The organism is Akkermansia muciniphila (genome assembly GCF_002884975.1).
Classification (GTDB): Bacteria; Verrucomicrobiota; Verrucomicrobiia; order Verrucomicrobiales; family Akkermansiaceae; genus Akkermansia; species Akkermansia muciniphila_C.
Genome location: NZ_PJKB01000002.1, coordinates 286,408 through 344,078 on the forward strand (window position 1 = coordinate 286,408; position 57,671 = coordinate 344,078).

49 protein-coding genes (2 of these 49 only partly in view) are annotated in these 57,671 nt (G+C 59.7%); 26 read left to right on the plus strand and 23 right to left on the minus strand.

Going from position 1 to position 57,671, the window contains the following annotated elements; genetic code table 11:
• The 3 genes from CXU21_RS07250 to CXU21_RS07260 all read left to right on the plus strand — a co-directional run.
• Window positions 1-470, plus strand: the end of a protein-coding gene (locus tag CXU21_RS07250) for a chloride channel protein (protein WP_180972267.1). Its footprint begins 1,321 nt before the window's first position; the window shows 470 of its 1,791 coding nt (coding positions 1,322-1,791); the start codon falls outside the window, past its left edge; its stop codon occupies window positions 468-470.
• A gap of 197 nt (window positions 471-667) precedes the next feature.
• Entirely contained in the window at window positions 668-2,194 is a 1,527-nt protein-coding gene (locus tag CXU21_RS07255; RefSeq protein WP_102711790.1) for a sigma-54 interaction domain-containing protein, read from the plus strand.
• Window positions 2,191-3,084 (plus strand): phytoene/squalene synthase family protein, encoded by an 894-nt coding sequence (locus CXU21_RS07260; RefSeq protein ID WP_102711788.1) that lies wholly within the window; start codon window positions 2,191-2,193, stop codon window positions 3,082-3,084. Before CXU21_RS07255 ends, CXU21_RS07260 begins: the two co-directional genes overlap by 4 nt.
• Before the next feature lies 1 nt (window position 3,085).
• On the opposite strand, the gene CXU21_RS07265 is transcribed toward CXU21_RS07260, so the two are convergent.
• The 3 genes from CXU21_RS07265 to CXU21_RS07275 form a co-directional block, all read right to left on the minus strand.
• Entirely contained in the window at window positions 3,086-4,669 is a 1,584-nt protein-coding gene (locus CXU21_RS07265; RefSeq protein ID WP_102725597.1) for a glycoside hydrolase family 75 protein, read from the minus strand.
• A complete protein-coding gene (locus tag CXU21_RS07270) occupies window positions 4,666-5,511 on the minus strand; it encodes an SDR family NAD(P)-dependent oxidoreductase (RefSeq protein ID WP_102725598.1) in 846 nt (281 codons plus the stop codon). The genes CXU21_RS07265 and CXU21_RS07270 overlap by 4 nt, the downstream gene beginning before the upstream one ends.
• 289 nt (window positions 5,512-5,800) lie before the next feature.
• On the minus strand, window positions 5,801-6,223 hold the full coding sequence (locus tag CXU21_RS07275; protein ID WP_022397736.1) for a DUF6941 family protein: 423 nt from the start codon (window positions 6,221-6,223) through the stop codon (window positions 5,801-5,803).
• Window positions 6,224-6,414: 191 nt separating this feature from the next.
• On the opposite strand from CXU21_RS07275, the gene CXU21_RS07280 reads away from it, so the two are divergent.
• Window positions 6,415-9,951, plus strand: a complete 3,537-nt coding sequence (locus CXU21_RS07280; protein ID WP_102725599.1) for an ATP-binding cassette domain-containing protein — start codon at window positions 6,415-6,417, stop codon at window positions 9,949-9,951.
• Between the two features lie 125 nt (window positions 9,952-10,076).
• The gene (locus tag CXU21_RS07285; RefSeq protein ID WP_146017009.1) at window positions 10,077-10,601 is read left to right on the plus strand and encodes a hypothetical protein; all 525 of its coding nucleotides are present in this window, start codon (window positions 10,077-10,079) and stop codon (window positions 10,599-10,601) included.
• A 217-nt stretch (window positions 10,602-10,818) separates the two neighbouring features.
• On the opposite strand, the gene CXU21_RS07290 is transcribed toward CXU21_RS07285, so the two are convergent.
• From CXU21_RS07290 to CXU21_RS07310, 5 genes are all read right to left on the minus strand, one after another.
• On the minus strand, window positions 10,819-11,400 hold the full coding sequence (locus CXU21_RS07290) for a hypothetical protein (protein ID WP_102725601.1): 582 nt from the start codon (window positions 11,398-11,400) through the stop codon (window positions 10,819-10,821).
• 76 nt (window positions 11,401-11,476) lie between these two features.
• Window positions 11,477-12,619 (minus strand): FtsX-like permease family protein, encoded by a 1,143-nt coding sequence (locus CXU21_RS07295; RefSeq protein WP_146016541.1) that lies wholly within the window; start codon window positions 12,617-12,619, stop codon window positions 11,477-11,479.
• Complete coding sequence (locus CXU21_RS07300) at window positions 12,582-13,214, minus strand: ATP-binding cassette domain-containing protein (RefSeq protein WP_102711774.1); 633 nt, start codon at window positions 13,212-13,214, stop codon at window positions 12,582-12,584. The genes CXU21_RS07295 and CXU21_RS07300 overlap by 38 nt, the downstream gene beginning before the upstream one ends.
• Window positions 13,211-14,287, minus strand: coding sequence for a hypothetical protein (locus tag CXU21_RS07305; protein ID WP_146016540.1), 1,077 nt, complete (start codon window positions 14,285-14,287; stop codon window positions 13,211-13,213). Before CXU21_RS07305 ends, CXU21_RS07300 begins: the two co-directional genes overlap by 4 nt.
• Window positions 14,288-14,344: 57 nt before the next feature.
• Entirely contained in the window at window positions 14,345-14,950 is a 606-nt protein-coding gene (locus CXU21_RS07310; protein ID WP_102711770.1) for a hypothetical protein, read from the minus strand.
• A gap of 151 nt (window positions 14,951-15,101) precedes the next feature.
• Here CXU21_RS07310 and CXU21_RS07315 point away from each other — a divergent pair, with 151 nt between their 5' ends.
• Together CXU21_RS07315 and CXU21_RS07320 are read left to right on the plus strand one after the other, a co-directional pair.
• Window positions 15,102-16,391, plus strand: coding sequence for a hypothetical protein (locus CXU21_RS07315; RefSeq protein ID WP_102711768.1), 1,290 nt, complete (start codon window positions 15,102-15,104; stop codon window positions 16,389-16,391).
• Between the two features lie 87 nt (window positions 16,392-16,478).
• Window positions 16,479-17,435, plus strand: a complete 957-nt coding sequence (locus CXU21_RS07320) for a hypothetical protein (RefSeq protein WP_146016539.1) — start codon at window positions 16,479-16,481, stop codon at window positions 17,433-17,435.
• Between the two features lie 75 nt (window positions 17,436-17,510).
• Here the strand turns inward: CXU21_RS07320 and CXU21_RS07325 are convergent, their stop codons facing one another.
• Both CXU21_RS07325 and menB read right to left on the minus strand, forming a co-directional pair.
• Window positions 17,511-18,341 carry a hypothetical protein gene (locus CXU21_RS07325; protein ID WP_102711764.1) on the minus strand — a complete coding sequence of 277 codons (831 nt, stop codon included), beginning with the start codon at window positions 18,339-18,341 and terminating at the stop codon, window positions 17,511-17,513.
• A gap of 14 nt (window positions 18,342-18,355) precedes the next feature.
• Window positions 18,356-19,180 (minus strand): 1,4-dihydroxy-2-naphthoyl-CoA synthase, encoded by an 825-nt coding sequence (menB, locus tag CXU21_RS07330; protein ID WP_102711762.1) that lies wholly within the window; start codon window positions 19,178-19,180, stop codon window positions 18,356-18,358.
• A gap of 206 nt (window positions 19,181-19,386) precedes the next feature.
• Here menB and CXU21_RS07335 point away from each other — a divergent pair, with 206 nt between their 5' ends.
• From CXU21_RS07335 to CXU21_RS07365, 7 genes are all read left to right on the plus strand, one after another.
• On the plus strand, window positions 19,387-20,463 hold the full coding sequence (locus tag CXU21_RS07335; RefSeq protein WP_180972707.1) for an AAA family ATPase: 1,077 nt from the start codon (window positions 19,387-19,389) through the stop codon (window positions 20,461-20,463).
• Entirely contained in the window at window positions 20,453-21,250 is a 798-nt protein-coding gene (locus CXU21_RS07340; protein ID WP_102711758.1) for a hypothetical protein, read from the plus strand. Before CXU21_RS07335 ends, CXU21_RS07340 begins: the two co-directional genes overlap by 11 nt.
• A 166-nt stretch (window positions 21,251-21,416) precedes the next feature.
• Window positions 21,417-23,840, plus strand: coding sequence for an ATP-dependent zinc metalloprotease FtsH (ftsH, locus tag CXU21_RS07345; protein ID WP_257997368.1), 2,424 nt, complete (start codon window positions 21,417-21,419; stop codon window positions 23,838-23,840).
• 6 nt (window positions 23,841-23,846) lie between these two features.
• Window positions 23,847-24,212: a ribosome silencing factor gene (gene rsfS, locus CXU21_RS07350; protein WP_257996461.1), complete on the plus strand. Its 366-nt coding sequence runs from the start codon at window positions 23,847-23,849 to the stop codon at window positions 24,210-24,212.
• Window positions 24,213-24,355: 143 nt separating this feature from the next.
• On the plus strand, window positions 24,356-26,857 hold the full coding sequence (gene mutS, locus CXU21_RS07355) for a DNA mismatch repair protein MutS (RefSeq protein WP_257997369.1): 2,502 nt from the start codon (window positions 24,356-24,358) through the stop codon (window positions 26,855-26,857).
• Between the two features lies 1 nt (window position 26,858).
• A complete protein-coding gene (locus tag CXU21_RS07360; protein ID WP_180972708.1) occupies window positions 26,859-27,452 on the plus strand; it encodes a 3'-5' exonuclease in 594 nt (197 codons plus the stop codon).
• A 54-nt stretch (window positions 27,453-27,506) separates the two neighbouring features.
• Window positions 27,507-28,238 carry a GDSL-type esterase/lipase family protein gene (locus CXU21_RS07365; protein WP_180972709.1) on the plus strand — a complete coding sequence of 244 codons (732 nt, stop codon included), beginning with the start codon at window positions 27,507-27,509 and terminating at the stop codon, window positions 28,236-28,238.
• A gap of 42 nt (window positions 28,239-28,280) precedes the next feature.
• On the opposite strand, the gene CXU21_RS07370 is transcribed toward CXU21_RS07365, so the two are convergent.
• A complete protein-coding gene (locus CXU21_RS07370; protein ID WP_180972710.1) occupies window positions 28,281-30,596 on the minus strand; it encodes a protein-disulfide reductase DsbD family protein in 2,316 nt (771 codons plus the stop codon).
• A gap of 81 nt (window positions 30,597-30,677) precedes the next feature.
• Between CXU21_RS07370 and CXU21_RS07375 the strand changes: the two genes are divergently transcribed.
• Together CXU21_RS07375 and CXU21_RS07380 are read left to right on the plus strand one after the other, a co-directional pair.
• Window positions 30,678-31,085 carry an OsmC family protein gene (locus CXU21_RS07375; protein ID WP_102711745.1) on the plus strand — a complete coding sequence of 136 codons (408 nt, stop codon included), beginning with the start codon at window positions 30,678-30,680 and terminating at the stop codon, window positions 31,083-31,085.
• Window positions 31,086-31,217: 132 nt separating this feature from the next.
• On the plus strand, window positions 31,218-31,676 hold the full coding sequence (locus tag CXU21_RS07380; RefSeq protein WP_146016536.1) for a hypothetical protein: 459 nt from the start codon (window positions 31,218-31,220) through the stop codon (window positions 31,674-31,676).
• Window positions 31,677-31,688: 12 nt separating this feature from the next.
• Here CXU21_RS07380 and CXU21_RS07385 read toward each other — a convergent pair whose 3' ends face one another.
• Window positions 31,689-32,156: a deoxycytidylate deaminase gene (locus CXU21_RS07385; RefSeq protein ID WP_102725607.1), complete on the minus strand. Its 468-nt coding sequence runs from the start codon at window positions 32,154-32,156 to the stop codon at window positions 31,689-31,691.
• A complete protein-coding gene (locus CXU21_RS07390; protein ID WP_180972711.1) occupies window positions 32,146-34,758 on the minus strand; it encodes an MFS transporter in 2,613 nt (870 codons plus the stop codon). Before CXU21_RS07390 ends, CXU21_RS07385 begins: the two co-directional genes overlap by 11 nt.
• Before the next feature lie 427 nt (window positions 34,759-35,185).
• Between CXU21_RS07390 and CXU21_RS07400 the strand changes: the two genes are divergently transcribed.
• From CXU21_RS07400 to CXU21_RS07440, 10 genes are all read left to right on the plus strand, one after another.
• Window positions 35,186-35,743 carry a hypothetical protein gene (locus CXU21_RS07400; protein WP_102725610.1) on the plus strand — a complete coding sequence of 186 codons (558 nt, stop codon included), beginning with the start codon at window positions 35,186-35,188 and terminating at the stop codon, window positions 35,741-35,743.
• Window positions 35,744-35,826: 83 nt separating this feature from the next.
• Window positions 35,827-36,714, plus strand: a complete 888-nt coding sequence (locus CXU21_RS07405) for a prephenate dehydrogenase (protein ID WP_180972712.1) — start codon at window positions 35,827-35,829, stop codon at window positions 36,712-36,714.
• 135 nt (window positions 36,715-36,849) lie between these two features.
• The gene (locus CXU21_RS07410; protein WP_180972713.1) at window positions 36,850-39,054 is read left to right on the plus strand and encodes a TonB-dependent receptor; all 2,205 of its coding nucleotides are present in this window, start codon (window positions 36,850-36,852) and stop codon (window positions 39,052-39,054) included.
• 15 nt (window positions 39,055-39,069) lie between these two features.
• Window positions 39,070-39,816 (plus strand): ABC transporter ATP-binding protein, encoded by a 747-nt coding sequence (locus tag CXU21_RS07415; RefSeq protein WP_102725613.1) that lies wholly within the window; start codon window positions 39,070-39,072, stop codon window positions 39,814-39,816.
• On the plus strand, window positions 39,813-42,638 hold the full coding sequence (locus tag CXU21_RS07420) for an ABC transporter permease (protein WP_102725614.1): 2,826 nt from the start codon (window positions 39,813-39,815) through the stop codon (window positions 42,636-42,638). The genes CXU21_RS07415 and CXU21_RS07420 overlap by 4 nt, the downstream gene beginning before the upstream one ends.
• An 81-nt stretch (window positions 42,639-42,719) precedes the next feature.
• On the plus strand, window positions 42,720-43,496 hold the full coding sequence (locus CXU21_RS07425; protein WP_102725615.1) for a DUF805 domain-containing protein: 777 nt from the start codon (window positions 42,720-42,722) through the stop codon (window positions 43,494-43,496).
• Window positions 43,497-43,667: 171 nt separating this feature from the next.
• Window positions 43,668-44,168, plus strand: a complete 501-nt coding sequence (locus CXU21_RS12665; RefSeq protein ID WP_428992348.1) for a DUF805 domain-containing protein — start codon at window positions 43,668-43,670, stop codon at window positions 44,166-44,168.
• A gap of 2 nt (window positions 44,169-44,170) precedes the next feature.
• Window positions 44,171-44,890, plus strand: coding sequence for a DUF805 domain-containing protein (locus tag CXU21_RS07430; protein ID WP_180972714.1), 720 nt, complete (start codon window positions 44,171-44,173; stop codon window positions 44,888-44,890).
• A gap of 4 nt (window positions 44,891-44,894) precedes the next feature.
• On the plus strand, window positions 44,895-45,524 hold the full coding sequence (locus tag CXU21_RS07435) for a CatA-like O-acetyltransferase (RefSeq protein ID WP_180972715.1): 630 nt from the start codon (window positions 44,895-44,897) through the stop codon (window positions 45,522-45,524).
• On the plus strand, window positions 45,475-46,167 hold the full coding sequence (locus CXU21_RS07440; protein WP_219723166.1) for a four helix bundle suffix domain-containing protein: 693 nt from the start codon (window positions 45,475-45,477) through the stop codon (window positions 46,165-46,167). The genes CXU21_RS07435 and CXU21_RS07440 overlap by 50 nt, the downstream gene beginning before the upstream one ends.
• Window positions 46,168-46,217: 50 nt before the next feature.
• On the opposite strand, the gene CXU21_RS07445 is transcribed toward CXU21_RS07440, so the two are convergent.
• From CXU21_RS07445 to CXU21_RS07490, 10 genes are all read right to left on the minus strand, one after another.
• Window positions 46,218-47,195: an ABC transporter ATP-binding protein gene (locus CXU21_RS07445; protein ID WP_102725618.1), complete on the minus strand. Its 978-nt coding sequence runs from the start codon at window positions 47,193-47,195 to the stop codon at window positions 46,218-46,220.
• A gap of 17 nt (window positions 47,196-47,212) precedes the next feature.
• On the minus strand, window positions 47,213-48,607 hold the full coding sequence (der, locus tag CXU21_RS07450; RefSeq protein ID WP_102712365.1) for a ribosome biogenesis GTPase Der: 1,395 nt from the start codon (window positions 48,605-48,607) through the stop codon (window positions 47,213-47,215).
• Between the two features lie 75 nt (window positions 48,608-48,682).
• Window positions 48,683-49,774, minus strand: coding sequence for an LptF/LptG family permease (locus CXU21_RS07455; protein WP_102712266.1), 1,092 nt, complete (start codon window positions 49,772-49,774; stop codon window positions 48,683-48,685).
• 106 nt (window positions 49,775-49,880) lie between these two features.
• Entirely contained in the window at window positions 49,881-50,417 is a 537-nt protein-coding gene (gene recO, locus CXU21_RS07460) for a DNA repair protein RecO (protein WP_102712268.1), read from the minus strand.
• Window positions 50,417-51,190 carry a tetratricopeptide repeat protein gene (locus CXU21_RS07465; RefSeq protein ID WP_102725619.1) on the minus strand — a complete coding sequence of 258 codons (774 nt, stop codon included), beginning with the start codon at window positions 51,188-51,190 and terminating at the stop codon, window positions 50,417-50,419. Before CXU21_RS07465 ends, recO begins: the two co-directional genes overlap by 1 nt.
• A 7-nt stretch (window positions 51,191-51,197) precedes the next feature.
• Window positions 51,198-53,084: a 1-deoxy-D-xylulose-5-phosphate synthase gene (dxs, locus tag CXU21_RS07470; RefSeq protein WP_102725620.1), complete on the minus strand. Its 1,887-nt coding sequence runs from the start codon at window positions 53,082-53,084 to the stop codon at window positions 51,198-51,200.
• A complete protein-coding gene (gene xseB, locus CXU21_RS07475; RefSeq protein WP_102725621.1) occupies window positions 53,065-53,325 on the minus strand; it encodes an exodeoxyribonuclease VII small subunit in 261 nt (86 codons plus the stop codon). The genes dxs and xseB overlap by 20 nt, the downstream gene beginning before the upstream one ends.
• A 9-nt stretch (window positions 53,326-53,334) precedes the next feature.
• Window positions 53,335-55,218 (minus strand): hypothetical protein, encoded by a 1,884-nt coding sequence (locus tag CXU21_RS07480; RefSeq protein WP_102725622.1) that lies wholly within the window; start codon window positions 55,216-55,218, stop codon window positions 53,335-53,337.
• Complete coding sequence (locus CXU21_RS07485; RefSeq protein ID WP_102725623.1) at window positions 55,215-56,618, minus strand: sigma-54-dependent transcriptional regulator; 1,404 nt, start codon at window positions 56,616-56,618, stop codon at window positions 55,215-55,217. Before CXU21_RS07485 ends, CXU21_RS07480 begins: the two co-directional genes overlap by 4 nt.
• Window positions 56,615-57,671, minus strand: partial view of a sensor histidine kinase gene (locus CXU21_RS07490; protein WP_102725624.1) — the 3' portion only. Its footprint extends 95 nt past the window's final position; 1,057 of the gene's 1,152 nt are visible here — the last part of the coding sequence; the start codon falls outside the window, past its right edge; it ends in the stop codon at window positions 56,615-56,617. Before CXU21_RS07490 ends, CXU21_RS07485 begins: the two co-directional genes overlap by 4 nt.

Consider the following 57,671-nt stretch of genomic DNA (forward strand, 5'->3'; position numbering starts at 1 on the left):
GCCTGTCCGGCAGCCCGGCTTCCGTGGTCAGCCTGCCCATGGCCCAGGTGGACGTGCATGACCTGGCGCGCCATGTGGTGCCGCAGGTGGCTCCGGACGCTGTCCTGGACGATGTTTCCGCCCTGATGCTGCGTAATCCGGGAGACCTGATCTTTGTGGTGAAGAAGGACGGAACATATGAAGGAGCCATTTATCCGGATGATTTCCTGGCTGTCCGCAGGAAGATGGAGGAAAAAGGGAAAGGGCCGCCTCCCACCGCCGGGGAGCTGGTCCGCCCGGGGGCTCCGGTGCTGGATGCGTCCACTCATTTGACGGACGCCCTCAAGTTGTTTGAACAGACCCATCTGGGGGCCTTTCCCGTGGTCTGGAAAAATACCGGAAAGCTGGACGGCGTGCTGTACCGCAACGCGCTGTTCCAAGTTATTACGGAAATGATGAAAAGGGAGTCCGGCGGAGGCGGGGACATGTGAAACAGCGCGGTGGAAGGCCCGTGCATTACAATTTTGTAACCTTCTTTTCAACTTCATTCATAACAACATCATCATTAATTGCTAAAATGTTATCCACATTTTCCTTGTCCTCCTTCCATGCGCCGGCATGCCGGTGCAGGAAAAAGTAGTTGGTCTGGCAAGGCCGTACGGTTAATATTCGCCCAGCCCCTGACTGCATGAATGGAATAAACAAGTCCCCTGATTTGGAAATGGTCGTGCTGCAGGAAATCAGCTCCGCCATCGTTAATGAACGCAACGGCACGGCCTTGCTGCAGCATATCCTGGACGTTCTTTACCGCCGCATGAAAATGCTGCGCGGCACCTTCACCATCCGCCGTGGAAACGATTTGATGATTGAAGCGTCCCACGGGCTGGACGAGCAGGAAATGAAACGCGGCCATTACCGCGTGGGGGAGGGGATTACGGGCCATGTGGCTGAAACGGGCCTTCCCCATGTGATTGAAGACATTTCACGGGATTCCAGATTCCTGAACCGCACCCGTACGCGCAAGAGCGGGGAAAAGGTGGCGTTCATCTGCGTGCCCATTATCCATTTGCAGCAGGTGATCGGCACCCTGAGCATTGACCGTCCCGTGGACCGGAACACGGATCTGGAGCGGGACCAGAAGCTGCTGGAAATTGTGGGCAACATTGTGGGGGACGCGCTGGCGGCCAGCCTTCAGGCGCGTGAGGAACGGGCTGCCCTGATGGCGGAAAATGAGAAACTCCGCCAGCTTTTAACCACCAATCCGGGAGAGCTGATCGGCAACTGCCGCCCCATGCTCCAGGTGTATGAACAGATCCGCCAGGTGGCGCCCAGCGACGCGACGGTGCTGATCCGGGGAAGTTCCGGAACGGGGAAGGAACTGGTGGCCCGCGCCGTGGTGAACCTGAGCGGCAGGAAGGACAAGCCCCTGGTTACGCTGAACTGTGCGGCCATGCCGGAGAATCTGCTGGAGAGCGAGCTGTTCGGCCATGAAAAGGGCTCTTTCACCGGAGCGACCGCCCGCCGCATCGGACGGGCGGAGGCGGCGGACGGAGGAACCCTGTTTCTGGATGAAATCGGGGACTTGAGCCTTCAGATGCAGGTGAAACTGCTGCGCTTCCTCCAGGAAAAAACGTTTTCCCGCGTGGGGAGCAACCGGGAGCTTCATTCGGACGTGCGTTTCATTGCCGCCACCAGCCGCAATCTGGAAGAATTAATGGCGGAGAACAAATTCCGGGAGGACCTGTACTACCGCCTGAACATCTTTCCCATCGTCATGCCGGACCTCGCCAAGCGCAAGGGGGACATCATGCTGCTGGCGGAGCATTTCCTTTCCAAGTTCAACCTGAAATACGGTAAGGACATCAAGCGGCTGTCCACCCCCGCCATTAACATGCTTATGGCCTACCACTGGCCCGGCAACGTGCGGGAGCTGGAAAACTGCATGGAGCGGGCCGTCATCACGGCGCAGGAGGACTGCATTTACGGCTACAACCTGCCCGCCTCCCTGCAAATGCCCAGCAATGAAGCGCCGCATGCCCGTGACGGGGAGGACCATGCGGATTTGCCTACCATGGTGGACTCCTTTGAGCGGGAGCTGATCGTCGCCGCGCTGAAACGCTCGCCGGGCAACATGTCTGCGGCGGCGCGGGAACTGGGCGTCTCTCCCCGGGTGCTCCATTATAAGATGCACAGGCTGGGAATTCAAAAATCATGAAAGGCCTCCATCAGCTTTTGTCCGCCGTTTCCCGGTCCTTTTACCTGAGCATGCGCTTCCTGCCCCGGGAAATGCGCCCCGGCGTGGCTGTGGGCTATCTGCTGGCGCGCGCCACGGATACGGTGGCGGATACCGTGGACATGGATTCCGGAGAGCGCCTGGCCCTGCTGAAGATGATGGGTGAGACGGTGGCCGGGGACGCCTCCCGGGAGACCGCCTCCACCTGCTTTGGCCGGCTGGGCGTTCTTTCCACCGTGCAGGCGCACCGGGGGGAGGCGGAGCTGCTGGCCCGTTTTCCGGAATGCCTGGCGCTGCTGGAGGCCCTCTCCCCGCGTGAACAGATGCTGGTGCGGCAGGTGCTGTGCACCATCGTGGAGGGGCAGGCGTGGGATCTGGAATATTTTGAAGGGAACTCTTCCGTCTCATGTCCGGAACAGCTTGAACATTATGCCTACATGGTGGCGGGGTGCGTGGGAGAGTTCTGGACCAGGCTGGGCCTGCTGGTGCTGGGCGCCGGTTTCAGCACGCAGCCGGAGGACCAGCTCCTGCGCTGGGGCAGGCATTACGGCATGGGGCTTCAGCTGGTGAACATCCTCCGTGACCGGGAGGAGGACCTTTCCCGCGGAAGGAGCTACCTGCCGGCCGCTGATGCGGGCCCATGGCTGGACCGCGCGGAACGCTGGCTGAAGGAAGGCGTGTTTTATGCGGAATCCCTGCGGAACGGACGGCTGCGTTTTTCCACCGTGCTTCCCGCATGGCTTGGACTGGATACGCTGGAACTGCTCCAGCGCCCGCAGCAGCCGGGGGCCGGAAAGGTGAAGATCACGCGCGGCGCCGTTTATTCCCGGATGTGGAAGGCCTTCCTCTTTTCCTGGAAGGAAGCCCTGTAGGCTACGGGGCGGTTTTGGAAGGAGCTGCGGCGGGAACTGTTTCCGCAGAAGGGGCCGGAACTGGATTTTCCGCGGGCTTGTCCGCCGGGGCATCCGTCTTCTCCTGATTCTTCGCGGGCGTTTCCGCAGCATTGCCCGTTCCGGGTTTGGGCGCGGGGGGAGCAGGCGGAGGCTTGGGGGCGAGCAGGTCTTCCCACTGGTGGAGCTTGAAGCCTGTTCCCGTGCCGCCGATGTCATTGAGCAGCTCCTGGCATTTGGCCGTAAGCCTGGCGTAGTCGGGAGGGCCGGCTTCCGGTTCCGCGGAGCCGGGGAAGATCAGGTAACTGACCACCAGGTCGGAGACGGGGCGGCTGTACGGGCCTGCCTTGGGATTGATTGCCTGGCTCAGGCGCAGGGAGCCTTCCCCCGTCTTGTAGCGCGGTCCGGCGTCTCCCACCAGGGCCGGGTACAGTTTGTCCCCCACGATGACGACGGCATAATCCCCGAACTGAGGGGAGAAGGAGGAGGATTGGTTGACTACGCCCAGCGGCACCACGATGAACGGATCGTATTCCGAGATCAGGAAGCTGTACCGTTTCAATTCTTCAATGACCCGTTCCGCATGGTCTATCTTGCGGCGCAGGGCCGGCTTTTCCGCCGCGGGAGCTTTTTCCAGCGTCTTCTTGTAGGCGGCCAGCCTCTGCTGCCAGGGCTTCAGGAGGGGGTTGGGCTTGTCCGTGCGCTTCTTCCAGCGGTAGGAGGTGCTGGGCTGGTAGAAAGAGCTCTTCAGGATTTTATCCGGCATGGCGGACAGGCGGTCCCCGTCCGAGCCGTCTGAAACTACATCCATTTCACTCTGGAGCCAGAGAAGCTTTCTGCCCGTGTCCGGATGGGCGGTTTCCAGAATCGTTTCCGTATCGTAATAATTATGGCGGTCCAGGAGCTTGAGCAGGGAGGCCAGGTTTTTGCGGATTTCCGTCTGCTTGCGAACGTAAATTTGCCCGTAATAGGGAGAGACGCGCGCCTGCTTGAACAGGGCCGGGAGACCGGGAAGCATGGCCTCCAGCTTGGGATTGATCTTCAGGATGTCCTCTTTCCTTGTCAGGGCCTTGGGCTGTTTGACGTTCAGGGTGAGGGTCATCTGGTAATTGCTTTTGGTCTCCCTGTCTTTGGAGGCCAGGGTTCCGGGCTGGAAATTGACCTGTGTTTTGAGGTTCAAGCCGCGCGCCAGTTCGTAGATGTTCGTCATGGCTCCTTCCGCGGGCCTGGTAGGGAGAACGGGCGGGAAGGGGGGGTACTGCACCGGAGGCAGGGCGATGGTGCGTTCCGGCTCCCAGGGGGTGGCCAGCCGTGAATCTTCCAGATCTCTGGCGGGGGCGGCCGGAACGGAGGGGGCGGGTTCCTCCTGGCCCGGTTGTTCCGCAGGGCGCGATTCATGCGGCGGGTAGGTGTCAGAGCCCGTTTCCCGTTCCGGTTCTCCGTTCAGGGCGCGGATGATCTGGGCCGGATACGGCGTGAACAGGGAGGCCGCCATGGCAGCCAGGCAGATGCAGACTGCAAGCTTGAACCAGGTGAGGCGGGGTATTCCGCGGCGGTGTGCTTTCATGATGCTGAAGAAGGTGAATCGTTGGGGGCAGGCTGGATTTTCCGGGGGCGCCTGCCCATGAAAAAGCGTATCAGACCCAGCGGGGCAATGTTCAGCAGCAGGGCTGCCAGCCGTATTTTCATACCGGGGAATACGCGGGCGCGCCCGCGGGACAGGGCGCGGAGAGTGTCTTTCACGACGGTTTCAACGGATGTGTCAAAGGCGTTCCGGCCCGGCATCATGTTTCCGGTAAAGCCGGGACGGCGCGCGGCCTTTCCGAACCCCGTGGAAACCGGGCCGGGGCAGACGGCCAGCACGCGGATGCCGTGTTCGCGAAGTTCCAGGCGCAACGCTTCCGACAGGCTGGACACGTAAGCCTTGGTGGCCGCATAAACGGCAAAATCCGGGATAGGGAGCAGGGCTCCCAGGGAGCTGATGTTGATGATGTCCCCGCCGTTCCGTTTCATGCCGGGAATCAGGGCATGGCACAAGCGGGTAAGGCTCTCCACGTTCAGGCGGAGCAGGGCGCGTATTTTTTCCCAGCGCCCGTCCGCAAACTCTCCGTAGTCCCCGGCTCCCGCGTTATTGACCAGCAGGGTTCTGCCGGGCGGCAGGCCGTCCAGACGGGAAACGAGACTGTCCAGGGAAGCTTCATCCGCCAGGTCGCACGGCACTACGGAGGCGCGCAGGCCGGGATGGCGTTCTTCCAGTGCAGAGGCAAGCCGGCGCAGGGCGTCTTCCCTGCGGGCGATGAGCACCAGTTCCCCCGCATGAGGGGCCAGCGTTCCGGCAAAGGCCTCCCCGAAGCCGGACGAGGCGCCCGTGATGATAATCCTGTCGTACTGGAAGCGTGGGGTTTGCATGGTTGGTCGGAGCAGTTCGTATCATGGTCAATCCCCCGGGGGACCGCAATGAAAAAGGGCGTTGCGGAACGTAAAAAAGAGGGACGGAATATACGGCGTGGAACCTGGAGGGAAGGTGGATCAACCCCGTGTTTCCGGCAGCGCGGCCATCAGGAGAGAGGAGTGAAGGAGATGTTCGCGGCGCGGTGAACTGGAAACCGTTTTTTGGCAACTGCTTTTTCCACCTTATCACCCCAATAAAAAACCGCCTGCCGGGTTCCGGAAGGCGGTTTGATGAAAAGGAATTGGCTTAGGCCTGGGGAGCTTCTTCCTGCACCTGCACCACGCGGAAAGGCACGCGGGAGGCCAGTTCGCCGTCAACCGTGAGGTCGATGGAATAGTTGCCCGGCTTTTCAAAACGCAGGCCCTGGAAGTTCATGATCAGGTTGCGGGTAAAGAAGGAAGCGCCTTCCGGGAAAGCGGGTACCGGGAAGTTGATCTTGATGGGCATGCGTTCCTTGTCCAGCGGCGTGCCGTCGGCGTCAACGATGCTCAGGCCCAGTTCGTGGGTGCCTTCGTCTTCAGGGGTAAGGCAGATGCGGAGGGCGACGGCGCAGACGGGGTGGACGACCGGGAACTGACGGGCGACCAGGGAGTCAAAACCGCCCTGGATGCAAAGCTTGCCCTGATAGTCGGCGGCGAAGTCACAAAGAGTAGAAACTAAGATATCCATGTTGTGATAGTGTTATGTATTTGGCTCGCTTTCTCATGGAAAGCATGAACATTGGACAGAACTATACTTCCTCCAGACCTATTGCAAGATAAAGGTGTAGAAAATATTGTCATTTCTCCGTGAAATTCCGGTTGCGCTTGAGGTGGGCCCGGAATCCTTGTACTACTGTTTCCTGCAACGCGTTCCCTGGCATGATCCGATGGTTTTTTGACATACCTTCCAAGCTGATTCACTGGAGGCTGAACCTGGTCAGGACACTGGGCGCCTATGTGCCGTGGCTGCGCCGGGACGACGGTTCCATGAAGGTTCACGCCGGGACGCTGGTGGACCTGTTTGCCACCATTCTGAGCGGGCGCCGCCACTTGAGCGCCCGTGACGCGGACGCCGCGCTGGACATTCTGCGCTATACCTTTCCGGAAGTGGAGCACCGCTGGCTTTCCAACCGTTTTGAACGGTCCATGCGGGCCAATCTGACGGTGGCGGACGTGCTGGCTTCCGCCGCCTCCGGCAGGGATGAAACGGAGCGCATGGCGATTGCGCTGGAGGTGCTTTCCCTGCTCATCAATACGGGAGATCCCCGGATGATCGGGGAGCTGTTTGACCAGGTGACGTACGGCCTGGAACTGCCGGGTACGGCGAACCTGCTGAGGCAGCTTCTGATGACGCCGGACGTGGAGGCCCAGGAGCCGGCATACAGCGTCGGTTTTTCCGCGGGCATTGGCGCGGAGGTTTCCCTGCCGGAGCAGGACAAGGGCATCTCCTTCCGCCTGATCCGGTGCTCCCGCCTGGTGCTGGTGGTGAATGACGGCTCCAAGCCGATTGTGGTGCGCGGGCGCCATCTGGCTCCCGGCGGGGTGATGCCCCTGACCAACGGACAGGTGGTGCTGCTGCCGTCCGGCCCCCTGAGCTTTGAGGACTTCGCGTTCTTCCTGGACTGCAAGCGCTCCGGCAAGCAGGAAGTGTGCTACATTTCCCTGGACAACGGAGCGTTGCAAATCAGCCGGGTCCGCTCACGGGCCAGCGAGGTGCGCGTGAACATGGGGCTGGCATGCGAGGTGGAGGTGCTGAGGCCGGAAGTGGAATTCATGGTGGACGGGAGGCGCCTGTACCCCGGTGAAAACGTGCGCATGGCCTATTACTCCTCCTTTACGCTGGACGGAGAGGGGCCTTTCTCCATGGGAGAGGTGCAGAATTCCATGTCGGACATCGGGCGGCGTTTCCGCCTGGACCCCGGCACCCGCAAGCTGCGCGTGACCAACCTGCCGGAAAAGGCGCGCAAGGGGGATATGCTGCTGACGCCGGGACTGGCCTCCGGCGTGGTGCTGGAGGTTTCCTTTTCCAGCGCCACCAATTCCGGCTGGCTGGAGGTGGTGGAGGCCTCCATGCCGCTGCTGCTTAACGGGAGGCCGGTGAGGGGAAGGGTATCCCTGCGTGACGGGGACGTGGTTCACCTGAATGCGTACCACGCGCTGCGCTGCCGTTTTTCCGCCGGGGTGCTGGATGAAGAGTACCACGCCATCAGAACCCTCAGCGTGGAGGGCGTGACCAAGGAGTTCATGCGCTCCGGGCGCGTGCTGGACAACATTGACCTGACCGTGAAGCGCGGGGAGATGGTGTGCATCCTGGGGCCCAGCGGGTCCGGGAAAAGTACCCTGCTGTCCATGCTGGCCGGGCACCTGCCGCCCACGCGCGGCTGCATCCGTTACAACAACCAGCTTCTGTACAGCGCTCCGGACCTGATCCGGCCCTACATCGCCTTTATTCCGCGGGAGGACATTCTGGACGCGGCCATGAGCGTTTCCGAGCACATCGCCCAGGCCACCATCATTCGCCGTCCGCGCCTGACCCGGTCGGAGCGCGCCAGGCGCGTGAACGCCATCCTGAAATTCCTGGGGCTGACGCACATTGCCTCCCGCCGCGTGGGTGAAATGAATGCGCGCACCATTTCCGACGGGGAGCGCACGCGCCTGAACCTGGGGCTGGACCTGGCGGGGATAGCGGATGTCTTCCTGCTGGATGAGCCCATTAGCGGCCTTTCCACCTCCGATGCCAAGCTGGTCATGCAGACCATGCTGAACATGAGCCGTGACAAGATGGTGATCGCCACCATGCACCGGCCCAGCACGGCCATCCTGAACCAGTTCCAGAAGGTGCTGGTGCTGGACCACGGCGGCCAGATGGCCTACTGGGGAGACGTGCCGGGCATGATGCGGTATTTCCGGAAGGCGGCCGTGGACATGGCCATTGACGTTTCCGAGGAGGCGCGGACGGCCGGCGGCGCGGACTACGTGTTTGAAGTGCTGGAGGCCCCCCTTTCCTGGCATGACCGCCGCAGGCGGCAGCATCCGCGGCTGTGGCAGGAACGCTTTGAGGGCTACCGGTTCCGCAACGTGATGGGCCACCACCATGAGGGGGGCGCACCCAGGACCCTGTATGAAGGCACGCTGGAATTCCCTCCTTCCCCCAGGCGCAGCGTGATGCAGCTCTGGCGCCTGTTCCGCATCTGGGCCGTGCGCACCTTCCTGGGCCGGGTGAGGAGCCGCATGGGGCTGTACACCATGCTGCTGGAAGGCCCGGTGCTGGCCCTGCTGATTTCCCTGACTTTGCGCGCCTCCTCCAGTCCGGAATACACCTTTGCCACCGCCCTTCACATCCCTTCCTACCTGTTCCTGGCGATCATCGTGGCCATGTTCTTCGGCCTCACGGGGGCGGCCAGCGAAGTGCTCAAGGACCGCGCCCTGCTCAAGCGCGAGGGAAACGCCAAGGTATTCGTGACCGGGTATGTGCTTGCCAAGGCGCTGGTGCTTACGGGGCTTTCCGCCGTGCAGTCCGCCCTTTTCCTGTGGGTGGGAAACGCCATTCTGGAAATCCATGAAATGTTCCTGATCTACCTGGGAACCATGACTCTGACGGCCTTTATTGGCGTGAGCCTGTCCCTGCTGGTCTCCGTCTTCGCCAAGACGGAGCGGGCGGCGCTCAACATGGTGCCGCTGCTGCTGATTCCCCAGATTCTGATGGCCGGGGCCATTGTGCGCTTTGATGAAATGAACCAGTTCATCCCGTGGTCCGCCCACCGTACGGATGAACACGGGCGCCTCAAGCCGGGCCGCGTTCCCCTGGTAGCGGAATTCTGCCCCCTGCGCTACTCCTTTGAAATGATGGTGGTGGACCAGGCCTCCAAAAACGTCTGGGAACGGGAACGTGAAACCATCCAGGAGAAGGTGGACGAGCTCAAGGCGCAGCCCCATCTCAATAACCGGGAATTTGAGGAGTTCAAGCTGCTCAAGATGGCGCTCCTCCACATTGCCGCCATTGGCGCGGATGATCCGGAGCAGGCCAAGGCTGCGGTGCGCCAGGTCCGGAGAGCGGCGGTGAACGGCTATGAGAAAAGCTACAGGCAGGTGATTGCCGGGCTGGAACAGCAGGGGAAGGGTAAGCCCTCCGTCAAATCCTTTTACGTCAATGACCGCATTGTGATGCTGGATGAATCCGCGGAAATCCAGCGCGTCAGCCGTGATACGCTGGACCGCCCGGAAATTTTCCTGGCGCGCCGCCAGCCCCTGCCGTGGGGCAACACCGGAAAGGCTCCGGACGATCCCGGCTACAGCGCGGATGAAGGCACGGTGCCTACCCCCTGGAAGGACTCCCTGCTGCTGTTCCTGATGGGGGTTGTTCCCCTCTTCATTACGGGGCGCGTGCTCAAGCGGCGTCTGGAAAAAGCCAGGTAGAAAGCTGCGCCTGCCCGGGCCGGATTCCATGCCTGGGCGTCCGGGGTTTAGGGGAGGAATCTTTTGGGAGGATTTTTGTTGACGGTAGCTATGGCACTGTTAAACTCTGCCCAATACTTCTTTTTATGGACACCAAACATCTTCTCTTTTCCAGTGTTTCTGTTCTTGGCGCTGCTCTCTCCCTGGCGTTGTCCGGCTGTGGAGGTGGAGGCAATTCCGAAACCATGGTGACGCTGCCTTCCGATCTTGATATGGCTTTTTCCCTGACGGGAACGCGTGACCTGGTTTTCAAGGTGAATGACTTTTCCAACAACTTTTTCTGCACTATTTATGATAACGGATGGCGGGAAGATTCCGGGACCGGAGATGACGGCACCGCCGCAAACCTGACCAGCCAGTACCAGGTTTACGGGTATAACGCTGAAAATAAAACCATCCAGAGCCTTACGCTGATCTGGAAGGAAGTCATTCCGAATACCATTTACAATTACAAGAACAACCTGACGATGACTGAAATCAAGCTCCCGACGGGCGGAAAGGGCCAGGGAACGGTTGGCCCCTGGAACGGTTCCATGTACAATTGGGGCGCTGCAGATGGCAATATGGCTGCCGTGAGCGGAGCTTCCGGGGTTGTGACGTATGCCAACTGAGTAAATAATCAATATCCCGTCTGTAAACGCAGGCTGGCCGTAACGGGAGTATCTTGCGATGCTCCCGTTTTTTATGCCCGGCGCGGACCCCGGTAGGAAATATTTCTGCCGGAAGGATGCAGAGGCCGCGGAGTCCCGGACCTGTTAAAAAAGGAGCTGTTCCGGATGATACGGAACAGCTCCTTTCAGTGTTAAGCTATTTGGAAGGAGTATCTTCCTAGTTTGCAGTGACGGAATTGGCGTCAGTAATCGTAATCGTGGAGGGCGCTACGGCTGCATTGTTGGCAAAGGGGTTGGGAGCAGCGACGAATTCCGCGGCCGCCTGGGGAATATTGATGATGCAGTCTCCTTCCGCGTGCGTGCCCTTGTTGCCGTATTTCAGCTCGTTCCAGGTCAGGTGAATATTGTAGGAGTTCTGGACGAGGCCTCCGTTACCCAAAAGGTCCGTGCGTTTTTTTACCGTATAGTAAATTTTCAGGGATGCCGTGTCTTCACCCGTTTTCTGGTAAAAATAGGACGTATAGCCGCCATTGCTGATGTTGCCGGTAGAGCTTGTCAGCGTGCCCGTCATCACGGAGGAGGGATTCATCACAAAGCCGCCTACGCCGGTTTCAGCCAGCGCCGTCTGGGCCGCGTCAGGCAAATTGCCCGTTTGAATAATGACGTTGTAGACTTTGCCGACCAGGGATTCTCCTGTCTGTCCGTTGCCGCTGCTGCTGCCGCCGCAGGAGGAGAGCCCTGCACCGATGAGCATGGAAAAAACGGAAGCGCGGAGAATGGGAAAAGATTTGGGTTCCATAGAAGAATGATTATGACAAATGCTAGCAGATTCCTTACGGTCGTCAACAGGAAACCTCCCCGTCCACGGTTTTTTGCTATTTGAGCACCTTGCCGATCTGCCGGTTGGCGGAAATGATAATGGGGATGGAGGAAACCAGCACGCAGATGAAAAGGGAAATGCCCAGGAGGGTAAGGTCCGGCATGATGTCCTGGAGGGAGAGGGAGGTGTTCTGAAGCTTGAAGAATTCCCCCAGCACGATTTTCTGCGTTTTCATGAAGCAGAAGACGGCTGCGATGAAGGCGCCGCCCACCAGGAAGATGTTCTCCATAATGAAGTTGAGGACCAGGAATACCGGGCGCACGCCGAAGCTTTTCATCAGGGTGTACACGTATTCGTTCTGCTGGAATTCCATGGAGGCCAGGGCCGTGAGCAGAATCCCCACAATCACGGCGATGCCGATGGAAAAGGCGGCGCGGCATTCCGCCTGGTTGCCCATCAGGATATCCAGCCTGCGCAGGATGGGGGCGGTGCTGCGTATGGAAGTGAAGCGCTGGTCCAGGCGCACCAGGTTGCCCAGGGTGGTTTCAATGCCGGAAATCAGGGCTGAGGTCATTTCCGTGGCCTGGATGATGTAAATGGTGGTTCCGCTCCCGGCGCGGAGCCCCTGTGAGGAAAACGTTCCCGCCGGAACGATAATCAGCCCCTGCGGAAAGACCTTTCCCAGAACATGGTGTTCCGGCAGGTGGCAGGCATGGATGGGAAAAGAGAACTGGTTCATCTCAATGGTGCGTGGCCCCTCCTGTTCCAGCTCCTGCTTGAGCCCGAAAAGCAGGAGCCGGGGATGGCGGTCAATGGGCAGGTCCTTCAGTTGCGCATACGCGGCGATGTCGTATTCCACAATCTGGTAATTGCTTTTTCCCATCGTGGCGGAGGCGACCTGTTTCAAGGCCAGCACATTGCAGGGATGGAGCAGGGGGAGGCGCTGCTGGATGAGGGTTTCCAGGGGAGGCTTGCCGTCGGGGTTCACATCGTAGGCGATGATGAGGTCACCCCCGCTTTGCCGTATTTCATCCTGGAGCAGCTTGGTGGAAAGCACGTAGTTGGCCAGGAAGGACAGGGCGCACAGGGAAAGGAAAAAAGAAACCAGAACGCGGGAGAGCGGACTGGCCGGCCGTTCCTTCCAGCGGTGCAGCGTATCCTTAAAGAGATACAGGAGCGTTAAAATCAATGATTTCATGGGCTATATCCAGAAGCCGGGAATCGTGCGTGCTGACAATGCAGATTTTATCAGCCGTTTGGGTGGCGATGAGGTCCTTGATGATGCCCGTGTTGGTATCGTCAAGTCCTGAAGTGGGTTCATCCAGCAGGAGGATGGAGGAGTCTTTCATCAGGGTTCTGGCCAGGGCGGCGCGCTGGGCCTGCCCTCCGGAGAGCGTTCCCGCCTTCTTGTGGCGCAGGCTGTCCAGGCCAAGCTGTCCGATCAGCCGGGAGGCCCGGTCCTTCCATTCCTTTTTAGGGAGCATGGCCATTTCCGCGCATAGCTGGAGATTGCGTTCCACGCTGGCCAGGGGCAGCAGGTTGATTCCCTGGAACATGTAGCTGACTTCCTTCCTGCGGTATTTTGTGTTGGAGAGGGGGACGCCGTGCGGGGTGATGATGTGCCCTGAACGGATGCGGAGATAACCGGCCAGTATTTTGAGCAGCGTGGTTTTCCCGCAGCCGGAATATCCCTTCAGGATGGTAATGCCGGAACGGAAGGTGTGGGAATAATTGTCAAAAATCAGGCTTCCTTTCGCGTAGCCGAAACAGACAGCCTCACAAACCAGTTTCATTTTTTACGGGCGATCAGTTGGCTTTCCCCTTCCAGGATGAGTTCATATTCCGGATGGACCGCTTCCAGAAGTTCCTGCCAGGAAGCGCTGATTTTGGCCGCGGGACAGGAAGCCAGGGCCATCTTGTCCAGGAGGATGACCGGCGTGTTGGGGACGTAGTACAGGCGGGCGGTGCAGTTGGAGCCGATCATGCCGTGGGCGGCATCATGCTGTGCGGGCGGGAGTTTGAAGAAATAGGCCAGGATGTTGCCTCCAGTGGACGGGTTTTTCTCCACCCTCTTGTGGGAAAAGGTGCCGGACATGGAGCCTCCGCTGGCCAGGGGGATGTCCACGCGCAGGGTGGCGGGGTCCAGACGTGTCAGGTCCGGATTGGAGATGGAAACGGTGATATAGTAGGCGGAATCGTCACAGACGGTGGCGATGGGGGTGGAAGGCTCCAGATAGACGGCCTGCGCCTCGTCCGCGGGCAGGGTGAACTGGTATTGCAGCCTGCCGTCAAAGGGCATGCGGAGCACGTAATTTTCCTCCTCCTTTTCAAAGTCCCGGCGGGGCTTGATGTCGATGAGCTCCAGCTCCTTCTCCGCCAGGGAGATTTTTTCCTTGAGGGATTGGATGGCTTCCTTGTCCGAGGGGTTTTTCTTGTCGTGCCAGCGTTTCTCCTCCGGGGTCAGTCCTGCATAAAAGTTGATTTCCTCCAGTTGTTTCCGGAGGGCCACGATTTCATCCCTCTTGGCCGTCTTGTCTTTTAATATCTGGATTTCAAGCTCCCTCCGCTTGAGTTCCATATCCTCCTCATTCACGGTGGCGATGATGGCCCCTTTCTGTTCCCGGTCCCGGTCCGGCAGCCAGTTGTTGACATGTCCGACAGCGGGCATGACGAAGGTCCTGATGCGTTCAGGCGTAATCTGGGCCTGCATCTGCATGATGAAGACGCGGACATCCGGAACGGCCTCCGGTTCCGGCGCCTCCTGGACGGGAGCCGGGGCAGCGGGAGGCACGGCCACAGGTTCTTCAGCCTGGACGAAGGCTGAAAAGCAAAAAAAGGCCGCTGTTCCCGCGATCCATCCTGCCAAGGCAGAGAATCCGGAAGGAACGCGGCCCGTTGAACGGTGGATTTTCAATCTCACGGGTTATTTGCCAACGAAATCCGCAGACGGATAAATGGTTACCTTGCCTCCGTCCAGCAGGGTTTCTCCCGTATCGAATACGCCGGGATTGGAAGAGTTGTCATTGCCCTGGAGCCTGAGGCGGTATTTGGCGGAGCCGGTGACGATTTTGTTGTAGGGATCGTCTGCCGTGTCAAAGGTCAGGTTGCTGCTGATGGACATCTGCACGATGCCGTAGCTCTGAATCGGGCCGGGGAGCGTAATGACGTTGGTGGAAAGGGTGGCGCTGGTGGAGAGGGAGCCTGAAGTGCCGTTTCTGCGGAAGATGACTACCGTGGGATTGCCGTTCCCCGAACCGCCGCCGGAGGTGGGAATGCTGGTGGTCGTATTATTGAACAGAAGCGGCATGGTATCGGTGCCGGTTCCAGTGGCGAAAAGGGAGAAGGCGTGATGCAGCGGATCGGCATCGGGCGAGGTTTCATATTCCGGATTGGAGGAAAGGACAAGAACCTGACCCACGCCCAGCTGGGCGGACCCGTCGGTGGAACTGCCGCCGCAGGAAATGAAACCAATGGCTACGGCAGTAAGGGAGAGAAAAGCAATGGTACGGTTGCGGGACGAAGTGGTCATAAGAATATTGAACTTTGAAACAAACTATCTGTTTTTGCCGTACCCGTCAATCATGAAATTCTTTCGACCTTCTGAGGCTGTGCGGTGAAGCTCCCGGCATGCTTTATGGCTTGACTTTTGGAAGGGCGCCGTAAAAATCCCCGGAAGATTTATGGCTTCTCCGTTACACCCGGCCGGCGCGTTTCCGCTGCCGATGACTGCCGTCCGGCAGTGGCTGAGCGTAAGTTTCCTGTGCTTCCTCTTGCTGCTCACGGCATCATGTTCCGTGAACCGCCATATGGAGGAGAAGACAAGGGAGATGATGAAGCAGATTGAGGCGGAACCCCATTGGAACCAGCTGCCGGAACGCACCATCTCCTGGAGTGCGGCCATGAAGATGATGATGGACAATAATCTGGAGCTGAAGGAATCCCAGCTCAACCTCCAGCAGGCGGAATGGTCCGTGAAGAGAGTGTTTACGCAGATTATTCCCGGCGTTAATCTGGATCTGATGATGACCCGGGACATCAGCGGGCTGTCCAGCATGAGCGCGCGGGATGTGGAATACCATACCAATATTCTGTTCAACATGCCGTCCCTTACCCAGGTTCCCTTTGACTATTATTCCGCCAAGGCATCCGTGTATGCCTCCAGGAACATGCTGGAAATGAAAAAAAGGGAGCTGGTTTCCCAGCTTTACCGCCAGGTGCTTTTATATGATAACGCCCTGCGTTCCCGCCAGAACGCCCTGGACAGCATCCCCTTTGACGATGACGGAACCCAGCGGGCCAAGGTGGACCGGGAATGGGAAAATACCAGGAGGGACATCTCCAAGGCGTTTGTCGCGCTGTTCGGGGACATGAGCGCCCGGTGGCTTGTAGCCCCCTCCACCATGCCGCGCATCAGCTGGGCCGCTTACCGCAAGGCCAGCCGCAAGCTGGATTTCCTGGTGGTTTCCATCATGGCGATGGAACTGGAAGCCTCCCGCCTGAGCGTGCTGAACGTGAAGATGCGCTTCTTCCCGTCCATGGACATCAATTTTTACAGTCCCTCCCTTTTCTCCGGATCCGGCGGTACTTATTCCGGTTTCTTTGCCGGGGCAGGCGACATGCAGGTGAACATGAGCCTGAAGGAACAGCTGGATACGCGCCTGGATATCTGGAATCAGTACCGGAATGCGCGGGAGAACCATAAGATTCTGGAGAAGAAGATGCGCATGCGCCTGGTGGAGCGCCGGGAAAAGGTGGAGGCGCTGATCAAGAGCCGCGATGAATTTGAAAGCTGGCAGTCCTATTACCGGAAGAAGGCCGCATTCCTGAAAAAGCGCCTGGCGCTTTCCGGGGAGGAGTACCTGCAGCAGCGCAAGGATCTTCAGACGATCTATCATGACCTTGATTCCGAGGCCGCCAAGAATGCGGAGGTGGAAGCGGCGCTCATCATGGAGTACGGCTGGCTGAAATAAGGGGAGGGCGGAGTGGCGGCGCGGTCCTGTGTGACTGCGGGGGCTTCCTTTCTTGATGCCTTCAAGGGCTTGTGCTACGGTCCGGATATGCAAAAAGTTCGGCAGCCCGTGGGTATGGCGTTGATGATTCTGGCTTTTCTGTCCGCCATTTACGGGACGTTCCCTTGGGGAATGGCCCTGGGCTCCTTGTTGTTCCTGCTGGGGGTGATCGTGGCGGTCAGCCGTTTTTCCGCCATTGTCTGGTCGTGGTGCCTGTTTGCCCTGGGGATTTACCTGGCCGCGCCTTTCATCTGGATGTGGAATCCGGATTATTTCTTCAGCCGTCCGTTTGACCTCCTGTTGGTAAGCGGCTGTTTGGTGGGCAGCCTGGTTCTGCTTACGGTCCGGTTTGCGGTGGTTCCCGTGCTGTGGCCTAAAATTGTACGCCATTTTGTCAAGGGAGGCCCTACGCTGGAAGACCTGGCCCCGGAAAAGGGAAAGACGGTGGCGGAACTCCGGAACGGCATTGAACACAGGCAGGTGAACTTTCTGTTCGGGCATGCGGATGAAGAGCTTGTGGAAAAATGGGGGAAAATAGCCCAGGGCATCGCGGCGCTTTCCAAAAGCCGCAGGCGGCTGACGGCGTGGGTAGTGGGTGTTCTGCTGGTCTGGCCTGTGGCCGTATTCTTCCTTTCCGGGGGAATGGGCGGCGCGCTGGACCGGGACATTGACCGCATGTGGGAAACGCGTCCGTTCCGGAACGGCATGGTGGTCTCCAGCCCTGCGGCCATGAATGCGGCAAGGCGCGTGTTCAGGGATGACCGCGCCCTGCGGGGGCTGACGATGGAACAGGCGCGTACGTGGTTGAAAACGGACCGCAGGAATGCCGCTTTCAAACTGGGCAAGCCGCGGTATGATTTTGAAAAGGATGAAACCGTGATGGTGCTTTCAGATGGGCGGGACTCCATCCGCCTGGTGGCGGTCTTCAATGACGCCGGGCAGATTATCCATTCCTGGCCGGAAGAATACATGACCCTGATGGTCAGGGATCTGGAGAAAGATTAAGTACGGAACACTAAAGGGAAAAGTTTATATGCGGCCTTTAGTGCTTCGTAATTAAGGGAATCCGGAGAATTTCCGTTACAGCGTACGTTTTTGCGGGGGCGTGAGGTTCAACCTTCCTTCACTGATGTGAATGCCCATGCCGCTTTCCTCAATCATGTGGATGAGCGGAAGGTACGCCTGGAGCAGGTTTTCAAACGCGGGAAGGAGAAAGATCATGTAGCCCTGGGGAACGGAAAGTTTGCCGATGGTTCCCCCCACGTGGATGCCGCCCGGCAGGGTTTCGTCATTGTAGAATTCAAAGCGCGTCTGCACCGCCATGTAATTGTGAGGGTCCATGGACTGGAAGGGCGTCAGGAACAGGGAAATCGTCTGGCGGGAGTCGATGCCCGTGTAGCGTTCTATGATGATTTCCATGCAGCCTTCCCCAATCGTGCCGTCCGGCTGCTCCTTGCCGCCGTGAAGACGGACGCCCACGGCGGGATTGGTGGCGAAGATGGCCAGGGCCCCATGCTGCTGGGGATGGACGGAGGAGGCGAGGTAGCGGTTGATGTCTTCTTCCGAGAAGGAAACGGAGGCGTCCCGGCTGATGGCCTGTTTCAGGATTTTGGGGATGTCCGGGGCATTTTCCTTCTGGCGGAAGCCGGGAAGCTCAGCCGTATTCTGCGGGCGCCAGGAGGAATACACCAGCCAGGAAATGGCCGCCAGAATGGCTATGGTGAACAGGAAGATGAGGTTGCCGATCAGGGAGAAGGGCGTTTTTTCACGGACGGGTTTCTCTTCGCTGGCCTGTTCCTCCGGATCGTAGAAATGTTCCACGATGTTTTCATGGTCCGGCAGGTCGTGCAGGGGTTCCCTGCTGGCGGAGTCGTTCCGGGGGGCGCCTTCGTTGTCGGAGGGGGTGGGCATAGGACGGAGGGGGGTTACGGGAGCCTGGGGAATTTGGAGAAATCCGGGGCGCGCTTTTCCACGAAGGCGTTTTTGCCTTCCTTGGCCTCCTCGCTCATGTAATAGAGCAGGGTGGCGTTGCCTGCCAGGTCCAGCAGGCCCATCTGTCCGTCGCAGTCCGCGTTCAGGGAGGCCTTCAGGCAGCGGAGCGCCAGGGGGCTGTGCCGGAGCATCTGGCGGCACCAGGAGAGGGTTTCCTCTTCCAGCTTTTCCAGGGGAACCACGGTGTTGACCAGCCCCATGTCCAGCGCCTGCTGCGCATCATACTGGCGGCACAGGTACCAGATTTCCCGCGCTTTTTTCTGCCCCACGATGCGCGCCAGGTAGGAGGAGCCGAGCCCTCCGTCAAAGGAGCCCACCTTGGGCCCCGTCTGGCCGAATTTGGCGTTGTCCGCGGCGATGGTGAGGTCACAGACGACGTGGAGAACATGGCCCCCGCCGATGGCGTAGCCTGCCACCATGGCGACGACGGGCTTGGGCATCGTGCGGATGGTGCGCTGCACGTCCAGGATGTTCAGGCGGGGCACGCCGTCTTCACCGATGTAGCCGGCGTTTCCGCGCACCTTCTGGTCGCCCCCGGAACAGAAGGCGTCCGGGCCTTCCCCGGTCAGGATGACCACGCCCACCTTGGGGTCTTCATGGGCGGCGTTGAGGGCATTGAGCATTTCATTCACGGTCTGGGGGCGGAAAGCGTTGCGGACATGGGGGCGGTTGATCGTGATTTTCGCGATGCTGCCGTCGTCCGTTGTCTCATACTTGATATCCGTATATTCCCTGGCGGTGGTCCATTGTGCGCTCATGCGGACTACTTTAATAAGGCGCCCGTTAATGGGAAGCTTAAAATGTGCCGTGTCCGGGTCTGGGCGGGGAAATGCAGGGAGGAAGCAGCGCATGCGTTTTTTACTGCGCCTTCCGGGAGATACGCATGGCGGGCGCCGTGTTTGTGACGGAAACTGGCGGCATTTGTAATTTACGGCATGCGCTTCTGTGCTACATTGGGAACGGTATGATACATGACCTACTGGTGAGCGGCATGACGGTGTTTCCCGGGAGTGAACATTTTGAGTTTGTTCCGGGAATCAATGTGGTGGTGGGCGGCAATGATTCCGGCAAGAGCCATCTGCTGAAGCTGTGCTATACCGTAGCCAAATGGAGCGCGGACGGAGGCAGGAAGTCCCTGCCGGAGAAGTGGGCGGAGGAGCAGAGGCTCCGGAAGGACCTGATGCGGGTATTCGCGTCCCGCGGCCTGGCCGGGCTGACCGCCCGGAACCGCGGCAACGCCCACGCCCATGTGGAGGCTTCCATGGAAGGGGAAGGCGTGCCGGAGGGCATGGGGAACCTGGTGTTTGATTTCAAGGCGGGGCATGAGGAGGAGGGGCTGACCATTCAGGAAATGCCCCTGCGCTTCCTGAACGTGCCGGTGGTGTTCCTTGCGGCGCGGGAGGTGCTGACCATTTATCCGAGCTTCGTGCAGGTGGGAAGCAGGTTTCCGGAGTTCCTGGACGGCGGAAGCTGGGACCTCTGCCGCTACCTTGATGCGGATGCGGCGGCGGAACCCATCAGTACGGATGCCGGGCGCGTGGTCGCCAGGCTGGAAAAGATCATCGGCGGGCAGGTGGTGAAGCGTGACGGGCGCTTCTTCCTGCAGCGCCCCGGCCAGGAGCCGATTGAGATGAGCCTGGTGGCGGAAGGCTTCAAAAGGCTGGGCACGCTGAGCTACCTGATCCGCAACGGTTCCGTGAAGAGAGGCTCCGTGCTGTTCTGGGATGAGCCGGAAATGAACCTGAACGCCTCCCATCTGCCCGTGCTGGTGAAAACCCTGACGGGGCTTGCCAAAACGGGGGTGCAGGTGATTCTGTCTTCCCACAGCCTGTTCCTGCTGCGGGAGCTGATGATTCAACTGTCCGAGCCGCGCAACGCGATGGTGCAGAGAAAGTTTTTCGGAATGAGCGTTCCGCGTGGAGACCGTTCCGGGGTAAGGGTTTCCTGGGGGGAATCCCTGGAGGATGTGGGGCCTATCGAGTCTCTTGAAGCGGAAATCGAGCAGGCGGACAGGTATTTGAAGCTGAGCTATGAGTCATAAGCCGTCAGAAGCTCATTACGTGGAGGGAGTCCACCGTTTCTGGATCGATGAAGGCTACGTCGTGTGCCGCATTGAGTGCTCGGACTATTATTCCCGGCAGGCGCAGAATTTCTGCGGGGGATGCAAGGAAATGGACTTCCTGCTGTACCATCCGGGACGCCGGGACCTGTGGCTGGTGGAGGTGAAGGATTACCGCTTTGATGCCCGGCCCAAGGTGGGGGAACTGGTCTGCGCCCTGAGCCGCAAGGTCAGGGATACGATGTTCCTGCTCCGGGCCGCTTCCGTAGCCGCTCCGGATGAAGAGCCGGCGGAGGGCGTCTCCCTGAGGGATTTTTCCATTCTGGCCTCGGAGGCGGAAACGCTTCACCTGGCTTTTCTTCTGGAGATGGGCATGGGCGGCGTCTGGACGGACGGCGGCCTGCTGGCGAACGTCAAGAACCTGCTGGTGGCTTCCATGCGTTTTCTGGATGCTGAGCTGATCTGCGCGCCGATCACGTATCCCCACCGCATCGGCCCCTGGCGCGTGACGTCGGCCCATGGGGAGGTAAGCAAGCGGGTGGAAATCCGCCGGGCCAGGAAACTGGCGGAAATTCAGGAACAGCGGCGTCAGGAAAGGCTGAAAGTCCAGGAGGAGCGCGCGTGGCAGGAAAAGAGCCGTGAGGGGAGCGGCTTTCACGCGGCCGGAACGGAGGGGAAGACGCCCCAGTGGAAATTGCGCCTCCAGCAGCGCATGAACGGGGAAACCGCCAATCACGAGGGACGACGCAGAAAAAGGAAACGGGACTGACTCCCGCGCTGTCTATTGCCTCATTGCCGGAAGGCTCTTCTCCGCCCGGAACAGTCTGGCGCCTTCCTGCGCCGGCTGTATGGCATGTCTCGGAAAAAAGTTTTATTTTACAAGGACTCGCGTATCATGCCGCCCGATTCATTAACTTCTGTGTGCTAACCACATTATGTCTGACAGAAAGCCTCCCATTCCACCCCGTCCCCCTAAATTTCCCGGCTCCGGAAAGCCCGAATCCCCCAACTGGGGCGTGTGGGTCATGGTTCTGCTCATTGTAGGCGTCCTTGCGTTCGGTTTTTTCACCCCTGAATCCTTTGGGCTGGGGCCCCGCAAGGAAAGCCTGGAATCCTTTGAAGCCCAGTACAAGGCGGGCAGGGTGGTCCTGAACGACCCGAAGGCCCCCGTGGAGGTGGTGCTGAATGAAAACGGTTCTGAAGGCGTGATTCACGCGCTGGTTTACAAGAAGGACATCCAGCCGAAGGTGGAAATGAAACCCTTCGTGCTGTCCTATTCCATGTCCCTGCCGGACCGTGACAAGCCTCTCCTGAATGAGCTCCCCAGCTACAGGGTGGCGGAAAGCCTGGACCGGACCGTGGAAGGGAAAAATGTTTCCATCATTCCTGAAGAAGCGCAGAAACTTTCCGTGCCTGAATTCAACCGCATGGCCCTGGAAGGGCGCATTGCGGGCGGCAATGAAGGCCTTATCCTGGCGGAAGACGGGAACCAGAACGTTTTAGTGGGGCAGATTGTCACCCGCATCTGGCCTGCGGCCACGGGGGACGCCTCCGTGGACAAGCAGCGCTTTGAACGGGTGGAAGTGCCCTTTACCCTGGAATTTCAGGGGGAGCGCGTCAAGCAGCTTCTGGGGCCGGATACCAAGTTCAAGCGTGAATCCGGTTCATGGGGCGGCATTCTGCTGAACCTGCTGCCCATCGTGCTGATTCTGGTGATCCTCTTCTTCATGTTCCGTGCGCAGAGCGGCGGCGCCAGGGGTGCCATGAGCTTTGGCAAGAGCCGTGCGCGCCTCATTGCACCGGACAAAAACAAGGTGACGTTCAAGGACGTAGCCGGCGTCAGCGAGGCCAAGGAGGAAGTATGGGAACTGGTGGAATTCCTGCGTAATCCGGAAAAATTCCGCGACCTGGGCGCCACCATTCCCCGCGGCGTGCTGATGGTGGGCTCTCCCGGTACGGGCAAGACCCTGCTGGCCCGCGCCATTGCCGGTGAATCCAACGCCTCCTTCTACTCCATCAGCGGTTCTGACTTTGTGGAAATGTTCGTGGGCGTGGGCGCCAGCCGCGTGCGTGATATGTTTGAACAGGCCAAGAGAACGGCCCCCAGCCTTATTTTCATTGATGAAATTGACGCCGTGGGCCGCCAGCGCGGTTACGGCATGGGCGGCGGGAATGACGAACGGGAGCAGACGCTGAACGCCCTGCTGGTGGAAATGGACGGTTTTGAAAACAATGCCAACGTGATCGTAATTGCGGCCACCAACCGCGCGGACATTCTGGACCCGGCCCTGCTGCGTCCCGGCCGCTTTGACCGCCAGGTGGTGGTGAACCTCCCGGACGTCCGGGGGCGGGAACAAATCCTCCAGGTGCATGCCAGGAAGGTGAAAATGGCCCCCGGAGTCGGTTTTGCGCGCATTGCCCGCGGCACGGCCGGCTTCTCCGGCGCCCAGCTGGCCAACCTGATCAATGAAGCCGCCCTGCTGGCCGCCCGCAAGGGATTGAAGGAAATTACGGAAGCGGAACTGGAAGAAGCCCGCGACAAGGTCAGTTGGGGCCGCGAACGCCGCAGCCTGGCGATCAATGAACGCGGGCGCCGCATTACCGCCGTGCATGAGGCGGGACACGCCATCTGCCTGCTGAAAACGCCGCACAGCGAACCCCTGCACCGGGTGACCATCGTTCCCCGCGGGGGAGCCTTGGGCATGACTATGTGGCTTCCTTCGGACGACAAGATGCACCAGCTCCGGTCCGAGATGCTTGACCAGCTCGTCGTGGCGATGGGCGGCCGCTGCGCTGAACAAATCGTCTTTGGCGACGTGACCAGCGGAGCTACCGGAGACATCAAGAGCGCCACCAGCCTGGCTCGCCGCATGGTCTGCGAATTCGGCATGAGTGAAAAGCTGGGCCTGATTGAATACGGCGAACACCAGGGAGAAGTTTACATTGCCCGTGACCTGGGCACGCGCTCCCGCAACTATTCGGAATCCACGGCGGAGTTGATTGACTCGGAAGTCCGCTTTCTGGTGGACAGCGCTTATGAACGCGCCATGACCATCCTGACGGAAAACCGGGACAAGCTGGATATTCTGACGGAAGCCCTGATGGAGTTTGAAACGCTGGAAGGCTCCCAGGTCATGGATATTCTGGAGTACGGGGAAATGAAGAATCCCCCCGCCAAGGTGGTTCCTCCCCCCATGCCTTCCGATGTGGAAGAACAGGACAGCCGGAAAAAGGATTCCGGAAAGGAGCGCACGGAAGCCGCTGAGGAAGGAAAGAAGGAGAAGGATCTGGAGGAACAGGACCCTTTTTCCTACAATCCCGTGGAGGAGTACGGCAAGGACGGGGAAGAGAAAAAGTAATTTAACATGGAAAAAATCAATATGGTAGCCAATGATGCGATGGAACTGGCCAGGATGTGCGCCCGCGCCGCGGATGAAGCCAAGGCTGAAAATGTGAAGGTGTACGACCTGCGCGGCATGTCTTCCCTGACGGATTTCATGGTGGTGTGTACGGGCCTGTCCGTTCCCCACCTGCGCGCCGTCATCCGGGGCGTGGAGGAAGCCGTTCAGGAAAAAACGGGAGTTCTCCCCACCTATGTGGAAGACACGCCCGTGGCGCTGTGGTCCGTAGTGGACTACATTGACGTGATGGTCCACATCATGGGGCAGGAAACGCGTGAGTTCTACGGAATGGATACCCTGTGGAAGGATGCCCCCGTGGTGGAATATTAACCTCTTGTGATTCGGTTTTTCCTGCCGTGCCGCTGCCTGCCAGCGGCACGGCTTTTTTATTTTCTGGCGCTCCGGTATTGGGTTCTAACAAGATTCCAATCTTGCCTTGGGAGCGGAACCGGATTACTCTTCTACCGTCATTTATGAGTAATTCCGGACCCACCGCAACCCCGATGATGGAGCAGTACCTTCGCATGAAGAAGGGTTTGCCGGAAGACGTCCTGCTGTTTTTCCGGATGGGGGACTTTTATGAGATGTTCTTTGAGGATGCCAAGGATGCGTCCTCCCTTCTGGGCCTGACGCTGACCAAGCGGCACGGCATTCCGATGTGCGGGGTTCCCCATCACAGCGCGGAAGGGTACATCGGACGCCTGGTGAAGGACGGCAAGCGCGTGGCGATTGCGGAACAGACCACCCTGCCTCAGCCGGGCAAACTGGTGGAGCGGGAGATCACCCGCGTGATTTCCGCCGGAACTCTGGCGGACATGAACCTGCTGGACTCCTCCCGCCACAATTACATCGTGGCCCTGTACAAGGATAAAAAGCACTTCGGCCTGGCGTGCGTGGACCACACCACGGGGGAATTCTCCGTGGCCCAGTTTGAGCGCATGGACCTGCTTCTGGATGAGCTGTCCCGCATTAATCCTTCCGAGCTCCTGGTTAGTGACGAGCAGACGGACAGCTTCCCCGGCGCCCATCCCACGCTTTACTACGACGGGTACACGTTCCTGCCTTCCACGGCCATTCCCAATCTGCTGGGCCACTTCCGGGTGCATTCCCTGGACGGCTTCGGCTGCGGGGAGATGACCGCCGCCCTGGGCGCGTCCGGAGCCGTGCTTCATTACCTGGGCTACCAGCTCCGCCGGCCCACGGACCATCTGCGCCGCATTTCCGTGCGCGCCACGGAGAGCGCCGTGCTGATTGACCAGGCCAGCCAGAGAAACCTGGACCTGGTGGATTCCCGCGGCGGCGTGAAGCTTTCCCTGCTGGGAACCCTGGACAGGACGAGCACCCCGATGGGCGCGCGCAAGCTCCGGGACTGGCTGCTGCACCCCCTGTGCGATCTGGAAAAGCTCCAGGCGCGGCAGGAGATGATCGCCGTTTTACTGGAGGAGCCATACCTGATGAGCAAGCTCCGTGAGAGCCTGAAGAACGTCCGGGACATGGAGCGGCTGACGGGCCGCATTTCCCAGGGCGCCGGGAACGCCCGGGACCTTCAGGCGCTGGCCTCCTCCCTGAGCCGCATTCCCGCGCTCAGGGATGATCTGGAATCCCTGCCCGGAGACGGGGAGATGCTGGAAAGCATCCGTTCCCGCATGGGCTGTTTTGATGAGCTGGTGGACCTGCTCCAGCGCGCCCTGGTGGATGAACCGCCCGTGACGATCAAGGAGGGGGGCATCATCCGGGAAGGGTATCACGCCGGGCTGGATGAATTGCGCCTGGCCTCCCGAGACGGGAAGGACTGGCTGGCCCGGCTTCAGGAAAAGGAGCGCAAGCGCACGGGCATTGATTCCCTGAAAATCCGCTTCAACAATGTCTTCGGCTATTACATTGAAGTAACGAAGAGCCATTACGACAAGGTGCCCCCGGATTACCAGCGCAAGCAGACGCTGGTGAATGCGGAGCGCTTTGTTACTCCGGAACTCAAGCAGATGGAGAATACCATCCTGGGGGCGGACGAGCGTTCCCGCCAGGTGGAGTATGAGCAGTTCCTCCTGCTGCGGGAGGAAGTGGGGCGCCACATTGACGGCATCCAGGTTACGGCGGACGCCATGGCTGACCTGGACGTGCTGCTGGGGCTGGCGGAGGGCGCGCAGCAGTACCGGTACTGCCGCCCCGTGCTGGATAATTCCATGACCCTGCGTATTGTCAACGGCCGCCATCCCGTCATTGAACAGAATGTTTCCGGTGACGCGTTCGTGCCCAATGACGCTTTTCTGGAACCGGAGGAAAGCCGCCTCATTCTGCTGACCGGGCCCAACATGGCGGGCAAGAGCACCTATATCCGCCAGGTGGCCCTGATTACGCTGATGGCACAGATCGGGGCCTACGTTCCGGCGGAGTCCGCCCACATCGGCCTGGTGGACCGCATTTTCTGCCGCGTGGGAGCCAGTGACGACCTGGCGCGCGGGCAATCCACCTTCATGGTGGAAATGAGTGAGACCTCCCTGATTCTGAACAACGCCACGGAACGCTCCCTGATCATTCTGGATGAAATAGGGCGCGGAACCGCCACCTTTGACGGCCTCTCCATCGCGTGGGCCGTTGCGGAGTACCTGCATGACGAGCTGAAGTCCCGCACCCTGTTCGCCACCCATTACCATGAACTGACGGATCTGGCCCGTTCCAGGGCCGGGGTGCAGAATTACAATGTGGCCGTACGGGAATGGAAGGAGGAGATCGTTTTTCTGCGCAAGATCGTGGAGGGGGCCGCGGATAAGTCCTACGGCATCCAGGTGGCCCGCCTGGCAGGCATGCCGGCGGTCATCGTGGACCGCGCCAAGACCATCCTGTCCCATCTGGAAATGAATTCCACGCGCCCCCGCAGGAAGGAGCGCACCCGTCTGGCGGAGCCCAGGGCCAAGAATACGGATATGGATGATGACATGCCCACCGGGGAATACGCCCAGCTGGAGTTGTTCTGATATGCCGCTGCCCGCAGACATGATCGGCGGCCTGCGCTTTGCCGCCATTGATTTTGAATCCGCCGGGGCGGCCCGCGGAGAGACGGACCAGCCTGTGCAGGTAGGCATTGCCGCCTGTCCGTTCCTGGAAGGGGAGCCGGAGCTGTGGACGTCCTACATTGCCACGGACAAGCCCGTCCTGTGGTCCGCTTCCCAGGTGCACGGCATCACCCCGGGGATGCTGGCGGATGCGCCCTCCTTTCCATCCCTGTGGCCGGATATCCGTTCCCGGCTGGGGGAAGCCGTGGTAGTGGGCCATAATCCCGCCACGGAGCGCAAGTTCCTGCGGCGTTTTCCGGGGCACGGCTTCGGCCCGTGGCTGGATACCCTGGCTCTGGGGAAGATGTGCGTGCCGGGCCTGGCGGATTATTCACTCTCCACCCTGTGTGATGCCCTGGGGCTGACTTCCTCCGTGGATGCGCTGCTTCCCGGCCGCCGGTGGCATGACGCGCTGTATGATGCGCTGGGCAGCCTGCTGGTCGTCCGGTTCCTGGTGCGGGAGCTGAAGCTGTCCTCCCAGCCTCTGGAAGTGCTGGGCAAGGCGGTGGGGAAGTAATTTCCCATTTTCTCCGGAAAGGTTGGCCGGGCGTCAATGCGTATTACAGGGAAGATGAAAGTTCCCGTTTTTCTTGCCGCCCTCCTGTTTCTGGCCCTTTCTTCCGTTTTTGCGGAGAAGAGTCCGGAAAAGTTGGTTCCGGACCTCCCGGATGTCCCCAAAATGAATACGCAGCATTGGGTGCCGGCCCGTTACAAGGTGGTCCGGGAGCAGTTGCTCGGGAAGGAATGCGGCGTCCTGTTCGTGGGGGATTCCATCACGCAGGGCTGGGAGCAGGAAGGAGCGGAATATTGGAAGAAGCTGTTCCTGCCGATGAAGGCCGTCAACTTCGGCGTCAGCGGAGACAGGACGGAAAGCATGCTGTGGCGCATGGAGGATACGGGGCTGGCTGTTAAAACGCCTCCGCGTTACTGCGTTTTGCTGGCCGGGACGAACAACATCGGCCGGTGGGAGGGAAGGCAGCCTGCGGAAGAAACGGTGAAGGGCATCCGGGAGGTAGCCGTGCGCCTGCTGAAGAAATTCCCGGAGACCCGTCTGATTCTGATGGAGGTGACGCCTTACGGTCCCGACCCCTCAGCCCCTCTCCGCAAGCGGCAGGAGGAGATTAATGAACGCCTGCGCCGTCTGGAACTGCCCCGGACCACCGTTCTTTCCATTAACGGCCGCCTGTTGAATGCGGACGGGACGTTCCGGGAAGGAATGTTCCGGGACAAGGTCCATCTGACGCCTAAAGGCTACCAGGTCTGGGCGGAGGCGCTGCTGCCTCTTCTGGACCGTAAAAGCTGAACTTTTTCCCTGGCGGTACCGCCAGGGAAAGAAAGCCTTTTATCAGCGGTTCATTTCCGTTTCCAGGAATTCCAGCAGGTAGGACGGGGACAGGAGTTCCCGGGTGACGATGGGCTTTTTGCCCGGCAGGTACAGGGCGTTCACGGGGACCGCCGTGCGGCCCAGGTTTTTGAGTTCCTGGTCAATGGCAGGGTTCGTGCGGGTCTTGTCCGCCTTCATCATGACGATGCCGTATTTCTTGAAGGCGGCCAGCACTTCATCCGTGTAGGAGGCCTTGTTGACCTGGCAGGTGGAGCACCACCGGGCCGTGAAGTCCACATAAACGGGTTTTCCTTCGTTCAGGGCCGCCTGCATGGCTTCCGGGCTCCAGGGGGTCCACACGCTCCCTTCCGCCTGATGGGCGGGAGCTGCAGGGGCGGAGGAACCCGCGGCTGCGGATTCCCCTCCGCGGCCGAACCAGGCGGCTCCTTCCGGCGGAAGCATGTAGTACAGGCCGGCCAGCAGGAAAATCACGGAGAAAATGCCCCCCGTGATGCGGGATTTCCGGCTGCGGTACATGGGGCACCATCTGCCGTACACCCAGAAGGCCATGGAGAACAGCACCAGGCCGAAGAACAGGAACAGGATGTCCTGCGGATGGTTGTCCGCGTCAAAGAATGCAATGTAAATCCACAGGAAGTAGGCGGCGGTGCCGAACATCAGGAAGGACATGGACTGCTTGAAGGATTCCATCCACGCTCCAGGTTTGGGCAGGTATTTGGTCAGGACGGGGAAGGCGCCCAGAATGATGTAGGGCAGGGACATGCCCAGGCCCATCATGGTCAGGCAGAGCACGATGCCCAGCGGAGGCTGGAGCATGGCCGCGCCGATGGCCTGCCCCAGGAACGGCGCGCTGCACGGGGTGGAAATGACCGTAGCCAGGGCGCCGGACCAGAAGGAGCCGGCATAGCCCTTCTGGTGCTGGAGGTCGTTGCCCATGGTGGTGGCCTTCACTCCTATTTCAAAGACGCCGAACATGCTCAGCCCCATGGCGAGCATCAGGCCCAGCAGGCAGAAGTTCACCCAGGGGTTTTCAAACCAGAAGGCCCAGTTGACGACGCCCTCCGCACCGTGGCCCAGCCAGAAGTCACTGCTGAAAATGCCGGGGCCGGCGGGCGCGCTCCAGTCAAACATGTTCGCTTTCAGGGCGATCAGGATGGCCGTGATAACCCAGAAGGAGATCAGGATGCCCAGCACGAAGGTCAGGGAATGGGCCAGCACTTTTTTCCGTTCACCCCCGCCCAGCTGGACGAAGCTCATGATCTTGAGGCCAATCACCGGGAAGACGCACGGCATCACGTTCAGGATAATGCCGCCGATGAACATGAAGAACATGATTTCCCCCAGCCCCATCAGCGGCGGCGCGGGAACGGGGCCGGAAGATGCGGCGGGCGTTTCCATCCCCGTTATTGCCGCCTGTGTTCCTCCGGAAAAGGGGCGGTTGTCCGCCGTGATGCTGGCGCCTTCCTTCCCGGCGCGCAGAATGCCGGAGAGGGCGGCCAGCGGCTTTCCCTTGTCTGCGTCCGGCAGGTTGTTGGGGTACAGGCCGTCCGTGGTGTCATTGTACTGCATGGACAGCTCGTAATTGGAGCCGTCCAGTTTTTTGAAGGTCTGGGGAGTGGTGGGGTTGATTTCCCCCTCGTTGCAGAAGAAGTAGACGGAATCTTCCGGGATGGGCTGTCCGTTTGTCCTGAGGTGCAGGGTGACGGTCTTCCCCTCCTGGGAAATCCGGGCCTTCAGCCCTTCCGCCCATGCAGGGGTGGAAAGCCCCGCCATGCCGCCGGACAATTCAGCCGCATCGGGAGCGGCCTGCCCGTCTCCGCGTTTCAGCGTGACGCTGAAGTCTTTCGTTTCCGGAGCGGCGCACTGTTCCGCGCACATTTGCCACGTCATGGTGGTGGTGAAGGTGGCTTCCGCAGGGGCGTCCTTCTCCGGAGTCACGCGGAAGGCCATTTTTGCCTTCCCGCTGTAACCGTAAAAATCCACGATTCCTTTTCCCAGTTCCGGGATTTGCCAGAAGGGGCCTTCCACCCGGAAGCCGGGAACGGCCTTGAACGCGGCTTCCATGGGCAGTCCTACCGTTCCCGGATTCTTGTAGTAGACGTGCCAGTGGTCCGGCAGAGTCAGCTCCGTTACGATGACGAAGGGAGTTTCTCCGTAGGACGTGACTGTAGCCCTGGAAGTTCCGGAGGCCTGGGTTGACCCGAAATCCCCCGCGCCGCCAAAGCTCATGGCTCCGAAGTCCTGTGCCGTTCCCGTACTGCAAACCCCGGCAAAAATACCCAGGGAAACGGCTGCGGCTTTCAAAAAGGTTCTCATGACAAAGTAGGGAACCATAAAGAAGGGGGGGATTCAATGTTTGTGTGTTGCATGGCGGGGCGCCTTGTATAAAATACGGTCATGGTAAAAACTAAAACGACATACGAGGGCGGCCTTCACTGCTCCATGGTTCACGAACCCTCCGGGGCCACGCTCTCCACGGATGCTCCCGTGGATAACAACGGCAAGGGTGAATCCTTCTCCCCCACGGACCTGGTAGGTGCGGCGCTGGCCGGCTGCATGAGCACGATCATGGGCATCGTGGCCGCGCGCAAGGGCCTTAAGCTGGAAGGCATGACGATGGAAGTGGGCAAGCATATGAACGCGGAACCCCGCCGCATCGGGAAGCTGGAAGTGGTGATCACCGTGCCCCTGCCTGCGGATCATCCGGACAGGAAGATGCTGGAACAGGCCGCGCTGAGCTGCCCCGTCAAGCACAGCCTGCATCCTGACATTGAAATCCCCATCACCTGGAACTGGGTTGGTTGACAGCCAATCGTGATTTCTTGAGGCCGCCTGTGAAAACAGGCGGTTTTTTTATGAGATGAAAAAATGTTGGAAAAATGAGATAATAGTTGAGTAAACTTGACTTGTGTTTTTCTGTTGTGCATTTTTCCGGGCATGAAGTTTTTTTCTGTCCTGTTTTTGCTTCCTGTGACGACGGTTGGCCTTTTATCCGGCTGCGGGGGTGGTTCGGGAAAATCCGGAGATGACGGGAATGTTTCCCTGAGCGGGCAGCAGGTAAGCCTGTTTGAGGGCGGAACCATGCTGTACAGGCTCCAGTTCGGCGCGCAGGATGCGGACGTCATCAGGATGGAAACGAGAACCGTGTATGATGGAGTTTACACGTACCGGTTCAATGAAGGCGCCAATTCCGGCATTCTGAATATTTCCCCGGCTTCCAACAGCGTTGCCGCGTGTTCCATGAGGGACGTGAATATTTCCTTTGACGATTCCGCGAGGGATACGGGCGTGATTGTTGCAGGAACCATCACGGAAACCGGGCCTGATCTTGACTTCTCCATTGACGGCGTTCCCCGCCCCATGGCCGGCTGGACCTGCCGCGTGCACCGGGATTAGCCTCCCGGAGGCTTAACAGTCCAGAACAAGGGGGAAATGCCGGCTGAGCGGGTAGTCCGTGACCTGGATCAGCTCCACGCCGTAAAGGCTGGCAATGGCCGGAGCCTCGGACTTGTCATACGGCTCACAGTAATAAATGGTTTTCACGCCGTGGGCGCACAGCGCCTGCATGCATGAGGTGCAGGGCATCGTGGTGCATGCCACCACCTTCGCCTCCCCCCTGCGGAACAGGCTGCACAGGTTGATTTCCGCATGCAGCATGTATTTCTGGCGTTCGTCCCGGCTGGCCCAGAAGGTGTCCTGCGCCTTGAAGCCGGGATACAGGCCGTTGTAGGCGGTGCCTATCACGCGGTTGTCCGCGTCCAGGGCGGCGGCTCCCACCTTGCGGTACGGGTCTTCTGAGCGCAGTGCCGCCGCGTGCGCCAGCGTCATTACATACTGCGGGATGGGAAGGCGGGAGGGAGAGGAATTATTGTTCATGGTTGGAGGACTGGAGTTCCGCCAGGAATCCGGATTCGTCCAGATACAGGTTGGGCGGCAGGGAATAAGGGGTGGGCAGCGTTGCCCCGGCGATGACGTTGGACAGGGGAGGTTTCAGGTAAAAACCGGGCAGCAGGCGTCCTCTGGTTCTGGCCCGCATGCCGAGCTGCACGGTGCCGTCATCCAGCTTGAAGACGCTTCTCTTCATGGACATGGCCAGGATGATGCCGCGGTCCGTGGCAAAGCAGGGGCGCCACCCGATGTTGGGGAGCACCAGGTCCCCGGAGCCGCTGAAATCATAAAACGGCGTGCGCGTTTCCGGCACCAGGCTGTACAGCCTGCGGCGCAGGAAGTCGGAGCCCGCCACCTGCTTGATGCCTTCCGGCATGCTGTGGTCTGTATCTCCAATGAGGTACACGGGGGTGCTGGTGAGGATGGGCCACAGAACGGAAGCCACCGTCTCATGCACCTCATCATGCCCCACGCTGGTCAGCAGCAGTTCACGGGGCTGGAGGGAGTTCACGCGTTCAAGCTGCTGGGCGTTCATCCAGAAATCGCACAGGCGGCTCTGGGAGCGGGAGCTGTCCAGCAGGTTGGTCAGCCATTTCCTGAGTTCCGGATGTTCCGCGTCCACGGTGTCATTCATCAGGCATTCGGCAATTTCATACCCGGTGAGCCGTGCGTTTTTAGCGATGACCAGCGGCTTGTGGGCGATGCGTTCCAGATGGTTCAGGATGGTATCCCGGCCGATGCTGGCGGCAATTTCCAGGCAGGTGGAGGAAAGTTCCCGCAGGGTGTTGATGACGATGCGGGGGTTGACGGCTTTAGGCGCAATGGGTTCCCCGATGGCCGCGGTGAAGCGGTAGGGAATGCGGAGGGGGGCCTTGGAGAAAAAGCGGTTGCCGGAGTAGGAGAAGATGCTCCCCCACAGCTCGTCCATGTAAATGGGAACGATGGGGCAGCTTGATTTTTTGGCCAGCATTTCCAGGCCCTTGCGCGCCGCGCAGAGGGTGCCCGTGCGGGTAAGCTGGCCTTCCGGGAAGATGCAGATCACTTCCCCGGCCTTGAGGGCCTGGATGGCCTTGGACAGCGCTTCACGGGGGTTCCGGGAGGAAATGGGGAGGCAGTTGAAGAGTTCCAGAATCCAGCCGAGCCAGCGGATGGCTACGAACTCCTCCGCCACGATGAAGCGGATGGGGCGCGGGCAGATGAGGGAAAGGAAGAGCGCGTCCCCGTAAGTGACGTGGTTGGAAACGATGATGGCTCCCCCGTCCTCCGGGATGCGGTCCTGGTGGATGATGCGGGAGCGGTACACGATGCGCATGATCCACAGGCCCATCATGCGGATGAATTCACGGGGAATGAGGCGGAACGCCACAATCGTGATGCCCGCGCCCAGGGCCGCCAGCACCCAGAACTGGTTCTGGATGGAGAAGATGTTCCTCAGCATGAGCTGGACGCCGACGGCCACCAGGCCCATCAGGCAGTCCATCAGGTTGCCTGCGGCAATGACCGTGCTGCGGTTGGAGGGGTCGCAATTGTCCTGGAGGTGGGCGTTCAGCGGCACCAGGTACGCGGCGGCAAAGGCCCCCGTGATGCCGAAGCCGATGTTGCTGGGCAGGGAGCCGGGAGCGAAGAAGGACATGAAAATGCAGCCGATCGTGAAGCCGATGGCGCCCAGGGGGATGAGCCCCAGTTCAATTTTCTTGCGGCAGATGATGGAGGCGATTACGCCGCCCACCACGGTGCCCCCGCTGAGCCACGCCATGAGGATGGCCGCGGACATGCTGAAGCCCGTGCCGTCAATCGGATGCTCCTGGGCGATCTGGAGGGAGATGAGCATCAGGGCCCCGGCCAGGAACCAGAAGTAGGAGACGCCGATTTCACTCAGCCTCAGGTCACGCTGGCTCCACAGGTACTTGAGCTGCACGAAGTGCTCATAAAAAAGCTTCCATTCGAATTTCCGGGTCTGGTTGGCTGGATACCTGGGGAGGGACAGGGCCGCGATGGCTACGGGAACGGCGATGCAGGTGAGGATGAGCGTGGGGAAGGCGGCCGCTTCCCAGCCGTCATTGGAGGAGACTTGCAGGATGTCAAACCAGACGAAGATGCCGATCTGGGCCGCCAGCATGGACAGGATCAGGCTCATTTCCATCAGGCCGGAGGCATAACCCAGTTGGCGGGAGCCCACCATGTCCTTGACCACCCCCTTTTTTGCCGGGCTCAGGATGGTTGCCTGGACGGAAAAGACGCAGAACCAGAAGACGGCCATCTCAATATTCTCATACTTGTAGCACAGGAACATGGCTCCCAGCACCAGGATTTGGAGGAAGGACATGAACTGGATGATGCGCGCCTTGCAGAAGCAGTCCGCCAGCCAGCCGACGAAGGGGGAGAACAGGATATAGGGGAGTACGAAGATGCAGGCCAGAATGTACTGAAGGGAGTTGACCCAGGAATCCGGTCCGTACACGGCGCTGTTGGCGGCCAGCCAGACGCCCAGCGGAATCAGCAGGAACTGGGCGGCTTTTTCATTGAAGGCGTTCTGGGCTTGAATGAGAATCAGGGAATAAAACCCCCTCCATTCTTTTTTTGAGGGCATTTTTTTCTTAGATGTCTGTACGTCATCCATGTGGGCGGATTGTAGCAGATCACAGGGGGTAGGGAAGGATAATCTGTTTCCGCAGGGGCGGGGCCGCAGCGTGTTCCGATGGGGGTACAGGGGCCGGAAAACCGCCGGATGGGAACAGGGAGGTTTTTATGGGGAGGACAGGGTGGGCAGGAAGGGGACACGGTGCCTCTCCTGCTTCATCCGCCTGGGCGGCCGGCTTATTACAGGTTATTCCCCCGTTTTTCCGGAGGAAAAGGCACTCCGCCGGCAGTGAACCCCATGCGGCTTTGCGCAAACGCGCCGCCAGGGACCGGAGAATCCTTGTCATGAAGCGGTTCGGCAAACAGGCTTTATGGTTGACATGAGGGTGGGGGGCCGTAGGATGCTGGCAGAAAGCTATCACCCGAAGAGAGATCATATGAATACTTCCCAGACGATAGGCGTGCTGCTGGCCGCAGGCGCAATCCTTCTGCCTTCCTGTGAAACGGAACGCGTGAATGAACGCCCCATCGGCATTTATCCTACGGAAAATGTCTATCCGTCCGGCTCTGGCTCCCAGGGCAGCAGCCTGTTGAATGAAATTCAGCGTGAAAATTCTCTGGACCCGGCAGTGGGGCAGAACTCCGGCTTCAATCCGGATCCGGCCCAGACCAATTCCGGAACCATCGGCAACCTGGTGGGCGGCAGCAATAACATCACGCCGCCCGCGCCTGTCGTTCCGAAGCTCGTCGTTCCCAATCCCGTGGGTGACACCTCCGGCTCCGGCATTGCCGCTCCCAGGCCCGTGGAGCCTTCCGCCCCCTCTTCCATTCCCGTGGCATGGCCTACGGCGGACCCCACCGTGGTGGTCAGCCCGTATGACCGCACCAAGAAGATCAAGATTCTGAACAGGAGCACCAACAAGCCCTATCCTTCCGGCACCGTGCTGCGCGACACCAACTTCCCGAATGAAGTCAAGAAGTTCCGCGTGCCCTGATGCGGCTGCCGCAGAACCGTGATGTCCGCGCCCCTGAGCATCCCGCATGTTCCGGGGCGCTGACGTATCTGCCTGTAAAAAACATGAGCGAGCCTTCCCGAAAACAGCTTTCCTTTTCCTCCATCGCCATTCTCGGCCCCGGCCTTCTGGGCGGGTCCCTGGCGCTGGCCGTGAGGGCGCAGATGCCCCATGTCCACGTGCGCCTGTGGGGCAGGAGGGAGGAGCCGCTGGAATATGCCCGGTCTTCCGGAGCGGCGCACCGTGCCTCCACCCGGATGGAAGAAGTGGTGGAAGGCGCGGACCTGGTCATCCTCGCTACCCCGGTGGGCGTGATGGCGCGCCTGGTTTCCGGCCTGCTTCCCCTGCTGAAGCCGGGCGCCCTGGTGACGGATGTGGGTTCCGTGAAGGGCTGCGTTCACCAGGCCGTGGGTTCCGCCCTGACGGAAGCCGGCTTGGCGTTCATCGGCTCCCATCCCATGGCCGGCTCTGAAAAGCAGGGCATGGAGCATGCCACCGGAGAACTTTTCCGGGATGCCACCTGCATCCTGACCAATGACGAGCACGTGCATGAGGATGTGCTGCTGCTGCTTCAGCGGTTCTGGGAGCGCGTGGGCTGCCATTGCATCCGGATGAAAGCGGCGGACCATGATTCTTCCGTAGCCCGCATTTCCCACATTCCGCATGCGTTGTCCGCCCTGTGCGTCCACGCCGCCCTGGACGGGGGGGATGTGGAACGCCTGGGACTGATTTCCGCCGGGGGGTTCCGGGATACCACGCGCGTTTCCATGGGGGAACCGTCCATGTGGGCGGAAATCCTGACGGAAAATGCCCCCGCTGTCCTGGATCGCCTGGACGCCACCCTGTCCCAGCTGGGTGAGGTGCGGGACTGCCTGGCCTCCGGAGACAAGGAGGCGCTCCGGGAGTGGCTGAAAGCCGCGGCGGAGAGCCGCGCCCGCGCTCTTGGTTTGTAAGGGACCGCCTGGTTTTTCCCCGGATGGATGTGCCCTGGCAGCAAGGTAAAAGGGCATCCTGTTATCAAATTGTTAACAATCCGGGATGGACGGAGGTCCGTTCCTTTTTATACTTGCCCCATGCGTTTATCCACCATGAATACCTCCCTCCATCATCTCAAGGGACGCAGGCTGCACCGCGCCGCCGCCATTGGTAGTCTCCTTGTCCTCGGCCAGTCCGCTTATGCCGAGACGAAACCCGCCGCCGCAGAAGAAGGCGTGCAGGAAATGCCGGAACGTGTGATGACCATCCGTTCCAAGTCCCTGCGGGCGGAGACGGTCAGTTCCGCCACCCTCACGAACATGAAGACGGAGGAGGTTCCGCAGACGGTGAACGTCATTACGCGGGACCTGATGGATTCCAAGGGTTCCGATTCCCTGGTGGAGGCCCTGCGCATGGATTCCTCCGTCAATACGGGGGGGGACATGCTGCTGTCCCGCACGGCGGACCAGTACACCATCCGCGGTTTTGCCGGCAGCGACGTGCAGATAGGCAATATGCCTCTTCCCCGCGGCATGGGGTACGGCATGGATACGTCCCTGATTGAAAATATTGAAATTGTCAAAGGCCCCATCGGGTCCATTTCCGGAGGGCAGACCAGTACGCTCGGGGCATACGGCGCCGGCGGTTCCATCAACCTGATCCTGAAGGAGCCTGATTTCGTGGAACGGACGGAATTGACGGCTTACGCCCGCCTGTCCCACCACGGGCAGAAGTACCGCGCAACGATTGACGACACCCGGTACAGGGGGGATGAAACGGAGGGATTTGCCCTGCGCACGGTGGTAGCCGCCGAGTATGAACGTCCGTTCTGGCTGAGCAACGGAGCCAACGGAGGCCAGAAGTACACGGTGTCCCCCATTTTCCGCTGGCAGCATGATTCCCGCACCAAGACGGTGCTGACGACCAGTTTCCAGTATCAGAATTCCCCGACGACCATGGGCATCCCCGTGCTGGGCGGCCACTTTGTGGGGCCATATGACGCCTGGTACGGCTCTCCGAGCGGACGGCTCAATTCCAAATCCCTGCTGGCGATGCTGGACTTTGAACGCAAGCTGGAAAGGGTCTGGACGATCCGCATTGGCGGCGGAATGGGGTACAGCGATGTGGACTATAATGTCTGGGGCATTTCTTCTTCCGCCGGACGGGGAATGAGCACGGAGGACTATTACAACCAGATGATCGCTTCCGGAAAGGCCAAATACGAAGCTGCCTGGAGCGACGAGTGGAACATCAACTGGAATTTCTATTCCAACGCGCTGGCGGAGTTCAAGACCGGGCAGGTGGAGCATGAAGCCCTGATGGGCGTTTCCTATACGGGGAGCAGCACCTATGGCGACGGTTCCAGCCTGGTGACGAACGCTACAGCGAACACGAACGGTTATTTCTCCCTGTACAATCCTCCGCCCTTTTTCCCGGCAGGGCGCGATTACTCCGGCGCCAACGCGACGGATACCGTGGTTCAGCGGGCGGGCCTTCTGCTGCAGGATGTTCTTAGTTACGGACAGTGGCGCTTCCTGGCCGGCGTGCGCGGGGACGCCCATTTCAGCCTGGACAATAATTACGCGTTTGCGTGGAGCCCCCGCTTCGGAATCACCCGCATGTTCGGCGAACGCGTAGCCCTGTTCGCCAATGCGGCCCGGACTTCCGCCCCCAATTTCGGGTATCTGGATGAAAACGGAAAGGAACTGACCGACGCCTGGCGTACGGACCAGATGGAATTCGGCTTCCGGGTCAGCCCGGTGGACAAGGTGTGGTTCTCCGCTTCCTGGTTTGACATTATCCAGAACAATACGCCCGTAGCCATAGACGGCTATACCAACCGGTATTATTCGGACGGCTCCAAGAGGGCGGAAGGCGTGGAACTTTCCCTGAACGGGGAAATCACCAAGAACTGGAGTTCCTACCTTTCCTACACCTACACGCGGACCAAGAACCGGACCTCCGGGGAAGTGTATCCAACCATCGCTCCGAATGCTCTGGCCCTCTGGCAGAAGTACCGCATTGACGGCGGCTTGATGAACGGCACCGTGCTGGGCCTGGGCTACCGTTGCAAGGATTCCTACTATGCCACGTTCCGCGGGGCAAAAATTGCGGACAATTACACCATCCCCTCCTACAGCGTGTTTGACTTCACGGTGGAAATACCCCTGCCGGAAAAATGGCTGAAGGACGCCACCCTGAGGCTGGCCGTATACAATATCTTTGACAAGAAGTACGTGCAGTCCACCCGCCACGCCGTGCAGTGCACGGTGGGAGAGCCCCGCACGTTTGAAGTAGGCCTGAAGACCACCTTTTAACCATTCCCTCCAGCCATGAGTTCCCCCGTCATTTCCGTCACCCGCCTCAAGCGCAGCTTTAAGTCCGGTTCCGAGGACATAGCCGTGCTGAAAGACATCAGCCTCACTGTGAACCAGGGAGAGTTCGTCGCCGTCATGGGCGCGAGCGGCTCCGGTAAAAGCACCCTGCTGAATGTGCTGGGCGGACTGCTGCCTCCGGATGCGGGCACGGTGACGGTGGATGGGCTGGATATCGGTTCCATGTCTGACGCCGCCCTGACGGTGTACAGGCGGGATCGCGTCGGTTTTATTTTCCAGATGTTTAATCTGGTGGGCACTCTGGACGTGGAGGAAAACATCCTGCTGCCCTCCCTGGCGGGAGGCAGAAAAGTGGCTCCCGCCGCTTTGGACGCCATTATTGAAAAGGTAGGACTGGCCCACCGGCGCCACGCCATGCCGGATACGCTCAGCGGCGGGGAACAGCAGCGCGTGGCGATTGCCCGCGCGCTGGTCTCCGGCCCGGCCCTGGTACTGGCGGATGAACCTACGGGGAACCTGGATTCCGAGAACACACGGCTCATGGGCGGCCTGTTCCGGGACCTGCACCGCACGCAGGGCTGCGCCTTCATTCTGGTGACGCATGCTCCGGACGTAGCCATGTGGGCTGACCGCGTGATCGTACTCAGGGACGGCCGCATCGTGGACGACAGGCCCACGGCGGAATTTGCCGGGCCTGCGGAACTGTCCTCCTTCTATGAACGCACGCTGAATGACGCCATATGACGCTGCTGCCCAAACTGATTTGGAGGGATATGGCCGCCAACCCCGGGCGGGTGGCGGTCAGCGTGTTTGCCATCCTCGTTTCCGTCAGCCTCATCGTCTGGATGATGGGGAGCTATGATACGCTGGTCAAGGAGTTCGATAACGACGCCGAGGCCTACATGGGCAGCTATGACCTTTGCCTGGTGCCGGAGGCCCCGCGCGGTCCGCTCCCTCCCGGGCAGTATCCGCGGTTCTCTGATCCGGAGCTGGCTTCCCGCCTGGCCGCCTCTCCCCTGGTGGAATCCGTAAACGCCGCGTGGCAGGTGCCCCGCCTGCAGATCGGCTGCGGGAATGAACGCGGCAGCTTTGACGAGCAGACGCGCGACCGCATGGGTATCCCCCCCCAGAGCCCCATCATGGTTGGGAACCATGCCGTGGAATGCCCGTATGATCTGAAGGAGGGCGTCTGGCCGGATATGGCTTCCTCCACGGACATGGTGGGGGTGCTGGGCAGCGGAAGCGCCAAATACTTCCGCGCTGGCGTGGGAACCGTCATGAACGTTCGCGTGGGAACGCATGTATATGATGTGAAAGTAGTGGGCATCGTCAAGCAGGCCAAGGCCACTCCCGGCGTCATCATGGGGCCGGGCGGCATGTCCGGGCCTGCTTTTTCCTCCCTGTTTGTGCCCGTCAAGGTGTGTGAAAAAATCACGGGCCAGCCTTTTGCCCCCAATTTGATTTACGTTCAGCTCAAGGAAGGGGTGGACAAAAAGGAATTTGCGGACAGCTTCCGGGAGGAGCTGAAACGCTCCTCCGCCGTGGTGGCGGATACGGATTCCGTTATCCAGCGGCTTTCCAGTGACCGTTCCGTGCGCTCCCAGAAGGACAGTGCGGAAATGGCCGTGTGGCTGGTTCTCTTTTCCTGCGTCTTCATCATCTTCACGACTCTGAGCATCGGCGTCAGCGAACGCACCCGCAGGCTGGCCCTGATGCGCGCTCTGGGCATGAGCCGCATGCAGATTGCCCTGCTGATTGTGGGGGAAGGCCTGTTCCTGTGCATTCCTGCCCTGCTGGGCGGCCTGGCCGCGGGATTCTGCCTGGTGTATCTTTTGGAGGAAGGGTCTTCTTCCATGCCCGCCCTGACCTGGACGACGGTGCTGGCTGCCGCGGCGTGTGCCGTGGGCGGCGCGCTGCTGGCCTCCGTCATTCCCGCGTGGCGCGCTTCCCGCCAGTCTCCGCTGGAGGCTGCCGTTCCCTCCTCCGGATTCATGGGGAAGGTCAGCCGCGTTCCCGTGTGGTCCGTGATCGCCGGGCTGGCGTGCGTGTGCCTTCAGCCTGCGGCCCTGCTTCTGCCCGGCCTGGAGGTGGAAACGCGCAAGTGGATCTTTTTCTGGCTGGGGTATCCCGGCCTGGTGGCCGGGGCGCTGTTCCTGGCTCCCGCCTTTGTGCGCGTGACGGAATGGGCCGGGGCCTGGCTCACCGGATTGCTGCTGCGTGTGCCGCATGCCTTCCTGAAGGTGCAGCTCAGCCGGAACCTCAGCCGTTCCGTGGGAACGGCGGTATCCATGTCCGTGGGGCTGTCCCTCTTTGTGGGGGTGCAGACGTGGGGGTATTCCATGCTGGTTCCCTTCTCTCCGGATGCTTCCACTCCCGGAACGCTGGTTTCTTTCCTTCATACGGAGTTCAAGCCTTCCGACGTTCCGGGGCTGATGGCGCGGCCCAGCTTGCGGAATTCGCGGATGTATCCCATTTACGTGGATGAGCCGGACATAGCCCCGGCGCAGATGAAGAGCCCCGGTTTTTCCGGGATGCGCAACCGTTCCATTGTGCTGGCGGGCATTCCCGTGGCGGAGATGGCACAGGGGAACGATCCCTTGTTCAGGCCCGTGTTTGTTTCCGGCAATCCGCAGGAAGCCTATGCCATGCTGAAATCCACCCGCTCTCTTTTGATTCCGGATACGTTTGCCCGGACGGTGGGGCTGAAGGCCGGGGATGATCTGATGCTGGTGAATCCGGCCCAGCAGGAGCGCCGTTCCGGAAATGTTCAGGCGTCCGGCGTTCCCGGCAGGGGAACGGGTCCCGGCATGAAGGGGGAACCCTGGAAGGTGGCGGGAGTGGTCTCCTTCCCCGGCTGGCACTGGCTGACCAAGACCAGCGGCATGCGCGTGCGCCGCGGCGGCTTTGTGGCTGCCCTTGCGATTACCGATGAGCGCTGGCTCAAGGAAGATTACGGGCACCAGGGGTTCCAGTTCATCTGGGGGGATACCGCCCCCGGCGTGAGCAACGTGGAGCTTCAGGATGACCTGGGAGAATATGCCCTGGAGAACGTGAGCCGGAAGGAGAACGGAACGGAAGGAGTGAAGCCGCTAGTGAAGGCGCTCACCCGGGAAAGCCTGGGGGGAAGCGTCACCAGCCGCGGGGACGACGTGATTTTTACCATGAGCAAGCTTCCCATCATCATGATGGTGATTGCCGTGCTGGCCGTACTCAATACCGTGCTGGCCTCCGTCCAGTCCCGCCGCCGGGAATTCGGCCTGATGCGGGCGGTAGGCGTGCCGGGCGGCATGGTGATGCGCATGCTGTGGGCGGAAACGCTGATGATTTCCCTGTGCGCCGTCGTCATGAGCGTTGCGCTGGGCGTGCTGGGTGCCTGGTGCTCCATCCAGATTCTGGAATACGGCTATCACTTCGGCATCGTCACTCCTCCCGTCACGATGCCCTGGGTCCATCTGGGTTATGCGGTGCTTCTGGTGCTGGCCCTTTCCTCCCTGGCGTGCCTCCTGCCTGCGTGGCGCATGAAGCGCGCGTCCGTGACGGACTTGCTTTCCGTCCGGGAGGGGTAGGGGGGCCTTCTGGATTATATTTGTCGGGAAAAGTATTGATTGCTGAAAATTAAGCAAATAGGATCAGCTGTATACTTTAGGATGAAATATTTTTACCATGACCGGAACGGAGAACTGCATGGTCCTGCGGAGCTGGATTTTCTGGCTTGTGAAGTGAAATGGGGCGGTCTGCCTGATCATTTGATGATCCGTCCAGTGGATGGTGAAGAATGGATTGCCCTGGCGGAGGTGGTGAAAAGGGAAACGGGAACCGGATTTTATCCGAACGTGATGTCTGTTCCGCCGGAAGAGGTAGCCGGTCTGTCGTTTTGGAAGCGTCTCCGGTATTATTACCGGCGCTCATGGAGAATGGCATTCGTCTTTTCCGGACGCGCTTCCCGGCGGGAATGCCTGTCCGTTTTCCTGTCCATGACACTGGCTGATTGCCTGGGGCTGGTGGTTGTCCAGATTCTGCTGGGGCTTGCTCTTCCTCTCCTGATGCCGGGAGTAGACGTATTTTCCTGCTTGTCTTTCATCTCCAAGCTCTTGGGGCTGTTGCTGGTGTTGCTGATCGTCCTTCAATCTTTTGCCTTGTGCTGGAGAAGGCTCCATGATTTGTCCCTGGCGGGCTGGTGGTCGTATGCTCTTCCTTTTGTCTTCCTGGCTGGCAGTTTGCCGGTGGAATGGTTCTTGGGGCATTTGTTCCGGTCTGATACTTGGGGCATGTCCGTGGAACATGCAGGAGGTGCTGGAGCAATGGCGGCAGGAGGAATGGCGGCGGCAATTTTCGTGTTGTCCGGAACCTGGGTTGTTGCGCTGCTGGGCCTGTTTCCCGGTACGAAGAAGGAAAATCAATACGGTCATCCCCCGGATGTATGACCGTTCCGTCTCCCGGACAGAGAAGAACCGGGGATTTTTCCCTTCGCCGGAAAGGGAGGATAATATCGACAAACCCCGTAATGCGTGTTTGACTGAAAGGGCTTTCCCGTGAACTTGTCTCCTTCCAGTCCTGGTCCTTTTTCTGAAAGGAAGTTCAGCTTGCCTGAATGGATGGCGGCAAGATGGAGGTGGTTGTTTTCTTGGTCCGGCCGCATTTCCAGCGCCTCATATTTATACGCGTGGCTGTTTTATGGCGTGTGCATGGGGACGCTGGTTTTTTCAGGATATTGGGCCGCAGTGGATGGGAGTATTCATCCGCGTTTTGTGGTAACGGCTGAACATGGAATAAACCTGGCGTGTTTGAGTGCGGCCATGCTTGTTCCATGCATGGGACTTGTTTTTCGCAGGCTCCGTGATCTTGATCTGGGCCTCCTCTGGGCGGTTCCCGTTTACGCGGCTTCCTTGGGATGTGCGGAGACAGGCTTTTATCATGTGTATGGATGGGCGCGGACTGCGGCGGGAGGGAATGCCTCCCTTTTAATTGGCGGCGCCATGTTTTTCTGCATGTTTCTGTTTTGTTCCCTGGCGCCGCTTGCGCTGGGATGTGTTCCCGGCAACAGCCGGTCCGGCATTTCCAGGCGAACCGTGGAAAGAACGGAAGGAAAGGAGTGATTGTGAAACGTTATTATTACCATACGCCGGATGGGGAATTGCATGGGCCGTCCGATTTTGATTTCCTGGTCAGGGAAGTCCGCTATGCCGGATTACCGCTGGGATTGATGGTCAGGGAGGAGCGTTCGGAAGACTGGATATGGATAGGAGACATTCCGGGAGCTCCGCCGGAATGGAAGTTGCTCAAGGAGCGGTATTCCGGAACCGGGGAATGGATGAAAGTCGGCAAGGTATGGAAATGCGGCAGAAGAAGTCGTTTTAAGTGGCTGTTTTCCTTGTTGTTGGTGCATGGCCGTTCTTCGCGTTGGGAGGCGGCGGCTGCCTATGGCGTGCTTCTGGCTCTTGCCCCTCCTTTCTGGATAGTATGTTTTTGTGGAGCTGCCGGTTTTTTTGAACCTCTTCCTTTTGGGATGCTTTTTGCTCTTCTGTCGGGGTTGTTGCTGTTGTTTTTCTTCTTGTTTTGCTTCATTGCTCTGGGCGTGAAACGCTTTCATGATGCCGGACTGCATGGAGGCTGGCTGGCGGCAGTCTGGTTGCCGTGGATAGCGGGCCTGGTTTGTCCTTTTAAGGGGGCGCTTTTGGCAATGTCCTTTTGCTGGAACCCCGTGTGGGGTATGTTCACGGGCATAGCTGCCTTGACGGCTCCCGTCCTGTTCAGTCTTTTGCTGCCGGAGCAGAAGCGCGAAAACATCTATGGAGAGCCTTCCTGGAATAGAAAATAAGTGCATGAAAAAGAAAATAGAAATCGCTTCCTGGCCGCGAAGGTCCCATTACGAGTATTTCCAGACGTTTGAATGTCCCATGTTTTCCATCACGTCTCCTGTGCGGGTGGATGCCTTGTACCGTTATGCTAAACAGGAGGGGATTTCCTTCTTCGCCCTGTGCCTGTTTGTGCTGTTGAAGGCGGTGAATAAAGTTCCCCAACTGCGGCAGAGGGTGGAGGAAGGGGAGGTTTGGGAGTATGAATCCGTGGACGCCCTGGTTCCGGTGCTGGCCGCGGATGGGGAATTCACCCAGATTTTAGTAGAGTACCGGGCGGAGCTTCCTGATTTTCTGGAGCATGCCGTTCCGCTCATTCAGGCGGCCAAGCAGGCTCCCGCCCGGGCGAATCCCTGCCATCGGACGGATATTGCCGTGTTCAGTTGCCTGCCGTGGATTCCGTTTACGCAGGTGGCCAGCGCCTACAGGGTGTTCCGGGGGCAGTACCTTCCCCTCATTCACTGGGGGAAGATGGAGGCGGACGTTTCCGGCAGGCTGATGATGCCCGTGGCCATTCAGGCGAACCATGTGCTGGTGGACGGGGTTCATGTTGGTAATTTTTATAAAAATATTGATTGTTTTTGTTGCAGGTTTTAGAATGGGGCGCATGGCTTCCCTGTTGCGCCCTTCAGGCGATTACCGGTCTCTGCTTTCCTACAGAAAGGCGGAACAAATATATGATCTGACTTATTATTTTTGTAAGGCGTACTTGTCTTTTCGTGACAGGACGGTTGATCAAATGGTTCAGGCCGCGCGTTCCGGAAAACAGAATATTGCGGAGGGAAAGGAGGCGGGGCTGGTTTCCATGGAAACGGAAATTAAGCTGATGAATGTAGCCAGAGCCAGTCTGGATGAATTACTGGCTGATTATGAAGATTTTTTGAGAGTGAGAGGCTTTCCTGTGTGGGAAAAGGATTCACGAGAGTCCCTTTTTGTCAGAAAGAAGGGTGCGGACAAATGTCTGGCCCGGGATTATTTTTTGGAACTGGCCCGGACAAGGCCGCCGGAGGTGGTGGCCAATATGGCTATTTGCCTGATTTTCCAGGCCAAGTATTTGTTAATGCGGCAGCTCAGGTTTTTGGAGGGGAAGTTTCTTAGAGAAGGGGGGATGAGGGAAAGAATGAGCCGGATGAGAAGGAATAGGGGTGATAGGGGTGATAGGGGTGATAGGGGTGATAGGGGTGATAGGGGTGATAGGGGTGATAGGGGTGATAGGGGTGATAGAGCAAATTCCCTATAATCCCTAAAGTTTCCTATGATCCCCATTAACCCTGTTGTTCTCCCAGGATTTCAATGATTTCCGGCCAGGCATCCCGGACAGTTTTGTACCCAGTGTTCCGGGGATAGCTCCACCAGCTCCGGCTCCCGGTCCGTGAGGCAGAGTTCCGCGTTTCCGAGGGTGTTTCTGGGGCGGAAACTGCATCCGCAGGGCTCCTGCATCATGTTGGGGGGCAGCCCCGGGATCGTGTACAGGGGGGAACCCTTCGCGTGAAGGCCGGGAATGGATTTCATCAGCGCCCGGGTGTAGGCGTGCCGGGGATGTTCCAGCAGTTCCCGCGCCGGGGCACTTTCCACAATGCGGCCCGCGTACATGACGTTGATACGGTCCGCATATTGGCGCACCACGCCGAGGTCATGCGTGATGAGGATGACGGAGGTGCCCATGTCCTGCTGAAGTTTCCGGATGAGGTCCAGCACCTGTTTCTGCACGGTGACGTCCAGGGCGGTGGTGGGCTCGTCCGCAATGAGGATTTCAGGCCGGGTGATGAGGGCCATGGCGATCATGACGCGCTGGCGCATGCCGCCGGAGAATTGATGAGGGTAGGCGTCCATGCGCTGTTCCGCATCCGGGATGCCCACCAGGGCAAGCTGTTCCAGTGCGCGGGTGCGCGCCTCCCTCCTGCCGATCCCCTCATGGATGATGAGGGGTTCCGCCACCTGGTCCCCGATGGTCAGGTAAGGATTCAGGGAGGTCATGGGATCCTGGAAGATCATGGAGATGCGCTTGCCGCGGATAGAGCGGAGCGTCTTTTCCGGGCAATGGAGCAGGTCTGTGCCGTCCAGCAGGGCGGAGCCGCTTTCAATGCGGCCCGGGGGCGTGGGGATGAGCCCCATCATGGAGTAGCAGGTGACGGATTTTCCGGACCCGGATTCACCCACGATGCCGAGCGTTTCCCCAGGAGCTACGTCAAAGGATACGTTTCTCACCGCCCGGACGATTCCCGCCCTGGTGTGGAAGGAGGCGCTGAGGTTCCTGACGGAGAGCATGGGGAGAAGGGAAGTGGTCAGTCATTACGCACGCGTGAGCGGGCGGAGAAGATGACCGGGATGCCGGGGGCCGGGTACGCTTCCCGGATTTTATTGCGCAGGTACTGGGAATAGCTGTCCGTGAGCAGGTTCTTGTCATTGACGAAGAGGACGTAGCGCGGGACGGGAATGGTGTTGTACTTGGGGTCTACCGCCGTGGTGACGTAGTAGATTTTCAGTCTGCGGGTGGAGCCGCTGGCTGTACCGGGAGGGTTCATCTGCTGGGCGAGCTGGATCAGGCGGTTGAGCTGGCCGGTGGTGGGCAGGTTGCGGGATTCCCGGCGGATGCGCGTGATGACCTTGAAGATGATTTCCACGCCTTCCGCCTTTTTGGCGGAGGTGGCGATGAAGGGCGCATAATTGATGAAGAAGAGTTCCCGGCGCACTTGTTCCTCCACTTCCGCCATGCGGTCCTTCCGGGGGGCGTTCGGGTGGAAGAGGTCAAATTTATTTACAACGATGATGCAGGGTTTCCCTTCCTCCGCAATGATGCCGGCGATGCGGCGGTCCTGCTGCGTGATGCCAGCCGCAATGTCAATGACCAGCAGGCAGATATCCGCCCGGCGGATGGCTTTTTCACTGCGCATGGCGGAGAAAACCTCCACGGAGGTGTCCCGGCGGGAGCGCGGACGCATGCCGGCGGTGTCAATCAGCACGTACGGCTGGCCGTCGTGCAGGTAGGGAACGTCAATGGCGTCACGGGTGGTGCCCGCTACCTCGGAGACGATGGTGCGCCTGTCCTGGAGGATGGCGTTTACCAGGGAGGATTTGCCGGCGTTGGGGCGTCCCACCACGGCCACCTTGATGGGTACCGTGGTTTCCTCCCCGTCTTCCGGTTCTTCCTCCATTTCCTCCTTAAGGGGGGCGCCTGCTTTTTCAAGGAAGTCATCCAGCCGGGAGGCCAGTTCTGAAAATCCCCTGCCGTGCGCGGCGGAGAGGAAGATGTGGTCATTGAAGCCCAGGCCGGAGAATTCACCCAGGTTCAGGTCCTGTTTTTCATGGTCCGCCTTGTTGAGAAGAAGGATGACCGGAACGTCCGATTTGCGGAGGTGGTCCGCGATGCTCTGGTCAATGGGGGTGAGGTGGTCCCGGCAGTCCAGGACAAAAAGGATGAGGTCCGCCGTTTTCATGGCTATGTCCGCTTCCGCGGCCACCTGGTCCGCAAAGCCGTCGCTCAGGCGCGCGCCGATGCCGCCGGTATCCATGAGTTTGCAGGCGCGGTCCGTGATTTTACAGGGGGCGGATATCCGGTCGCGGGTGACGCCGGGTTCATCATGCACGATGGCGATACGCCTGCCGGCCATTCTGTTGAAGATGGCGGATTTCCCGACATTGGGCCTGCCTACGATGGCGATGGTGGGGACGTGCTGCATGGGCGCCATGTTACCCGAACGGCCCGGCGTGTGAAAGATAATTCCGCGCCAACGGAGGGCGCTTGCGCCGGGGGCTTATCCCTTGTGCCTGGCCCTATTGTGAAGGTAGAGGGCCGCGGCTGCCGTGATGACGTTGGGTAGCCACAGGAGGATATAGGGCAGCATGGTGCCGCTTTTGCGGGACAGGTCCGCGAAGATCAGGGCCACAAAGTAGAGGGAGGCGATCAGGATGCCTAGGGCGAAGCCCGTGGAGGTGTCTTTCCTGCGCGTGTTGATGGCGAGGGGCACGCCGATGAGGGCGAAGACGAAACATGCCAGGGAGAAGGAGGCGCGCCGGGGCAGTTCCGTGGCAAATTCCCTGGCCTGTTTTTCATCCAGGTAGCCGGGCGTATTGAGGGCTTCCCGTATTTCCTGGTTGGTGAAGCGGTTGGCCTTGATGCGGCGGGAGCGGGACTTGTCCAGGTTGATGCTCAGGGGCATTTCATCCATGGTCACGCTTTGGGAAATGGAGTCCTTTTCCTGCGTGGTGATGAGGGGATTGATGAGGTGCAGGTAGAGGGTTTTGTTCTCCGGGGAGAAGTCCGTGGTGACGCGTTCCGCGTGCATGGCTACGGCGGAGGATTTGCCGTCCGCCTTCTGGTAAATGTGCATGCCGTGGATGACGTCATCCACACGCTTGTCAATGTAGATTTCCAGATTGTCAAATTTGGTGATGGCCTGTCCTTCCCGGAGAAGCCCCTTGGGGTTGATGGAGGCTGCCTTGATGAGCAGCTCGGAAATGGCCTGCTTGGCGCGCGGAGCTATATCGATGTTGATCCAGTAGCAGAGGCCGGAAAGGGCGATGCCGATGGCGATGGCGGGGGCGCTCAAACGCCACAGGCTCATGCCGGACATGCGCATGGAGGTGAGTTCATTGTCCGAGGCCAGGCGACCGTACACCAGCAGCACCGCTGTCAGGAATCCCCACGGGATGGAGAACATCAGCGAGAAGGGAATCACCTGGAAAATGAATTCCATGACGATGCTGAAGGGAGCGCCGCTTTCCACCAGCAGGGGGCGCAGTTCCTTGAACAGGTTGCCCAGAAGCAGGAGGGCGCTCAGGGACATCACCCCCAGGGCTGTAACACCCAGCAGCTGGCGGGCAATGTATCTGTCAAGGATCTTCATGCAGTAAAACCGTGCAGGTTATTTTGCCCGAAGGCCGGGGACAAGTCAACCATGTGCACGGAACAATCCGCATCTGCTGCCGGTGCGGGAGGGCGCGGCATTTTGGTCAGCTTTCTTTTTGATCCAGGCTGGCGAGCAGTTTTTCCCGCTGCGGGGGCAGTTTGCCGAAGTGGGATTTCAGGATGACGTGGGCCGGAATGCCGGGATGGGCGATGCCGTGGAGCCGGGCGAGCTCCTGTTCAAAGTGCAGGATGGCGCGGGGAGAGGGGTCCGTGTTTTCCAGGTAGGCATAAGCCCGTTGCAGGAGGTCGTAAAATTCCGGAATGGGCGTGTCCGGTTCCAGCATTTGAAGGAACAGGCGCGCAAAGTAGCCGGCGGCGGCAAGCCGGGGGTAGCTCTCCCGGAGGGAGAGCCGGGGGGATACCAGGTCCACGGAGGCGAGGGAATGCAGATCCCCGGTTTTTGCCTGCGTCCACTGCATGCGGCACTGGTAAAAGAGGTCCACGCGTCCGGCAAAAGGGCTGTTTGGCTTTCTGGCGCTTTTGGCCGCCGTACGGATGATGCCTTCCTCCGTGCACCAGACGACGATCAGGCCGTTTTCCCCCAGGGGATAGAGCTTCAGAACCGTCGCTTCCGCATTCATCAATGGTTTTTTTCCAGCCCTGTTTTTTCCGGCTGCCCGGTCGGGACGGTCTGGCCGTAGGGGGAGGGCAGGATGCCCGCTTCCGTCATGGCGTCCGTAAAGGCCTGCATGGAGCTGGTGCCCCCATGAATGCGGATGGCGGAAAGGAGCTGTTCCTGGGCACCGTCCGTGTCCCCGCCCAGGAATTTGATGATGGCCTGGGTGCAGTAGTAGTATGGGGTGTCGTCCATCGGGCCGTACAGGGATTCCAGTTCCTTGGCTACGGCCTGGTCGTCCAGCTTGCGGGCGCAGATGTAGCGCTTGAATTGCAGCAGGGAGGTCATGCCGGGGTTGTCCTTGAAGGCGGGGAGAAGTTCCGTGAATGCTTTCATCGCCCTGGCATAGTCATGGCTGACGTAGCGGGCTTCCGCCAGATTGAACCGGATGGTGAGGTTGGAGGGGTCCAGTTTCAGGGCCTTTTCAAAGTTTTCCAGGGCCTTTTCAACGTTGCGGATTTCAATGTAGCATGCGCCGCGGAGGTTGTATAAGCCCGGGTTTCCAGCGTAAATTTTTTCCAGTTCCGTCAGGGAGAAGAGGCATTCCATGGTCCTTTTCTGGGCAAAGAGCTGTTCCGCCCGGCGGAATTGGTCAATGTAGCTTTTTCTGGATGCCTCCGGCAGGCTGTTGAATTCCTGTATCCACGCGGGGGCCGGAGTTGCCGGGGCAGGCTGCTGCGCGGAGGCGGGGAGAAGGGCGAGCACCAGGGCTGCCAGTAGGAAAGTATGCGCTCTCATGGATGGATCAGGAGTTCAGGTGGGGAATGATTTTTTGTAACGCGGCTTCCGCCGTGAGTCCATATTTTTTTCTGAGAATGGGTTCCGAGCCGTGTTCGATGAACTGGTCCGGCCACGCGATGGCTTCTACGGGCGTGACGATGCCTCCGGCTTCCAGGGATTCCAGCACGGCGGAGTTGAACCCGCCGCTGATGGAGTGGTCTTCAAAGGTGCAGACCACCCTGCTGCCGGCTGCGTGCCGGTGGATGCATTCGTCATCCAGGGGTTTGATGAAGCGGGCATTGATGAGGGTGACGGTGTAGCCCTGCGCTTCCAGCAGGTTGGCCGTTTCCCGGGCGATGCCGATCATGGTGCCCAGGGAGATGAGGGTGACGTCCTTTCCGGCCTGGAGTACTTCCGCCTTGCCGATGGGGAGGATTTCCACCGTGGCGGGGAGGGGGACTCCGGAGCCGCAGCCCCGGGGATAGCGGATGACGGTGGGACCGTTCTGGTAATGGTTCATGGTCCGGAGCATGTGGACGAATTCCGCTTCATCCTTGGGCTGCATGAAGACGATGTTCGGAATGCTGCGGATCATGGCGATGTCAAACAGGCCGTGGTGCGTGGGTCCGTCGTCCGGGGAGAGTCCGGCGCGGTCCATGCAGAAGCGCACGGGCAGTTTTTGCAGGGCGGCGTCATGCTGGATCATGTCAATGCAGCGCTGCATGAAGGTGGAGTAAATGGCGATGTAGGGTTTCATGCCTTCCGCCGCCAGCCCGCAGGCGAAGAGGGCGCCGTGTTCTTCCGCAATGCCCACGTCAAAGTAGCGCTTGGGGAAAGCCTCCTTGAACAGGTCCAGCTTGGTGCCGCTGGCCATGGCGGCCGTGATGGCCGTGATGGAGTCATCCTCCCGCGCCATGTCCACCAGCGTGGAGCCGAAGATGTGGGAGAAGGTGGGAGTGGCGGTTGCCTGCGTTTCCCCGTCCCGCACGCAGTAGGAGCCCAGGCCGTGGAATTTGGTGGGGTTGTCCAGCGCGGGCTGGTAGCCCTTTCCTTTCTGGGTGACCACGTGCAGGATGACGGGTTCGTTGAGGTCCTTGATATAGGAAAGGGTACGGATGAGGGTAGGGATGTCGTGCCCGTCCAGGGGGCCGAAGTAGCGCAGGCCGAATTTATTGAAGAGCAGGGACGGGAAGATGAGGTTCTTGGTGGTGCCTTCCAGCTTGAAGGCGAAGTCCCTGGCCTGCGTGCCGCCCAGCTTTTCAATGAAGGAGGCCGTCTTGTCCCGCAGCCAGGAGAAGGTTTCCGAGGTTTGGAGGGAGTTGAAGTATTTTGCCAGGGCACCCACGTTTTTATCAATGGCCCATTCATTGTCGTTCAGAATGGCGATGTAGCGCTTGGTCGTCTGGCTGATGTTGTTCAGAGCCTCCAGGGTGGTGCCGCAGGTGAACGCCGCATCCCCGGCCACGGTGACCACATGGTAGTCCTCCCCCTTCAGGTCTCTGGCCGCGCACATGCCCAGAGCGGCGGAGAGCGCGGTGCCCGCGTGGCCCGCTCCATAGGCGTCATGGGGGGATTCCGACATTTTGGCGAAGCCGGATAGCCCCTCGTGCTGGCGGATGGTGTGGATCAGCGGGGCGCGCCCCGTGAGCATTTTATGGACGTAGGCCTGGTGGGAGACGTCAAAAATGATTTTATCCCGCGGCGTTTCAAAAACGCGGTGAAGGGCAATGGTCAGCTCCACCACGCCCAGGTTAGGGCCCAGGTGGCCTCCCGTGACGGAAAGGGAGTGGATGAGGGTGTTCCGGATTTCTTCCGCAAGGCGGGGGAGTTCCGCCTCGGGAATTTGCATCAGGTCCGCATGGCTGCGGATGCCCTTCAGCAGTTCCGGGAGTTCAGGTGAGGGAGAATTCATTGCTGTCTGGTTCATCAGTATCCGTTCCGTCCTGGGCGGTTTCCGGGTTGCTGAGGGTTTGGATGCGCAGCTCCGCGTCATGAAGAATGCCGCGGCAGTGGTGGATGAGCTTGTTGCCTTCTTCCACCAGGGCTATCATGTCTTCCAGCTCGGTGACGGGGGCTTCCGTCAGGCGGATGATTTCTTCCAGGCGTGCTACGGATTCTTCAAATCCGGGAGCGTTTTTCCGTTGTTTGGCCATATGGGTGGGTTATTGCTGAGGGGTGGGACCCGCTTCCTGAAGGTCTTTGTAAAGAATCATGTCCGCGCCCTGGAGGAATTGGCGGGAATCCGGGGTGCCGAAGCGTTTTGCCAGGGGGAAGAGCGCGCGGCTGTGATCAAAGAGGTATACGGGGTTTCTGTCCTTCGTCTGGACCAGCGTCATGCCTTCCAGAACCAGGGGGGCGAATTCTCCATAGGCGGAGGCTACGGTGCGGATATCCTTGTCCAGCGTGGAGGACGGGGTCACCAGGATGCTTCCCACCTTGCCGCCGTGGAATTTCAGGATGCGTTCCAGCACCATGAATTGATCCACCATTTTGGGGAACCCGATAGCTTTCCTGTCTGCATACCAGCCGACGGCCGCGGGCTGGTCCGTGAGGATGAAATCCTTTTCAGAGGTCTGGGTGCGGAGGTCCACGTTGAGCCCGGGAGGGTAGTAGGGCGGCCATGCCGGAATGCCGCGGCTGCTCGTCAGGATGCCCATCCTCACTATTTGGGGAAGGCTGAGCAGAAGCGGCAGGGAGGTAAGGAGCAGGGCAGCCAGCAGGACACAGCCGCGGATGACGGGAGCCGCCTCCTTGTTGGAGTGCCTGGCGATCAGGTTGAGGACAAAGGCGGTTCCGTAAGCTGTAAAGAAGGGGGCAAAAAGGATTTGAATCTGTCCCAGAGAGATGCCCGATTTATTGGTAGTGTAAAGGGCCATGCCGATGATGGACGGAACCCACAGGGCGAAGACGCCCCATTTGGCCTGGTTGACTCCCGGCCTTCTGAATTGATGAAGAAGGGCCAGCAGGAATACCATGGCGAGGGGAAGGTTCCCTAGGTTTTCATAGAGCAGGTCGCCCTGCAGCATAATGTTGTTGATGATGGCGGTGACGGCTTTCTGGGCGGCGATGGGGATGTCTCCGGAGACCAGGGAGTTCATCGCGATTTCTTCATTGCCGACCAGTCCCGTGAAGATGGTGTAGTAAGCCGTTCCAAACAGGCTCCCGCTCAGGGAGCGGTTGATGTAAAGGGGATAGGCCAGCAGGAGGAGCAGGATCACGAAGCCCGGAATGCAGTACAGGCCGTGCGGCCTGAAGCGTATGCCCACAAAGATCAGGAACCCGGCCATGGGCCAGAGGCCGATCCAGCCGGCCAGGCAGACGCATGCGAAACAGAGGGAGCTGTAAATGACCGGCATCAGGAATTTGCGGTTTTCCTCCTGGTTTTGCAGGGCGCAGTACAGGAAATGGACGCCCCATGCAAAGAAGAAGAGCATCATCATTTGCGGAAGGCCGCTGGTGGCGTATTGCAGGAAAAGGTTGCTGAGAATCATCGTCAGGCAGGTGAAGCTGGCGATGGTGACGTCAAACATTTTATGCAGGATGTAATAACAGCTGAGAACGGACAGGATGAAGAACATGCAGGAGATGCCGGCCACAATGCGGTCCGGCAGGTAAATCATGGAACTGCCCGTCATTTTCCACAGGTCGAACTTGTGGACGCCCGCCACTTTGAATACTGCGGCTTCCACCAGGATGTTCAGGGGGGCGCTGCGCGTGTCCCGGAGGGCGTAGGGGTTGAATTTTTCCGTGTTGATGAGGGATTGCCCCTGTCCGGCCAGGATGGCTGCCTGCTCGTTGATCTGGGCGTCTGAAAGAAAAGGATTGAGGCCGGAGCGGGTGCTGCCGGATACCATCTGGATGGGCCTCAGCCAGTTGGTGGACATTCCCTGCCCCCTGGCTACGTTCCGGGCAATCTGGGCCTGGTCCATGGCGGCGCTGGAGGTGAGTCCGTTGAAGTTGAAGAAATACTGCACCCCTGTGATTGCCAGCAGCAGGATGAGAATGATGATAAACGGAGTGCGGGATGCCGTGGTAGGCGCGTTCATGAAGGTTGGGTATCTTGTAATTTGCGTTGAAGAGTGCGGCGGCTGATTCCCAGCAGGTGGGCCGCCGCCGTTCTGTTGCCGTTCGATTGGGCCAGTGCTTGCTGGATGGCATTCCGCTCAAGCAAGGATAAATTCAAAACCCCTGCCGGGACAAGCCCATTCTGTGTGCTGGCTTCATTGTCCGGTACGGGTTCCCGCACCGTCCTGTCAGGCGCCTCCGTCCGCTGCGGCGCGTGCAGGTGGCGGGGAAGGTGCGTGAGTTCTATTTTTCCGGAGTTGCTCATGACCACGCCGTGCTCCATGGCGGTGCGGAGCTCCCGCACGTTTCCGGGCCAGGGGTAGTTCCGCACGGCTTCCATGGCGTCATGGGAAAGGGGTTTGAATTCCCGGTTGTTTTCCCTGGCGAATTCTTTCAAAAAGGCAGTGGCGAGCAGGAGCACATCCTCCTGGCGGTCCCGGAGGGGGGGCATCTGGATATGGACCACATTGAGGCGGAAGTAGAGGTCTTCCCGGAATTTGCCTTCCTGAACGAGTTTTTTCAGTGATTTGTTGGTGGCGGCGATGATGCGGACATTGACCGGGATGGGGGTGTTGGAGCCTACGCGTTCAATGGTCCGTTCAGACAGGACCCTCAGCAGGCGTACCTGTGTTCCGGCGTCTATCTCTCCTATTTCATCTAGGAAGATGGTGCCCCCGTCCGCCTGTTCAAAGCGGCCGATGCGGCGCTGTCCCGCTCCGGTGAAGGAGCCTTTTTCATGGCCGAATAGTTCGCTTTCCAGCAACTGGGGGGACAGGGCCGCGCAGTTGACGGCCACGAATTTGTTTTCCGGCCTGCCGGAAAGGGAGTGGATGGCCTGGGCCACCAGCTCCTTCCCCGTGCCGCTCTCCCCTTCAATCAGGACAGTTGTCCTGCTGGGAGCTACCTGGCGGATGACGGAAAAGACATGCTCCATGGCGGTGGACCTGCCCAGCAGTTTTTGAAGGCCGGAATCCGCCTGGATGCGGGTGGTGAGCTCCTGGTTGGCCGTTTCCAGGTTCCGGGTATGGAGCGCCCGCTTGAGCACCAGCTCCACGGCGTCCAGGTTCAGGGGCTTGGTGACGAAGTCATATGCACCCTGCTTCATGGCAGCCACGGCGGCGTCCACGGACCCGTAAGCGGTCATCATGATGCTTTTGGGAGGCTGGGGCAGGGAGGCTCCGGCTTTCAGCACGTCCATGCCGCTTTCACCGCCCAGGCGCAGGTCCGTCAGGACCAGGTCTGGGGATTCCTCCTTCAGGAGGGTGACGGCCTGGGAGAGATTGGCGGCGGTGTACACTTCATAGTCATCCTGAAAGCCCATGCGCAGGGCGTCCCGCGTGGGTTTCTCATCATCTACGATCAGCAGGACGGGCATTTTCATGACGGGACGGAGGAGGGAAGAAGCCTGATGGTGCGCTCCACGCGCGGCAGAAAGACCGTGATGGTGGTTCCCTGGCCCGGCTGGCTGGCCAGGGTGATGGAGCCGCCGTGCTCCTTTACGATGCGGCGCACGATGAGCAGGCCCAGGCCGGAGCCGGTGGACTTGGTCGTCAGGAAAGGTTCGTAAATGCTGCCCATGACTTCCGGGGAAATGCCGCAGCCGGTGTCCGCCACGGTGACGAAGACGCTGTCATCCGTGTAACCGCTTTTCACCAGGATGGTGCCTCCCTCCGGGGGGATGGACTGGTAGGCATTCTTGATCAGGTTGTAAAAGACCTGCCGGACCTGGACGGGATCCAGGCTGAGCAGGGGAAGGCTGGGCTGGAGGTCCGTGTTAATCTGGATGCCGCGCTGGAGGATTTCCGGTTCCAGCAGTTTCAGGACGTCCATGATGATGGCGTCAATATTGTGAGGCTCCCGGATGGGCTTGGTGGGGCGGATGGCCTGGAGGAACTGTTTCAGGATCACGTCCAGCCGGGAGGTTTCACTCTCCGCCGTTTTCAGCAGTTCTTCCATCTCCGTCCTGTATTCCGGGGGCAGTTTCTTTGCCTTCCGGGCCAGGAGCTGGAGATGAAGGCCGATGGAGTTGAGGGGATTGCCTATTTCATGGGCTACTCCCGCCGCCAGCAGTGTCAAGGCGTTCAGGCGTTCCGCCTCAATGTTTTCCGCGTTCTTCTTTTGCCGTGGCGTTTCATCCCGTATTAAAATCAGGTGGCCCTGGTTCCTGCTGCCGATGGGGGAAATGAAGATGTTCAGGAATTTGTGTTCCGGGTAGAATATTTCCACGTCGCGGGAAACGGCGGTTTGGCTTTGCTGGATGGTGTCCCACGTGCAGTCCCTGCCCAGGAAGATGCAGAAATCTTCCGGCGTGACCTGGCCCGGCTCCTTGTCGAGAAGCTTGAGAGCCGCCTGGTTGACAAAAAGTATCTTGCCCTGGCTGTCCAGCAGGATCAGGCCTTCCTGGATGGCCTCAAACACCTGCTGGAAAAAGCCC

Coding starts and splice junctions, on each gene's coding strand:
- CXU21_RS07255 (WP_102711790.1), top strand. CDS start 668: ATGAATGGAATAAACAAGTCCCCTGATTTGGAAATGGTCGTGCTGCAG.
- CXU21_RS07260 (WP_102711788.1), top strand. CDS start 2,191: ATGAAAGGCCTCCATCAGCTTTTGTCCGCCGTTTCCCGGTCCTTTTAC.
- CXU21_RS07265 (WP_102725597.1), bottom strand. CDS start 4,669: ATGAAAGCACACCGCCGCGGAATACCCCGCCTCACCTGGTTCAAGCTT.
- CXU21_RS07270 (WP_102725598.1), bottom strand. CDS start 5,511: ATGCAAACCCCACGCTTCCAGTACGACAGGATTATCATCACGGGCGCC.
- CXU21_RS07275 (WP_022397736.1), bottom strand. CDS start 6,223: ATGGATATCTTAGTTTCTACTCTTTGTGACTTCGCCGCCGACTATCAG.
- CXU21_RS07280 (WP_102725599.1), top strand. CDS start 6,415: ATGATCCGATGGTTTTTTGACATACCTTCCAAGCTGATTCACTGGAGG.
- CXU21_RS07285 (WP_146017009.1), top strand. CDS start 10,077: ATGGACACCAAACATCTTCTCTTTTCCAGTGTTTCTGTTCTTGGCGCT.
- CXU21_RS07290 (WP_102725601.1), bottom strand. CDS start 11,400: ATGGAACCCAAATCTTTTCCCATTCTCCGCGCTTCCGTTTTTTCCATG.
- CXU21_RS07295 (WP_146016541.1), bottom strand. CDS start 12,619: ATGAAATCATTGATTTTAACGCTCCTGTATCTCTTTAAGGATACGCTG.
- CXU21_RS07300 (WP_102711774.1), bottom strand. CDS start 13,214: ATGAAACTGGTTTGTGAGGCTGTCTGTTTCGGCTACGCGAAAGGAAGC.
- CXU21_RS07310 (WP_102711770.1), bottom strand. CDS start 14,950: ATGACCACTTCGTCCCGCAACCGTACCATTGCTTTTCTCTCCCTTACT.
- CXU21_RS07315 (WP_102711768.1), top strand. CDS start 15,102: ATGGCTTCTCCGTTACACCCGGCCGGCGCGTTTCCGCTGCCGATGACT.
- CXU21_RS07320 (WP_146016539.1), top strand. CDS start 16,479: ATGCAAAAAGTTCGGCAGCCCGTGGGTATGGCGTTGATGATTCTGGCT.
- CXU21_RS07325 (WP_102711764.1), bottom strand. CDS start 18,341: ATGCCCACCCCCTCCGACAACGAAGGCGCCCCCCGGAACGACTCCGCC.
- menB (WP_102711762.1), bottom strand. CDS start 19,180: ATGAGCGCACAATGGACCACCGCCAGGGAATATACGGATATCAAGTAT.
- CXU21_RS07335 (WP_180972707.1), top strand. CDS start 19,387: ATGATACATGACCTACTGGTGAGCGGCATGACGGTGTTTCCCGGGAGT.
- CXU21_RS07340 (WP_102711758.1), top strand. CDS start 20,453: ATGAGTCATAAGCCGTCAGAAGCTCATTACGTGGAGGGAGTCCACCGT.
- ftsH (WP_257997368.1), top strand. CDS start 21,417: ATGTCTGACAGAAAGCCTCCCATTCCACCCCGTCCCCCTAAATTTCCC.
- rsfS (WP_257996461.1), top strand. CDS start 23,847: ATGGAAAAAATCAATATGGTAGCCAATGATGCGATGGAACTGGCCAGG.
- mutS (WP_257997369.1), top strand. CDS start 24,356: ATGAGTAATTCCGGACCCACCGCAACCCCGATGATGGAGCAGTACCTT.
- CXU21_RS07360 (WP_180972708.1), top strand. CDS start 26,859: ATGCCGCTGCCCGCAGACATGATCGGCGGCCTGCGCTTTGCCGCCATT.
- CXU21_RS07365 (WP_180972709.1), top strand. CDS start 27,507: ATGAAAGTTCCCGTTTTTCTTGCCGCCCTCCTGTTTCTGGCCCTTTCT.
- CXU21_RS07370 (WP_180972710.1), bottom strand. CDS start 30,596: ATGAGAACCTTTTTGAAAGCCGCAGCCGTTTCCCTGGGTATTTTTGCC.
- CXU21_RS07375 (WP_102711745.1), top strand. CDS start 30,678: ATGGTAAAAACTAAAACGACATACGAGGGCGGCCTTCACTGCTCCATG.
- CXU21_RS07380 (WP_146016536.1), top strand. CDS start 31,218: ATGAAGTTTTTTTCTGTCCTGTTTTTGCTTCCTGTGACGACGGTTGGC.
- CXU21_RS07385 (WP_102725607.1), bottom strand. CDS start 32,156: ATGAACAATAATTCCTCTCCCTCCCGCCTTCCCATCCCGCAGTATGTA.
- CXU21_RS07390 (WP_180972711.1), bottom strand. CDS start 34,758: ATGCCCTCAAAAAAAGAATGGAGGGGGTTTTATTCCCTGATTCTCATT.
- CXU21_RS07400 (WP_102725610.1), top strand. CDS start 35,186: ATGAATACTTCCCAGACGATAGGCGTGCTGCTGGCCGCAGGCGCAATC.
- CXU21_RS07405 (WP_180972712.1), top strand. CDS start 35,827: ATGAGCGAGCCTTCCCGAAAACAGCTTTCCTTTTCCTCCATCGCCATT.
- CXU21_RS07410 (WP_180972713.1), top strand. CDS start 36,850: ATGAATACCTCCCTCCATCATCTCAAGGGACGCAGGCTGCACCGCGCC.
- CXU21_RS07415 (WP_102725613.1), top strand. CDS start 39,070: ATGAGTTCCCCCGTCATTTCCGTCACCCGCCTCAAGCGCAGCTTTAAG.
- CXU21_RS07420 (WP_102725614.1), top strand. CDS start 39,813: ATGACGCTGCTGCCCAAACTGATTTGGAGGGATATGGCCGCCAACCCC.
- CXU21_RS07425 (WP_102725615.1), top strand. CDS start 42,720: ATGAAATATTTTTACCATGACCGGAACGGAGAACTGCATGGTCCTGCG.
- CXU21_RS12665 (WP_428992348.1), top strand. CDS start 43,668: ATGGCGGCAAGATGGAGGTGGTTGTTTTCTTGGTCCGGCCGCATTTCC.
- CXU21_RS07435 (WP_180972715.1), top strand. CDS start 44,895: ATGAAAAAGAAAATAGAAATCGCTTCCTGGCCGCGAAGGTCCCATTAC.
- CXU21_RS07440 (WP_219723166.1), top strand. CDS start 45,475: ATGTTGGTAATTTTTATAAAAATATTGATTGTTTTTGTTGCAGGTTTT.
- CXU21_RS07445 (WP_102725618.1), bottom strand. CDS start 47,195: ATGCTCTCCGTCAGGAACCTCAGCGCCTCCTTCCACACCAGGGCGGGA.
- der (WP_102712365.1), bottom strand. CDS start 48,607: ATGCAGCACGTCCCCACCATCGCCATCGTAGGCAGGCCCAATGTCGGG.
- CXU21_RS07455 (WP_102712266.1), bottom strand. CDS start 49,774: ATGAAGATCCTTGACAGATACATTGCCCGCCAGCTGCTGGGTGTTACA.
- recO (WP_102712268.1), bottom strand. CDS start 50,417: ATGAATGCGGAAGCGACGGTTCTGAAGCTCTATCCCCTGGGGGAAAAC.
- CXU21_RS07465 (WP_102725619.1), bottom strand. CDS start 51,190: ATGAGAGCGCATACTTTCCTACTGGCAGCCCTGGTGCTCGCCCTTCTC.
- dxs (WP_102725620.1), bottom strand. CDS start 53,084: ATGAATTCTCCCTCACCTGAACTCCCGGAACTGCTGAAGGGCATCCGC.
- xseB (WP_102725621.1), bottom strand. CDS start 53,325: ATGGCCAAACAACGGAAAAACGCTCCCGGATTTGAAGAATCCGTAGCA.
- CXU21_RS07480 (WP_102725622.1), bottom strand. CDS start 55,218: ATGAACGCGCCTACCACGGCATCCCGCACTCCGTTTATCATCATTCTC.
- CXU21_RS07485 (WP_102725623.1), bottom strand. CDS start 56,618: ATGAAAATGCCCGTCCTGCTGATCGTAGATGATGAGAAACCCACGCGG.